Origin of the sequence: Algoriphagus sp. (assembly GCF_013373065.1) — a bacterium.
Classification (GTDB): domain Bacteria; phylum Bacteroidota; class Bacteroidia; order Cytophagales; family Cyclobacteriaceae; genus Algoriphagus.
Genome location: NZ_JABXIN010000033.1, coordinates 1 through 57,671 on the forward strand (window position 1 = coordinate 1; position 57,671 = coordinate 57,671).

Consider the following 57,671-nt stretch of genomic DNA (forward strand, 5'->3'; position numbering starts at 1 on the left):
AAAAATGAAAAGTGCAGTTTTTATAAAAAAGCTCAGAGAAGAACCCCAAACCCTTCAAGAATTGATAGAAAAAACACGATAATGAGCTTCTGACTCTCCCGATAAATCGGGACAGGAGGTCGCTGGTTCGAGCCCAGCTGGGCCCACAAAGGCTGGATTTTTTCCAGCCTTTCTTTTTTATTTTGAGTATGAATTTTTGCTACATCCTTTTCAGTCCCTCATTAGGAAAGTTTTATACCGGAATCACTCAGAAAAGCCTGGAGTCCAGAATTGAGAAACACAACATCCATTCCTATGGGAACCATCGATTCACTGCTAAAGCTTCCGATTGGGAATTATTTCTATCCATTGAAACCAACTCCTACTCCCATGCCAGGAGAATCGAACTCTATATCAAAAAAATGAAAAGTGCAGTTTTTATAAAAAAGCTTAGAGAAGAACCCCTAATCCTTCAAGAATTGATAGAAAAAACTCGACAATGAGCTTCTGACTCTCCCGATTCATCGGGATAGAAGGTCGTTGCCCCGACTCGTCGGGAGTCCCAGCTGGGCCCACAAACCCCGTTTACATTATGTATTCGGGGTTTTCTTTTTTTATAAAATTGATAGGTTATTCTTTTAGCTTTTTTGCTCCTCCCCCTCTTTCAAAACTCCACGACAATTCCCCCGAAAAACAGAAACAACCCTTGACTATACGAAACTTTTTTGATTAAATTATAAACATTAAAATGTTTAAATAATTAACACTTTAACCTTTGAGGTTTCTCTCCAAAATCAGTATCTGTAGACAGAAAATAACGATGTCTATGACTTCGTAAATCAAAAGACCATAAATCGTAAATGTTCATCAATTGCCATTCTCACTTCAGCTTCAAATATGGAACGATGTCTGTGGAAGCGCTGATCGCTGAGGCGAAAGGCAAAAAACTCGATGCCCTAGCCCTGACAGATATTAATTGTACCGCAGGTGTATTTCCTTTTATCCGTGCAGCCCAAAAAGTCGGCATACATCCTGTGATTGGAATTGATTTCCGAAATGGCATACAGCAACAGTACATTGGCTTAGCTCAAAATCAAGAAGGTTTCTTTGAGCTCAACAAACACTTATCCGAACACCTGATACACAAGCGAGCGTTTAAATCCCGAGCTACAGAATTCGAAAACGCTTTTGTGATCTACCCTTTTTCAGAAAAGTATTTCTCCCTTCGAGGAAACGAATACATAGGTGTACATCCCAACCAACTTAACCGTCTGGCAACTTCTCCTTGGATTCGAAAGAAGGAAAAACTCGTATTATTACAGCCGGCCACTTTTACCTCCAAACTCGAATTCAATGCGCATCGGCTGCTGCGAAGTATGGATCTGAATACTTTACTCAGCAAGCTTCCTACCGATGAACAAGCCGATCCTACGGATCAGCTCTACTCCTATGCTGACCTGATCGCCCGTTGCGAAAACCACAGTTACCTATTGGTCAATGCGCAAAAACTGCTCGAACAATGCCAGTTCTCCTTCTACTTTCAAGTTGTCAAAAACAAACGGGACATTTTGGGCTCAGACTGGGAAGATTTTGATTACCTACGGCAGGAAACTTTTAAAGGGGCAATTCGCCGCTACCCAGAATTTGGCCCCAAAATCAGTGAGCGAATTACAAAGGAACTCGAACTCATCCAGCAAAAGGGCTTTGTTTCCTACTTCCTGATCAATTACGACATCGTGACTTTTGCGCAGCACCGCAACTTCTACCACGTGGGTCGGGGCTCCGGAGCCAACAGCATCGTTGCCTATTGTCTGGGGATCACCGATGTAGACCCCATTGAGTTGGATCTTTATTTCGAGCGATTCATCAATCTCTATAGGGAAAACCCTCCTGATTTTGATATTGATTTCAGCTGGACAGATCGGGATGAGGTGACGGATTACATTTTCCGAAAGTATAATGAGGGAACAGAGGAACATGTTGCCTTGCTAGGGTCCTATAGCACTTTTCAATATAATTCCATGCTGAGGGAATTAGGCAAAGTCTTCGGTCTTCCCAAAACCGATATTGAGTCCCTCATCCATCATGCGGACAAAGTGGGCTATGAACCGGATCAATTTGGGAGGTTAATCATCAAATATTCCCATGTACTCCATGACATGCCTTCCCATCTGACGATTCATGCCTGCGGAATCCTGATCTCTCACAAACCCATCCATTACTACACAGCCACCGACATGCCCCCCAAAGGCTTTCCGCTTGCCCACATCGACATGCATACAGCGGAGGATATTGGATTGCATAAATTCGATATCCTGAGCCAACGGGGACTTGGCCATATTAAGTCTGCATTGGAAATCATCTACCAAAACCAAGGGGTAAAAGTAGACATCCGGGAAGTGGAGAAGTTCAAAAAAGACCCAAAAATCAAGGAACATCTTCGAACCGGTCATACCATTGGTGCCTTCTATGTAGAATCGCCTGCTATGCGTATGCTCCTAGCCAAGATGAAAGCAGACACCTATCTCGAACTCGTAGCTGCCAGCTCCATTATTCGTCCGGGAGTGGCACGCTCAGGCATGATGCGGGAATATATTCTTCGACATATTAATCCCGAGCGCAGAAAACAGGCTCATCCCGTCATGGCTGACATTATGCCCGAAACCTACGGCATTATGGTCTATCAGGAGGATGTGATCAAGGTAGCACACTATTTCGCGGGGTTGAGTCTAGCGGAAGCAGATGTACTGCGACGGGGTATGAGTGGAAAATCCCGCTCCAAGGATGAATTTCAGCGTGTAAAAGCCCAGTTCTTCGCCAACTGCAAAAAGCTCGGCCGGGAGGATAAAGTCGCTGCCGAAGTTTGGCATCAGATAGAAAGCTTTGCGGGTTATTCCTTTGCCAAGGGTCATTCTGCTTCCTTTGCTGTAGAAAGCTATCAGAGTCTGTATCTGAAAGCTTATTTCCCCCTCGAATTCATGGTGGGTGTGATCAATAATTTTGGGGGTTTTTATCATTCGGAGTTTTATGTACACGAGCTTCGAATGAATGGTGCAGATATTCAAGCTCCTCACTTGAATGAAAGCGAATACCTAACCCGAATCAGCGGGAAGACCGTTTTTCTAGGCTTCATCCATATGAAATACCTGGAAAAAGCAACCGTAGAAAAACTACTGAACGAACGTCGTGCAAATGGACCTTTTTTGGGATTGGCGGACTTTGTAGCTCGAGTGGAGATCGGCTTGGAGCAATTACTGATTCTTATCCGGATGACTTGTTTTCGTTTTACGGGTAAGACCAAACAGGAACTCCTTTGGGAGGCGCACTTTCTTCAAAACAAGCGAAAGGCGATTGTGAGTACGAATGAACTTTTCCGAACTTCCACTACGGAAATCAGCTTTGGCAAAAAACCTCCACAAGTTCCGGATTTGGACGAAACAGATATCCGGCAGGATATTCTTGATCAGATCGATATTCTGGAATTCCCCTTGGATTCTCCCTTCCACTTGGTCAAAGATCAAAGCATTCAAGGTATTCTCGCCAAAGATCTCCAAAGCAATCTGGGGAAAACAGTCATGCTACTTGGTTATCTAGTGACCGTGAAATATACCCGTACCGTCAAAGGCGAAGTAATGAACTTCGGAACCTTTCTGGACCGGAATGGAGACTGGATCGACACGGTACATTTTCCTCCCGTAGTAAAAAAATACCCTTTCAAGGGTCGGGCAATCTACCGGATCGAAGGAAAAGTCGTAGAAGAATTTGGATTCTATTCCATCGAAGTAAATCGACTGGAACGAATGGCTTATTGGAATGCAGGGGATTAAGAGTTACGAAAGAAAATTTTTACCTATCTTATTTAATCAATTGTAAAAAAATAAGGTAATTTGGATTATTCAGCGAGACCTGATAGCCAAAAAAGCAAAGGCTAATTTTTGAAAAACCCAAAAGCCCATTACTTTAGAAATTCATGCTCCATCCATAGCCTGTAGAATGAGCCTAGATTATAGTAGAAAACAATCCGTTGTATTTTTTTCAGACATTGTCGGCTACACCCGCCTAATGGGGAAAGATGAGGATAGAGCATTTGCGCTGATGCGCCAAAACCTCCAGATTCATCAGGACGTCCTTTCAAATTTTAGGGGACAAATCATCAAGGAACTTGGAGATGGTATTCTAGCTATTTTTGAAACGGTTCCCGATGCACTCGCAGCAAGTCTGGAGATCCAACGTCAACAAAGCCTCATTCCGGATATGTCCATCCGAATCGGGCTTCATATTGGAGATATCATTTTCGACAAAGGGGACGTATTTGGAGATGCTGTAAACCTAACTTCGAGAATTCAGGGAATTGGTGTACCTAATTGCCTTTTAATTTCCGAGCAGATAAAAGATCAAATCCCTGCTAAATCTGAATTTCAAACGAGCCGCTTAGGGCCATTCCGACTTAAAAATGTCGATCATCCAGTTGAGTTATTCGCTGTTACAAATCCACCACTAGTTGTTCCAAAGCGAACGGAGATCATCAAAAACATCCAGTTCCAAGAAAAAAATCCTTGGAAATTCTGGGCTGTTTTAGGAGCTTCTTCGCTCGTTCTATTGTACTTGATTTATTCTGTTTTTTGGAATAATGCTATCTGGGAAAAAGAAAAATCCGTGGCCATTTTACCTTTTGTCAATAGCTCTGAAAACCCAGATCAGGAATTCTTTTCAGAGGGATTAACTGAAGACGTAATCACACAAGTCTCCAAAATCGGAAGTATCAAAGTAATCAGTGAGGAAGCTGTTTCTAGATTTAAAAACTCCACATCTCCCCTAGACTCCATCGCGAAAGTTTTGAATGTGAGTACCATTTTAAAAGGCAGTGTGCAATGGATGGGAGATAAAATTCGAATTAACGTACAGCTGATTGACCCTGAAGACAACAAGAACTTATGGGCAGAAACCTATAATCGGGAAGCAACAGAGATATTCCAAGTTCAAGAAGCTATCGCAACGGAAATTGCTCGCGTATTGAATAGTAGCCTGAGTGCGGAAGAGCTTAACCAACTATCCAAAACTCAAACCAACAGCTTTGAAGCCTACGAACTTCATTTAAAAGGAAGGGAATTATATGCTAACTACGATAAGCAGTCTGTATTGGAAGCGATTGAATACTTTAAAGCCGCGATTAAAAAAGACCCCAATTATGCTTTAGCCTACGCAAGTTTAGCGGATTGTTATGCCCAATTAAATTACTTTGGAGAAGGGGATGAATGGCTGGATTCAAGCTTGGAGATGAGTGCCAAAGCACTAGAGATTGACCCCTATTTAGCTGAGGGTTTTAAGTCGCAAGGAAATGTCTATTATTATCGAGGGCAAAATGAATATGCTAAAATTTCTTTTGAAAAAGCCCGTGTCCTTAACCCGAATCTCAGTTCGGCCATCGGGAATTTAGCGACGGTTTATTTTGTCTCGGGTAACTTGACGGAAGCTTTAAAGCTTCAAAAAAAATCAGTTTCTCTGAATCCTACTAATTTCATTCCCTATCAGATATGTGGATGGATTTATCGGGAATTGGATCAATTTGACGAAGCTTATGATTGGTTAGATCGTTCTTATTCTCTTCAAAAAGATCCTGTAACTATTGAACAGAAAGCCTTTATTGAAATTGAAAAAGGGAACCTTACTCAAGCATTGGATTATATCGATTCTTTATTTATTGAAAAAGACGATACAACCGCATTGGATTTTTCAACAGCAGGAAATATAGCCTTCTTTGCGGGAGATTGGGATACTGCTGAAAGGTTTTTAATAAAGAGCATGGAAAAAACTCCAGAATTCGAACAAGATGAGTATTTCACCTCTCCTATTCTTTTAGCATACATTTATTCAGAAAATAAAGAGCTCCAAGAAGCAAAATCACTTACTGAAAAGTCAATGACTGTTCGGGAAAGTGCCATGGAGCTTTTTGGAGATGACTTTAACTTATACTTGGATTTAGCGCAGTTAGAAGCCATTCAAGGGGACCGATTGCAAGCTGTTAATTATTTAATTATTGCTGAGGAAAAGGGGTTACGAGACGACTTCTATATTCTCAATAATCCAATTTTTAAAAATTACCTTAAGGATGCAAGAATCCTTTCTATTCTGGAAAAGATCAGTCAGGAACGAATTAAAGCAAATCAAGAGCTTCAGTCTAGCGACCTGCAACGGAATAGGTAAATCCCTCCGCAACCCAATTCTTATTTTGCCAAAGATCTTTTTTCTAAAGAGAAATTTAATAGACTTTTCCAATAAAATAGGTTGGGTCAGGATCACCCGGAGCCGCCCCTCGCTGAAGGGAATCCAAAACCCCAACTTGGGTATTATGGTATAGTATTCCAGAGAAGATTGCCGCAGAAAAAGAAGTACCGGTAACCAAGGTATAACGAGGCTCAGATCCTGCATTTGTAGGAGCGGTAGTAAAGATATATTCTCCTGGTTCTACAAAATCAATAATCCGATTTGTTTCGCTATTGTCATAATTGGAAAAGAAAGAATAGAGAAAAGGTTGACCTGAAATTCCACCCTGAACTGATCCAACAGTAAATGTTTGAGCTCCATTACTATTGGAATAATTAATACAACCTGGAAAATTATCTTCAGAAGGTTCCGCTTCATTTCCAGCTGACATGACCACAAAAATTCCAGCATCAACCAAATCCTGAATGGCTTGGCTTATTTTGCCAGAGGTACACAAGTTTTGTCCATTTGTTGGTTTTCCAAGACTCAGATTCACAATATCGCCAGGGTTTCCTTTTAACAAAACATGTTCTAACGCTAATTCTACTCGCTTATCCGTGGTATTCAATTGCTTATCAAACACCTTAACAGAAACCATTTTTGCACCCGGGTATACCCCATTCATGTAAAATCCTCCGCTAGCAGGACTTGTACTTTCAGCTCCAATAATACCCGCAATAAAAGTCCCATGACCCGATTCATCATCGAATGGATCAGATGCATTTTTTGCAAAAGAAATACTTAGCGTATCAATAACTGAAGTGATATCTGAATGTGCGGTATCTATTCCCGTGTCAATAATCCAAACCTTGGTATCCTTATCAGGGAATGTTGACTCACCGGTGCGAATCAACTGAATAAATTCACTAGTTCCTTGCGTGGTGTCATAGCGGAGTTGTTCCTGCATCATGGGTCTTCTTCCCTGCTCAATAAAGGCCGCCTGCATCATAGGCCTTCTACCTTGAATATCAATGGAATTTGAAGACCCAAATTGTGATTGCTTGCTGTTTACCTTTTGGATAAGCTCATTTTTTCCCGCTTCATCTAATTCGGTAATCAATACAGAAACTTCACCGGAATACATTTTTATCAGAAGTGAATCTTTATGGATATCAATGGAAAATTCTTTTTTCAGAGCATTGGATACTTTAGCCTTCAATAGATTCATTGCCCCTTTACAATTTCCAGACTGAAAATCCTGACATTCTTGAAGTTGCTTTAGGGGTTTAAATTCATTTACGTCCTTAAATATGATTTCCAGTTCTTCTGACCCTGCTTGGGGATCATCTATGGGATTCTCATCTGGATTGCAGGAGCATTTAACAAAGAGAAAAACGAGTAAAAAAGGAAGAAGAAAATTTCTCATAACATTGAATATCAAATAATTAAAAATTAAAGAGTCACCAACAATTTATAAAAAACCATTCATAAAAACATTGAATACCTTTAATTCTTACTCATGCTCCTTGGTAAGCATCTTTTTATAGTAATCCAATTTTGCCAAAATATCGGGATCAAGTGTTGGAACTTCGATATCCTTCATTGTAGTCATCTTATCATGAATAATTTTAGCAACGATTACGCGTGCAGTATCCTTATCATCCGCAGGGATCACATACCAAGGTGCATGAGGAACAGATGTCTCGGCAATTGCTTCTTGATAGCACTCCTGATATTTTTCCCAAAGCGAACGCTCTTTTAAATCTCCAGGAGAAAACTTCCAATTATGCTTTTCATTTTCCAACCTCCTCAACAATCGCTTCCGCTGTTCTTCTTTACTTAAGTGAAGAAAAAATTTGAAGATCACTGTACCATTTGCAGCCACATGAGCTTCAAAATTTCGGATTTGTTCAAATCTCTTTTGCCAAAACTCCTCCGTGATATCTTCCACTTGATTTATTCCCGGGATATTTTCATTGAGTATGTATTCCGGATGAACTCTCGTTACCAAGACATTTTCGTAGTGAGTCCGATTAAAAACGGCATATTTTCCCCGCTCAGGTAAAGCATTATAATGCCTCCATAGGTAATCATGTTTTAATTCTAAAGGAGTGGGAGTTTTAAAGCTATGGACTACTACCCCACGCGGATTAAACTCTTGAAAAACCTCCCTAATTAAACTATCCTTTCCTGCAGTATCCATCCCCTGAAGACAGATCAAAACGCCATATTTCCCCTGCGCATATTGGGTATCTTGATGTTTACTCAATTCTTCTCTGTAGTTGTTCAGCATCTTCCTCTTTTCTTGACCCGATAATTTTACATCGATTAGAGTCGGGTAATCATCAAGTTTAAAAGGATGTTTTGCTAAAAATTTTTCGGGAGTTATATTTTTCATTTTTATTATAGCTTAAAAGAAAAGTTCGGAAGGAAATGAAAAACAAGATAATATTTTAACTTGAGATCAAAATCACCTAACCTGAAAGAACAATAAACCACCATGACTGAAATCCCTATCCGTTCAGGGCTTGGACAACGGTACCTAGCTTTAGATGTCCTTCGCGGAATGACCATTGCCTTTATGATCATTGTCAATACGCCCGGAAGTTGGTCCAATTTATATGGACCATTAGCACATGCCGACTGGCATGGCTTCACGCCTACTGACTTGGTTTTTCCTACATTTTTGTTTGTTGTGGGAAATGCCATGAGTTTTTCCATGAAAAAACTCTCTGAAATGTCCCGCGGCGCGTTCTTCCGAAAAGTTGGCAAACGAACGCTACTGATTTTCTTAATTGGATGGCTTTTAAATGCGTTCCCCTTCTTTGATTATTCCGAAACCGGGGCAATCCAATTTATCGACCTTACTGAAGTTCGCTTTTTCGGTGTTTTACAACGAATTGCACTCTCCTATTTCTTCGCCGCAATCATTCTTTATTACGGAGGTCTTCGAGCTGGATGGATCTTTTCCATTTCGGCACTGCTGCTTTATTGGCCAATCATGTACTTCTTTGGAGATCCAGGCGACCCATACAGCCTTAATGGTAACGCTGCTATCAAATTAGATTTGCTAGTAGTGGGAGCTGAAAGAATGTACATGGGTGAAGGTGTCCCATTTGATCCAGAGGGAATCCTAAGTACCCTTACTTCCATCGTAAATGTACTTGCAGGTTTTATTGTAGGAAAAATGATCCAAAAAATGGGCAATAATACCAAAACCGTTCGCTTATTACTTATTTCTGGAATTGTACTCGTTGCCTTAAGTTATGTTTGGGATTTAGGATTCCCGATCAACAAAAAGATTTGGACAAGTTCCTATGTAATCCTAACCGTTGGATGGGATCTCATTCTCTTAGCCGCTTTGGTATTTTTGATAGAAGTGAAAAACGCCGTGTCTTGGACCTATTTCTTTCAGGTCTTTGGAAGAAATCCACTTATTCTCTATGTCCTTTCGGGAGTGGTGATTTCAATATTTTCAATGATTCCGGTTGGCGATACTACGCTTAAGGGATTCATTTATTCCACAGCCTTCACCAGTTGGTTGGGTCCAAAAAACGCCTCCTTTCTTTTTGCCATCTCCTATATGCTATTGATTTGGCTTATTGGGCTTTGGATGGATAAAAAGAAAATCTATATCAAAGTCTAAATACAACAAAGCAATCCATGGGAACAGTTAGTGAACCTATGGATTGCTTTTATCATAGCTTGAAAGTGATTCAAGCCATCTTTTTTATTACTCCTCCTCGATTTCTCGAATTAATTCCGCATACCAATCTTCCCCATACTTTCTGACCAAAGCGTCTTTTAAAAAGCGATAGAGTGGAACTTGCAAACTCTTTCCTAATTGACAAGCTGGATCACAGATATGCCAACGATCATAGTTCACGGCATCAAATTGATCGTATTTCGTAATTCGGATGGGATATAAATGGCAAGAAATTGGTTTCTTGAAATCAATTTTTCCATCCAAATAAGCTTGCTCGATCCCACACTTCAATACTCCTTTTTGATCGTAGATAGCATAGGCACATTCCTGATTGTCACCAATCGTTGGAGTCCCCTTATCTCCATCTTTGTCGATCACCCAGGTTCCTTGACTTTCGATTACAGCTCTTCCTTCCGGGCTGAGATATTCCTTTACTTTTGGATAGATTTCTTCAAGAATTTTCGTTTCCTCTTCTTCCAGAGGAGCTCCTGCATCACCTTCTACACAGCAGGCGCCCTTACATGCTTCAAGGTCGCAGACAAAAAAATTTTCTTTGATATCATCTGAAAGGACCGCATTTCCAATTTGGATCATCTCTAATTTAATTTTTGCAAAGGTACATAATCCAAAAAGAAAGCAATCTCCATTATCGAGTTCTTCTGTTTTTCGATTTAAGGATGAATGCTTAATTCATTTTGGGATAAAAAAAGAACCGCTCCTTGTTAGGAGCGGCTCAACCCAGCACTATGAAGAAAAGCTATTTTTTAGCCTTTGGAAATAGAAACAGCCCTTAAGCTAAAAGGTTTTCAGATCGTTTGTTTTTTTTGATTTTTTTTGAAAAATTATTTAGACCATTAGCAAAACTGTCCTATCCACCTTTTTCGACTGTTTCTAAGGACTTTTTAAATATTGTTAGAATGGATTTTAAGGAGGAATCAAATAATAAAATTTCACGTTATTTGTATCGTGCAAGTCGGTCTGCCGCCGTTTCGTTCCGATTTCGATCGGAACTGGAAAGGAGGAAAGTCCGGGCAACATAGAGCACCATACTTCCTAACGGGAAGGAGTTTGGCTGGCGACGGTCAAACTACAGAAAGTGCCACAGAAAATATACCGTCCTGATCCCGATTGCTATCGGGATGGGATAAGGGTGAAAAGGTGGGGTAAGAGCCCACCGCTCCAGTGGTGACATTGGAGGCAGGGTAAACCTTATGGGTTGAAAGATCAAATAGGCCCCGGGCAAAGAGCTGCTCGTTCGATTTCTGCTTTGCAGAATTCCGGGGTGGGTAGATCGATGGATCCTGACTGTGAAGTCAGGGCTAGATAAATGGTAGACCATCTCTCCTTATTGGGAGCAGATGACAGAACCCGGCTTACAGACTTGCACATTTCTTTTTATCTTAGTCCCTATGTCAAAAATCTTGATTATTGATGACGAAAAAGTCATCAGAGCTACCCTTCGGGAAATCCTTGAGTATGAAAATTTTGAGGTATCAGAAGCCAGTGATGGTGAAGCTGGCCTTGAAAAAATTAAGAACGAGGACTTCGACCTAGTTCTTTGCGATGTCAAAATGCCCAAAATGGACGGAATTGAAGTCCTTACCCATGCCAAGGAACTTGGAAAGTCTCCACAGTTTATCATGATCTCGGCTCATGGAAGCATTGAAACCGCAGTAGAAGCTACGAAAAAGGGTGCTTTTGACTTTATTCCCAAACCTCCGGATCTAAACCGGCTGCTACTAACTGTTCGAAATGCACTAGAAAAAAAGAATCTGGTGACCGAAACGAAAGTTTTGAAAAAGAAGCTTTCAAAGAAATTTGACATGGTCGGTGAGTCACCTGCAATTCTTCATGTGAAAGAAACCATCGAAAAAGTCGCCCCGACTGAAGCACGTGTTTTAATCACAGGACCGAATGGAACAGGAAAGGAATTAGTGGCACATTGGGTACACCAAAAAAGTAACCGCTCTGCGCAGTCTTTTGTAGCTGTAAACTGCGCAGCAATCCCCTCTGAATTGATCGAATCAGAATTATTCGGTCATGAAAAAGGAGCCTTTACTTCGGCCCATAAGCAACGAGCAGGGAAATTTGAACAGGCGCAGGGAGGAACTCTCTTCCTAGATGAAATCGGAGACATGTCCCTATCTGCTCAATCCAAAGTTCTCCGGGCTTTACAGGAAAATTTGATCAACCGAGTGGGTAGTGATAAGGACATCAAAGTAGATGTACGAGTTTTGGCAGCAACCAACAAGGATCTGAAAAAGGAGATTGAAGAAGGAAATTTCCGGGAGGACCTCTATCATCGATTGAGTGTCATCGTCATTCAGGTTCCTGCCTTAAAAGACCGAATAGAAGATATTCCGCTTCTCGTGGAAAAATTTCTACAAGACATTGCCCAAGAAAGTGGTGACGCTAAACGTAACATCAGTTCGGAAGCACTCCAAAAACTTCAAGAGTATCCTTGGACTGGAAATATTCGAGAATTACGAAATGTAGTGGAACGATTGGTTATCCTCGGAGAAGATCCTATCAGTTTGAATGACATTAAAAAATATGCTGACTACTAAAAGTCAGCATTTTTTTATCCATTTGCTCTTTCAACAGTGTCAGCTTTCGCATAAGCAGGACAAGGCTTACTAGAAGCACAGGCACCCAAAGCAAGAACTCCAATCAACAAGGCAATCGTGGCTAATTTTTTCATCTATTTTATAGTTTTAAAATCAAATATGTCTAATTAATTGTATTCTAACAATTACTGCACCAATAAATTACACCCGCGGATTTCGGAATTATCAATTCTTCCCAAAACTTCCAATTCTCCTTTTTGATTTATCCTTCCCAAATCTTGGGTCTCTATAAAGGCACAGGAATGGAAATTTGCCAAATCAATCACATTAATTCCTCCTTGGGACCGGGTAGACCAGCTGAAGGGATCATTGATATCCCGAATTAGAACGTGCATACAGTCGGGAATCGTATAGACCCCATCCCCTTTTGAATATGCTTGGGACATTAATTCAGTCATACCATATTCAGAATGGATTGTAGAAACCTGGAAATAGGCTTTCAATATATCATGAACTTCTTCCCGAATCATTTCCTTTCTTCTCCCCTTCATTCCTCCTGTTTCCATAACGATCAAATTTTCCATGGTTGAAAAATCCTTCTCTGATTCTGCCAAATCCAAAAGTGCAAAAGTCACTCCCAGCAAAAGTACTTTCCGATCATCATTTCGAAGCTCGTTTAGCTTTCGCAAAAGTTCATCCTGATTGTACAAGTAAAAGCCAGAATGAGAGGACTCCGATTGTTGAATAAAATAATCTGCCATAGCAACCAAACTGCTTCCCTGACGCTCCAAATAGGCAGGCAACAAGGCTAAGACATGAAAATTCTTAATCGAGCCATATTCATGCTCAAAAAGGCGTAAGGCATGTTCCAAATACCAATCCTTAGACCAAAAGTAATGGCGACTACTAATCATACCGGTCGTCCCAGAACTGGTAAACTCACCTTCAAAACTATCTAATGAGGCAGAAACAACCGGAAATTCTTTAAAAAAACGAATGGGAAGAAAGGGTATTTCTTCTAAGGCAAATATGGATTCAGGATGAATTTTTCGAGCCTGAAGGTATTTCTGGTAAACAGGGTTGGCATTTGCCTGAAAGCGGAATATTTCCAAAGCCAGCTTTTCAAAATCAGACTTATTGAAATCTCTTAGCTTTTCCGAAAAACTTTTAAAATCCTGCATCGTTTTATAATTTGCATCAAATCGGATAGGAAAACTATTCCACCGCTAAATTAATTCGGCACATGCGTTTCAACAGAATTTCAAGTATTTTCTTTTCCATACTTTTAGTGAGTGGTTGTGTCAACCCTCCTGACAATTTCCCTTCTGTCCCTAGCATCACTTTTGAATCTCTAGAATATGTTCCTACCTCAGGCCCGGATTCTTTAATCGTAGGGATAGATTTCCAAGATGCCGAAGGAGATTTAGGATTGTCCGCTACGGATATCAACCCACCCTTTAATGCCTTGGAATATCAACGGGATGTTGCGGGGAATTTAATCACCTATTCCAGACGTCCAGCTGAGGCTCCTAGCTACAACCCTATTGACTGGGTGATTGATCCTATCATCAACAATCAGACAGTAAAAGACACAATTTGGGTTAAACAAAATCCCAATCAGTATAATATTTTCGTAAAGTTTTTTGTCAAACGAAACGGTCAATTCACTGAATTTCGCTGGGAAGACCCTCCCTTTTATACAACGTTTAATGGACGCTTTCCAAGGATTTTGACCACAGAAGATGGTCAAGCTGTTGAGGGAAATATCAAATATGCGATGCTGTCTTCAGGCTGGGAATCTATCTTCAGAAATGACACTATTCGGGTTGACATTCAAATTCAAGACCGGCAACTTAATCGAAGCAATGAAGTTTCCAGCGATCAAGTAACGCTAAGGCAAATCACCAGAAACAACCCATAAAAAAAGGAGGTTTAAGCCTCCTTTTTTTATATTCTATTCCATTTAAATTTTTGGAAATTTCTTTGGGTTTGTCTCGTGCATGAGTGCGTAGACTTTTTCAATTACATCGTCTGCACTCGGTTTGGAGAAATAATCCCCATCTGAGGAATAAGCAGGTCGATGCGCTTTTGCAGGGAGAGTTTGAGGTTCTGAATCTAAGAATTTAAAGAGTTGTTGCCCCTCAATTGCCTGTTGCAGCATGTAAGCCGAAGCTCCTCCCGGCACATCCTCATCTGCAAATATCACCCGATTGGTTTTTTTCACAGATTCTCCAATAACTCGAAACCGATCAAAAGGAATAAGGGTCTGAACGTCAACCACCTCAACTTCAATTCCCATGGAAGATAATTCGGCTGCTGCTTCCAATACAATTCTACACATGGAACCATAAGTTACAACAGTCACATCCGTTCCTTCCCGAATTACTTCCGGTTTTCCTAGAGGAACCGTGTATTCCCCCATGTTCTCAGGAAGCTTTTCTTTCAACCGATATCCATTCAAACATTCAATAACGATTGCTGGGTCATCTGATTGCAACAAGGTATTGTACATCCCTGCAGCTTGTGTCATATCTCTCGGAACGCAAACCAACATTCCTCGAAGAGTGGACAAAATCATTCCCATTGGAGATCCAGCATGCCATACTCCTTCCAGTCGATGACCTCGTGTTCTAACAATCAAAGGAGCCTTTTGACCACCTTTTGTTCGGTATTGCAATGAAGCTAAATCATCGGAAAGCATTTGCAATCCATAAAGCAGGTAATCCAAATACTGAATCTCAGCTACGGGACGTAAACCTCGAAGCGCTGTTCCGATCCCTTGACCGATGATAGTACACTCTCGAATACTTGTATCCGAAACGCGAAGCTCCCCATATTTTGCCTGTAAACCTGCAAATGCTTGGTTTACATCTCCAATCTTTCCAACATCCTCACCAAAAGCGAAAAAACGTGGGTCTTGCCCTAATTTATAATCAAAGAATGCTTGTAGTACTTCTCTCCCATCCACTAACGATGGAGAATCAGAGTAGCTGGGAGCAACCTCTTTGACTTTCAGCGCTGACCATTCTGACTCGGAATATAAATGGCTGCTGTAGCGTTCATGGTTTTTCTCCTGCTGCTGCTCGTACCAATCATGAAGCTTGTTTTTACCTTTACCTTGATCGAAGCGCAGGTTAAATAATGCCTTTCTTACAGTAGAAATCACATCCTTACGAATAGGATTGATAGTTTTGGAAAGATCATGCGCTAACTGCTCCAAAACCACCTTTCGGTTACTTTCTTGGGCAGCTTCCCGGATAAGCGTTACTGCTTCGGAAAGTTCTTGTTTGATCTCTCCCATGAAATCGGCCCAAGCTGCTTCTTTTTCTTTTTTGACTTGTGCCTTAGCTTCAGCATCAATCCGATCCAATTCATCGGCGGAAGCTAATTCTCTGGAAAGTATATATTCTCTAAATTTCTTAATGCAATCCCATTCCTTTTCCCAATCGAGTCGCTCTTTAGATTTATAGCGTTCATGTGAACCGGAAGTACTGTGTCCTTGTGGCTGAGTCATTTCCTCCACATGGATAAGTACAGGGACATGTTGCTTTCTTGCTAGATCTCCTGCCTTTGCAAATGCATTAAACAACCCTTCGTAATCCCAACCTTTAACCTTGATAATTTCAAAGCCTTTTTGATTTTCAGTTCGCTGAAAACCAGCCAATGCCTCAGAAATACTTCCTTTCGTCGTGTGGAATTCTTTTGGGACAGAAATTCCATACCCATCATCCCAAATGGCAGTAACCATCGGAACCTGCAATACTCCTGCTGCATTGATGGATTCAAAAAACATCCCTTCAGAAGTGGATGCATTTCCTATTGTTCCCCAAGCAACCTCATTCCCGTTTATTGAGAAATCTTTGAATTGCTTCAGGTCTTTATTTTCCCGGTATAACTTCGAGGCGAAGGCTAAGCCCAACAGCTTGGGCATTTGAGCAGCTGTAGGTGATATATCTGCTGCAGAGTTGTATCGCTCGGTAAGTGGCTTCCAAGAACCGTCGTCGTTTAGGGAGCGGGTTGCAAAGTGCCCGTTCATTAATCTTCCTGCACTTGCAGGCTCAGCTTCCACGTTGGTATGGGCATAAAGTTGAGCGAAATACTGCTGAACAGTCAGCTCTCCTAAGGCAAACATAAACGTTTGATCCCGATAATATCCGGATCGAAAATCCCCTTTTCGAAAAGCTCGCGCCATGGCAATCTGAGCCAGCTCTTTACCATCTCCAAAAATCCCGAATTTTGCCTTTCCCATGAAAACTTCCTTTCTACCCATCAAGGATGCGTGCCTGCTAAGCAAGGCAATCCGGAAATCATTTAGTACGGCCTCTCGATCTGCTCTTGAATCTTCCACCTTTTTTGCGCTTTTTTCTGCTATTGCCATACGCGTTAATCTAAAGTTACTTTGGGTTTGATCTTTTTCTTCGAAATCAAAAATAACCAAAACCATCTATTTTGCAAATATCTGAATAATATGATTGCGATCAAAAATTTTGAATAACCTTAAAAAAACTCGTTATAACCGAATAATATTTTGATTTAGCTTGATTTTTATTAAAAAAGTCTGATTTGCAAACACCTCTAATATTCTGAGTTTCAAACAATTCTCCAAAATTAATTCTCGGAATTTTTCATTATAAAAATTTAAATTTTGAAATTTTATACAAATAACTACTCAATCAAAAAATATTATTCGGATTTTTAATTTTTTTCAAAATCATACCAAATACTATTCTAAAAATAGCATTTGAAACCTTCTCCCTGATTATCTTTGCGCCACTATAAATCCAAATTTAGCAAGCCATGATAATAGGTGTTCCTAAGGAAATTAAAAACAATGAAAACCGAGTTGCCCTTACTCCTGCAGGAGCTAAGGAATTGGTAAAAAGAGGTCATACAGTCTATGTTCAGCATACGGCTGGAGAAGGAAGCGGATTTTCCGATGAAGCTTACGAAGCTGCAGGTGCAAAAATCCTTCCTACCATTGAGGCTACTTATGAGATCGCTGAGATGATCATCAAGGTAAAAGAACCTATTGAACCTGAATATGCCTTGATCAAGGAAAATCAATTGTTGTTCACCTATTTCCACTTTGCTTCCTATGAGCCTTTGACCAAGGCTATGGTTGCGAGTAAGGCTGTTTGTTTGGCATATGAAACGGTTGAAAAAGCAGACCGAAGCCTTCCTCTGCTAGTACCTATGTCTGAGGTGGCAGGTAGAATGGCCGTTCAAAAAGGTGCTAACTACCTTGAAAAGCCCCTAAAAGGCCGAGGAATTTTGTTAGGAGGCGTACCGGGAGTTTTACCTGCAAAAGTTTTGATTCTAGGCGGTGGCGTAGTTGGAACACAGGCTGCATGGATGGCTGCTGGTTTGGGGGCAGACGTGACTATTATGGACGTTTCCCTTCCTCGTATGCGTTATCTGGATGATGTCATGCCAGCTAATGTGAACACCATGATGTCCAATGAATACAATATCCGGGAGATGATCAAATCCGCCGACTTGATAATCGGTGCTGTGTTGATCCCAGGAGCAAAAGCCCCTCACTTGATCACTCGAGACATGCTAAAAGATATGAAGCCAGGAACTGTCTTGGTTGACGTAGCTGTAGATCAGGGAGGATGTATCGAAACTTGTAAACCTACTACGCACGAAAATCCAACCTTCATCATTGATGATGTAGTGCACTACTGTGTTGCGAACATGCCAGGGGCGGTACCTTACACCTCTACCCTAGCCTTGACAAATGCTACTTTGCCTTATGCTATTCAATTGGCTGATAAGGGATGGAAGCGCGCAGCAAATGAAAACCCAGAACTTGTACCAGGCTTGAACGTAATCAATGGCGATATTGTCTACAAAGCTGTAGCTGAGGCCTTTGGAATGGATTATGTTCCTGTTGAGAAATATTTATAATTTTCAATCAATCAAAAAGAAAATCCCCTCCGGTATGCTGGTGGGGATTTTTTTATGTCAATTCACAAAATCCAAATACTGTTTACTCAACCATTTTTCCTCCAAAGCCAACTTACACCAACCATTGGACTCGCCTGCAATAAATACTTCCTCCGATTTTGGGAGATTGCCGACAATCGAATAGGATGTTCCCGGACCACTTCTTACCCGAAGAACTGTCGCATTGACCGTGGCTCTTTTAACTTCAAGGGTATAGCGACTGTAAACCCAATGCGATTGACTTTTAGAAATTTTCAACCAATTGTTTTTCTCATCATAAATCCGAAGCACTGCTCCCCGTTCCACAGGAGCCCGATCACTAGCCTTCGATTCTGAACCCGAAGGCCCAACTCGTACATTCAAGCGATTGGCGGTAACAACTGCATATCGTAAGCTTGGTGGAACAAGCGGTAGCGGACTTCCTCCTAGTTCTTCCTGAATTAATGGAGCAAAATTTTGATTGAAATCCTGGACTTTATTACCTCCAAAAAAATTGTTCCCAGGACAAGATTTATTATTTCCCGATCCATCATTTCTTCTCCCTGTGCCCAACTCAAACCAATGGTGGTAAACGATACTGTTGGGATTGACGGGAAGATTAAACTTTTGGCAAATAAGAGCAGTCGTTTTAATGATCGCCTGACGCTGTGCTGCTGTCATCTGATCCCCTCCCACATCAAAATTTCCCAAATGCTCAAAACAAATGGAATGCTGATTATTTCCATAAATACAAGCCGGGGTGGCCTCCAAAGACCTACCCGTCACAATTTGCCCATCAGGAAAAATGGTGAAATGTTGACCAATATCACTCCAACCATTTGCGCCCACATGGTGGTTTTTCATGGCGAGTTGCCTTTCAAAATGATTACTTCCATTGAAATGGGAATAATTCGGCACCCAGGTATGATGTTGTTGGACATGCAGAATTGTTCGTGCAATTCGTTGGGAGTTGACCCAATTTTCAAACTCCCCCAAATTCATTTTCAAAAATCCATATTTCGATTCCATAACAATAACATTTAAAAGTTGACTACCAATGAAAGGAATAAGTTACAAAAAATCAGGAAGGAATTGATAATGAACCAATTGGAATTCATTCTAGTCGACAAACCCCATGGCAAAGGCTATCATCCGCAGGCCAAATCCTATCATTACTAGCCCTACTAGCTTGTTTAAAACCTTCATCAGCCTTGAGGTCACAAACCGCAATAGCTTTTTAGCTATATAAGCCTTTAATAAATCAATAGAAAAAACCGTTGCCAAAATCCCAACATAATAAAGAACCACAGATACCGATTTCCATTCTTCTTTTAAGGAAACCAAACTGGCTATTGAAACCCAAAATAAAAGCACAAAGGGGTTTATTCCATTGATGCTAAATCCTTTCGTAAAGGCTGTTCGCTTTCGTAACTGAGGTATCCCTATCCCTCCTGTATTTGGTCGCTCAACCCGCTTTTTAAGCAATGAACCAATCCCAAATCCAATAAGAATAATCCCTCCTACATATCCCAAACCCTTTTCAAAAAGGGTTACATCTGCTAAAAACCGTACTCCAAAATAGGTAATGACCACATAAATGCCATCACTTACCAAAATCCCCAATGCCAGCACAAAGGCAAATCGAAATCCATTTTCTAGGCTACTTTGGATCAGTATAAAAAAGACAGGACCTATCATTGCCGAAAGCAACAATCCCATGCTCACTCCTTCCAAAAGTGCAGAATTCAATCTTTTGCTCCTTTCTCTACCAAATAACTTAGCCAGGATTGAATTAAACTCCCTTTAAAAATCAGAGTGAATTTATTTTGACTGGTTTTCATATGTAAAAAGAATTTTAAGCTCATGGCGATGTATTTCCACAGGACGGGAATAATCCTGCTCCAAACTTTCCCGAAGCCTTACTCCTTTTTTTAGCAAAGTACTGATGATCGCTATATCTTTGTTGAGGCTGGTTTTCTAAAAATCTTATTCTAAAATAGAAAATGGATATCAAAGCAAATCTTGAAACCGTAAAAAAATCATTCATCAACCCCCAATGTCAATTGATTGCAGTGAGCAAAACCAAACCGGTTTCGCTTCTGAAGGAAGCTTACGATGCGGGGATCAGGGACTTTGGGGAAAATAAAGTACAGGAAATTCAAGACAAGCACCCTCAAATGCCAGAGGATGTCCGATGGCACATGATTGGTCACCTTCAGCGAAATAAAGTCAAATACATCGCACCGTTTGTTCATTTAATCCATGGGGTAGACTCTTTTAAACTCCTTAAGGAAATTGAAAAACAGGGAAAAAAAGCAGAGCGGAAAATCCCGGTTTTACTCCAAATGCATATTGCTGAAGAAGAAAGCAAATTTGGCTTTGACCGAAAAGAACTACAGGAAATGCTTGAAGATCCAGAATTCCAACAGTTCCAATATGTTGTGATACGAGGACTCATGGGCATGGCCACTTTTACCGAAAACAAGGATCAAATCCGTAAAGAGTTCAGAGGGCTTAAAAACCTTTTTACCGAACTGAAAAACCGGGATTTACCTGGTTTTATGCAACTGGAAGAGCTTTCCATGGGAATGAGTGGGGACTATTTGATTGCTCAAGAGGAAGGGAGCACGATGGTCCGAATCGGTTCGGCTATTTTCGGGGCAAGAAACTATTAAAGCCCATTTTTAGAACCAATCTTAAAACCTTTTGAATTCACATGAACGGAAAACAAATCATACAACTTGCTGCTATTTTTGGAGCTTTGGCTGTAGCAATCGGTGCGTTTGGCGCACATGGGCTTGAAGCAACCTTAATCAAAAATGGTCGAGTAGATACGTTTGAAACAGCCGTCAAATACCACTTTTACCATGCGTTGGGAATTTTCCTTATCGGGATCCTCGCGCTTCAAAAACCGGATTGGCGAGGACTGAGCTTTTCCGCTATCAATATGATGATCGGGATTCTCATATTCTCAGGTTCCCTATACATTCTTTCTATTTTTGGAATCACCTGGCTAGGTGCCATTACCCCTATAGGCGGGGTTGCGTTTATCATAGGTTGGCTGGGGATTTTTTGGGCAATGAAAAAGAACCAACCGAATGCTAAATAAATCGAAAGAAGGAATCTTACTCCTTGGGCTTTTTTTTATTCTAAGTCCTTCTTTTTCGCAACTTTCAAGGACTCAATATGAAAAGCTCGAAAATTCCCTAAGTGAAACCAGTTTTTTTGGAGGGCACCTGACGGGATTTGTGTTGTATGATTTAGATTCTCAGCAAGTTTTGTATGAAAAAAACTCTCAAATCCGATTTACCCCGGCCTCAACTACCAAACTTTTCACGCTCTTTGCCAGCATTTTGATCCTGAATGACTCGACCCAAACGCTCCGGTATGTTGCATCCGGAGATACACTGAAAATTTGGGGAGCAGGAGACCCAAGCTGGGGATATTTGGATCTTCCTCAGCCAGACTTTACTTCCTTTTTCGAGCCCTATTCTATCATTCAATTTTCCGACGCAAACCTAAAATCTCCAAATTGGGGTTTGGGGTGGCAATGGGATGATTACTTGTATTACTATTCGGCGGAAAGGACTAGTCTGCCGATTTATGGAAATCTTCTAAAGGTGTTTCCAGGCAAGCAAAACCCACAGGTATTTCCGAAAAAATTCCAATCCGAGGTTTACAAAACACATATAGAGATCAAGGATATGGAGCGTGATTTTCACCGAAACAGGTTCGCATACAATCCAAAACTTTATCGGGGAAGAGAAGATTTTCTACCCTTAATTACTTCCCCGGAACTATTGGTCGAATTGGCTTCTGAAAAAACCGGAAAACAATGGGTTTACCGCGCGGACAGCCTACCTGAAAATCATCAAGTATGGAGAGGAACTTCCCTCTTTCCGATTTTGAAAGAAATGATGATCGAAAGTGATAATTTCTTGGCGGAGCAGTTGCTATTTATGGTTTCAGATCGGCTTTTTGGTGAAATTGACTCCGAACGAGCTATTGAATACATGGTCGAAAACTATTTTTATGATCTTCCTGATGAACCCATCTGGATTGACGGGAGTGGATTGAGCCGTTATAATCTATTTACTCCCCGAACTATGATAGCCCTTTTTGAAAAGATCTATCGAATCCTTCCGGATGAAATGCTTTTGGAGCTTTTGCCTACAGGAGGGGTTTCAGGAACCATTGAAAATGGCTATAAAGCGGCTACACCCTATATTTTTGCCAAAACAGGCACCATGAGTAATAATCATAGCCTCGTGGGGCTCATAAAATGCAAAAGTGGAAAACAGTATGCCTTTGCATTTATGAACTCCAATTATCCTTGGAAAGCATCTGAAGTTCGCCGAGAGATGGAAAAAGTGCTGATCCAAGTTCGAGACATGCTTTAATTATCTTTCGTATAATTGGTATTTTGACCATATCGTCTAATAATTGGAAAGAACAAATAACCCTAATCCAATCCTCATGCAAAAAAGAACCTTTATAAAAAGCTTAGGACTTGCCGCAGCTAGCCTTCCATTTATGGGTTTTTCTTCCGGAAAAAATGAATTGGCTAAAAAAACACAATATCCTCACTCGCTAAAAAAAGGAGATATGGTTGGGCTAATTAGTCCCTCTGCCGCAACTGCAGATCGAATGCAGTTTACCTTTGCAAAAGAGGCGATGGAAGCTTTGGGGTTTCAAGTCAAGTTAGGAGCAAATCTCATGAACCGTCGTGGTTATTTAGCCGGTACAGATGAAGAACGAGCTGCAGATTTAAATAGCATGTTTGCAGATCCAGAGGTCAAAGCAGTAATATGTATCCGAGGAGGATCAGGAGCCGCTCGGATTTTACCCTTGATCGATTATAAGTTGATTCAAAAAAATCCAAAACCCATTTTGGGTTATTCAGACATTACAGCTCTCCACCAGGCCATTTATTCTCAAACAGGACTTATCAGTTTTCATGGCCCGAATGGAACAGGTAGTTGGAATAGTTTCAATGTCAAACAATTCGAGCAACTATTCTTCAAACAAGAACTTGTTCAGTTTCAAAATGAGCAAACGAAAGGAGATGATCTCGTCATCAAGTCAAACCGAATTCAGACGCTCCATTCTGGAATTGCAAAGGGACGGATCTTAGGAGGAAATTTGACCGTTTTAACAACCCTATCCGGAACACCCTACTTCGCCGACTTCAAAAATGCAATTCTATTCATTGAAGATATTGGAGAGGATCCCTATCGAATTGACCGCATGATGAGCACTTTGAAATTAAACGGCACTTTAGATCAAATCAAGGGATTCATTTTTGGACAATGCAATGATTGTGAACCGGGAGGCGGCTATGGCAGCCTGACGGTTGACCAGGTTTTAGATGATTATATTTTACCATTGAAAATACCCGCATATAGCGGCGCTATGATTGGCCATATTTCAAAACAGTTTATTGTTCCTCATGGCGCTCTCGTGGAAATGAATGCTGATTTGGGTACCTTTACACTTCAAGAACCAATCTTTAAATCATGATGAAATGGATGCATTTGGCAGGATTAATCCTGGGATTTGCAGCTTGCAATCCATCCGGTCCGAAAAGCAACGAAAATGAATTCACCGACATGAGTCCGAAAACATTCAATTACTTGGCGCTTGGAGATAGCTACACCATTGGAGAAGGCGTTCCTGAGGAAGATCGTTATCCAAATCAATTGGTTTTTCGGTTAAATCAAGAAACAGATAACCAATGGAGCAAGGCAGAAATCATTGCCAAGACTGGTTGGACTGTAGACGAATTGGAAGAAGGGATTAATCAGGCAGCTCCCACAGGAGAGCCCTATGATTTGGTCACCTTGTTAATCGGCGTTAATAATCAATACCGAGGCCGCTCAGTAGATGAGTATCGGGTTGAATTTGAACAAATGCTTCGAAGAGCCATTGGTTTTGCAGGGAACCTTCCCAATCATGTGGTCGTCCTTTCTATTCCTGACTGGGGAGTCACTCCATTTGCAATTAATCGTGGGACGGATCAAGAAAAAGTAAAGCAGGAAATCAATGCTTTCAATGACACCAAAAAGGCGATCTGCAACAAATTTGGAGTGAAATTCATCGATATTACGGAAGACTACAGGGAAATCGGCAACCTCCCCGAGATGGTGGCGCCGGATAATCTTCATCCTAGTGGAAAAGTATATGAACGATGGACTTCGAAACTTTTTGACCATGTAAAAAATCAATACTAGCCCATGAAAAACATTTTATATATCTGCTTTTTGGGAATGATATTTCTTTCCTGCCAATCTCAACCTGAAGGGACTCATGAAACTTGGTGGATCAATTCCTCTAAGGTGGATTGCGTGGGTGTTGGCCCGCAATCATGCTTTCAGATTTCAAAAGCAGAGGAATTTGACCGTCAGAATTGGGAGCTTTTTTATAGTGAAATAGAAGGTTTTGAATACGAGCCAGGAAACATTTACCATATCAAATTAGAAATCATCGATAAAACCGGGGAACTGCCAGCTGATGCTTCCTCCAAATCCTACAAGCTTTTAGAGGTTTTGAGCGTAGAGTCTGATTTAAGTCTGCGGTTGACCAATATATGGAAGGTGATTCAAGTTGGAGAGCTACAAAACCCTGTCGGATCTCTTGATGGAAATGAATTGACTTTTGAATTCAATGCTTCGGAAAAAACCTATTTTGGACAATTGGGCTGTAATACGATTAGAGGAGGAATTGCTGAAAATGACGGAGAAAACCTGAAACTGGGATTAGGAGCTACTACTATGATGGCATGCCCGGACATGGAAACAGAACAGAAAATCAGTAAAGCCCTGATCGAAACCACTCGCTATCAAATACAGGAAAATGAATTGGTCTTTTTCGACCCGGAAGGAACCGAACTGATCCGATTCAAAGCGGTGGACTGATTGAAAATCTTTCAGATAAATGGACAGATCGGATGGAGATCTGACCACTCTTCAGAAAGTTGGCTTATTTATTAAAATCCCTATTCGAATCCACTAATTTTAAGACAGTTTAGTTCCTAAAATATTCCTACTTCCATGAAGATCATCTGCATTGGCCGAAATTACGCGGCACACATAGAAGAACTCAAAAACGAAAAACCGGGTAATCCTGTCGTCTTCCTGAAGCCTGACACGGCGCTATTGAAAAACGGAGCCCCTTTCTTCTATCCGGATTTTTCAAAAAACATTCATCATGAGGTAGAATTAGTGTTGAAAATCAACAAAGAAGGCAAATACATCCAGAAAAAATTTGCCCACCGGTATTTTGAAGAAATCGGTTTGGGGATTGACTTTACCGCCCGAGACCTACAGGATCAATGCAAAGCCAAAGGTTTACCTTGGGAAATTGCCAAAGCGTTTAATGGGTCTGCCCCCATCGGTGAATTCCTACCCGTAGCAGACATTGGAGCTCTTGATAATTTGGATTTTCATTTGACCATCAACGGCGAATTACGCCAAAAAGGAAATACCAGCCTGATGCTTTTCGATTTTGGAACCATTATCGAATATGTATCGCAGTTTTTTACTCTGAAGAAAGGTGACCTCATATATACGGGGACCCCAGCTGGCGTCGGCCCAGTCCAAATCGGAGACCATCTAGAAGGATATATTCAAAACCAAAAAATGCTGGACTTTGAAGTTAAATAAGGCTTTACCCTCCCTTCTTTTTATCTTCTTCTTTACAATCATCAGCTCTTGGTCGCAAGAGGTGATTAAAGATTATTTTCGTTCCCCAGTGAAGCCGGGAGGACGAAATTACCTTTCTGGAAATTTCTCAGAACTTCGTCCCAATCACTTCCATACAGGATTGGATTATAAGTTTGGGGGTGTCGAAGGCGAACCCATCTATGCAGCTGCAGATGGATGGGTCCATCGAATTAAAATCTCCACTTTCGGTTACGGAAATGTTATTTACTTAAAGCATCCCACCGGGCATATTACCCTTTACGGGCACCTTCGGAATTTCAACGAAAAGCTCCACCGATACATCCTTGAAAAGATGTATGAAGCACAGGTTAATGAATTGGAACTCTATCCGGAACCGGGAGAATTACCGGTAAAAAAAGGTGAGCAAATTGCTAATGGAGGAAATTCAGGGAGTTCAGGCGGCCCTCATTTACACTTTGAAATCCGTGACAGTTTAGACCGAGCCATGGATCCTTTACAATTTGGTTTCCCGGAAATCTTGGATAATATCCCGCCAACCCCTCAGACCATTGCTTTGGTTCCTTTGGACATCAACTCACGCATCAATGGAGAATTTGCCCGAAAGGAATTCAGTTTGGTGAAAAATGGCTCAAACTACTCCATTCCCCAAACCATTGAAATCACGGGACGTGTAGGACTGGAAATTCGGAGTTTTGATCAATTGGATGGGGCAAGCAATCGAAACGGTTTCCCTCATTTTGAGCTATGGAAAAATGATTCCTTGAACTTTTCATTGACCGTTGATAAAGTAGATTTCAATTTCACCCGTCAATTCTTACTTCACACACATCAAAACCGATTTACAAAACTCTATTTCCAACCGGAGTTAAAATTCGACTACTTTTTCCCAAAAAAACCAGAAACCGGTCATTTGGAAGCAGCAATCGGGGAAAAGTCCAACTACCAACTTCGGCTTCGGGATGCCTATGATAATGAGCGGAAAATCAATCTTACCCTTTTGGGGAAAGACCAGGAGTTTTTTGTCAATTTACCTACTCCCCCACAACGCGCAGAAATCGAATATTTAGGCAATATTCTGAAAATTACAGCTCCAACCAGTAATCTGGGAGGGTTGGCGCAGTTTTATGTTGGAAGTAAAATATTTGAGATGCTTCCAGCCTATCAAGACGAACAAATGCGCGTTTACCTGTGGGATATGCGTTTTGGAATCCCAGAAGAAGTTGACCTTTGCTCGGAGGTGCTCATTCCGGAGGTAAAACAGCGAATCCCCTTTGGAGAGGAACATCTTTTCGCAGAAAAATCTGTTCAGATTCGCCTTTCAGAAAGTACCTTATTGGAGGATTTATATTTGAGGATCAGCGAAAATGGGTCTTCTACCAATCCAAGCCTTCAAATCAACGATAGCGATGAATATCTTTGGAATTCCATGGAAGTTTTATGGAATATTTCCAGCGGAAATTTTGATAAAAGCCGAACACATGTTTATCAACTGAGTCCAAGCGGAAGAAAAACATTTGTGGGTGGAACTTGGGAAGATGCATCAATCCGCTTTTCCACCAGAAATTTTGGTACTTTTACTCTTGCTGAAGATAAGACTGGTCCTATCATTCGTCCAGCTAGAATCAGTCGCGAGGAAATTCGATTTACGATTCGAGATGAACTTTCGGGAATCAAGAATTTTGAAGCGTATGTGGATGGAAAGTGGGTTTTAATGCGATATGAACACAAAAAATCCCTGATTTGGTCCGAGACCTTGGACAAACAACCTTTGACTGGTCAAGTTATACTAAGGGTAACAGACCAAGCTGGAAACGTCAGCGAATGGAAAGGAACCATTTCTTGATAATTTTAACTAAAACCGATTAAGCTATGTCACTAGAAGTTGGCCAAATGGCACCTGATTTTGAAGCAAAAATTGAAAGTGGAGAAACTATCAAACTTTCTGATTTCAGAGGTAAGAAAGTGATCCTGTATTTTTATCCTAAAGACAATACGCCGGGTTGTACGGCTCAGGCTTGCAACCTTCGGGACAACTATGAGGCATTACAGGAAGCTGGTTATGTCGTTTTAGGAATCAGCTCTGATTCTGAAAAATCCCACCAAAAATTTATTGAAAAGCAATCTTTACCTTTCTCTTTGATTGCAGATGAGGATAAAAAAGTCCATGAACTCTATGGCACTTGGGTAGAAAAATCCATGTATGGACGAAAATATATGGGAACTGCCCGAACCACTTTTGTCATTGATGAAGACGGAAAAATCGCCGAGATTATCGAAAAAGTAAAAACAAAAGATCATACTGCACAAATTCTACACTAACCCCCAGCCACATGGAAAAATTAGCTATTGAACAACTTCAAAAAATCTGTACGCAGTTGCGACGGGATGTACTCCGTATGGTACATGCTGTTCAATCTGGCCATCCCGGAGCACCCTTGGGTTGCGCAGAGTTTTTTGTAGGCCTTTATTTTGACAAACTTCGACACAATCCGGATTTCAATATGGATGGAAAAGGCGAAGACCTATTTTTCTTATCCAATGGTCATCTTTCAGCCGGATGGTATTCTGTTTTGGCTCGAAGCGGCTATTTCCCCATTGAGGAACTACGGACATTTCGAAAAATTAATTCCCGCCTCCAAGGACATCCTGCTACTGAAGAAGGACTACCAGGGATTCGAATTGCCTCCGGTTCCTTAGGACAGGGGCTTTCTGTTGCTATTGGAGCAGCTCAAGCCAAAAAATTAAACGGAGACGATACCTTAGTGTATGTCCTGATGGGCGATGGCGAATTGCAAGAAGGCCAAGTATGGGAAGCAGCGATGTATGGCGCTCATTATGGCGTAGATAATCTAATTGCTACTGTCGATTACAATGGACAGCAAATTGATGGCCCTACTGAAAAGGTCATGGACCTCAAAAACCTCAAAGCCAAATGGGAAGCCTTTGGTTGGGAAGTCAATGAAATTAAAAATGGAAATAACCTTCAGTCTGTTTTGGATGGATTGGAAAAGGCAAAGTCCATGACAGGGAAAGGCAAACCTGTTCTCAACCTACTTTATACTGAAATGGGTTATGGGGTAGACTTTATGGTCGGCACCCATAAGTGGCATGGTTCCCCTCCTAATGATGAGCAACTTGCAAATGCCTTGAGCCAATTGGAAGAAACGCTTGGTGATTATTGATTTCCCACACAACAGAAAAGAAGATGAGCTTAGATTTAAAATTCACATATACTGAGAAAAAAGATACCCGTTCAGGTTTTGGAGATGGGTTTTTGGAAGTTGGTCGAAATAATCCTGATGTCGTGGGATTATGTGCCGATTTGATTGGATCCCTAAAAATGGGGGCTTTTCAAAAGGAATTCCCGGATCGTTTTTTCCAAACAGGAATTGCCGAAGCGAACATGATTGGCTTGGCAGCAGGAATGACAATCGGTGGAAAAATCCCCTTTGCCGGTACCTTCGCCAATTTTGCGACAGGCCGGGTTTATGATCAAATTCGTCAATCTGTCGCCTATTCGGAGAAAAACATCAAAATCTGTGCTTCCCACGCAGGATTAACTTTGGGTGAAGATGGGGCAACCCACCAAATTTTGGAAGATGTAGGTATGATGAAAATGCTTCCAAATATGACGGTCATCAACCCTTGCGATTACAATCAGACCAAGGCGGCAACCATTGCGATTGCGGATCACCATGGCCCGGTTTATTTGCGCTTTGGAAGACCTAGCTGGCCAATTTTCACTCCTGCTGATCAGAAGTTTGAAATCGGGAAAGCTTGGAAGATGATTGATGGGAAAGACGTGACCATTTTTGCCACGGGACATTTGGTATGGGAAGCAGTGGTTGCAGAGGCAATGCTTCGGGAAGAAGGAATCCATGCAGAGGTAATTAATATCCATACTATCAAACCCTTGGATCAAGAAGCAATTTTGGAATCTGTCGCGAAGACAGGCTGCGCCGTCTCTGCCGAAGAGCATCAAATCAATGGAGGTCTGGGTGACAGCATCGCCCAAACCCTGATTCTTCATCATCCAGCCCCTTTGGAATATGTTGGCGTGTATGATCAATTTGGAGAATCCGGCACCCCAGCACAATTGTTGGAAAAGTATGGTTTGAATGCTGAAAATATCGTCAAAGCTGCCAAAAGAGCTCTTGAACGAAAATAGAATTCTTCCAAATCGGAAATAAATAATTAAAAAACCACGGATCTTTTGTCTGTGGTTTTTAGCTTTTAATCCAAATCATGAAACTTTCAGACCAGCTCCAATTAGTTCCGGTACAAGCGAAGGATCAAAGCATCCTTTTCCAGCTAATGGAGACTATCTACAAATCTGCCTATTCGGATTTTTGGGAGGATGGTGGAGATTGGTATTTAAATCTGATATATAATCCTATACAAGTCGAAAAAGAATTAGCTCGGAGTCGTTCTCACTATTTTTTTGTGGTATGGAATGATCAACAAATCGGAATCCTCAAGTACGATTATCCCTTTTCTCCTAGAGAAGTGGCTATTCCCAATGCCATGAAACTGCACCGACTCTACCTTCATGAGGATTCGCATGGAAAAGGAGTTGCTAAACAGTTACTCCATCATTGCGAATCAGAGGCTAAAAAAGCAAATCTTGACTTCATCTGGCTAGAGGCCATGAGCAAAAAGCCCCAGGCTAAGCGCTTTTATGAAAAAATAGGATTCGAAACCATCTTTCAATACAGGCTTTCATTTGATCTCCTTCTCCCTCAGTATCGCGAAATTGAAATCATGAGAAAAAGGATAAGTTGATCCATTCTACTATTTTTAGACAAATGCTTTATTCACATGTTCTTTTTAATTCAATTTTTACGATTAAGCTTGATTTGGTTTTTAGTCAGTGAAAACCAGGAATTTTCAACAAGCAAAGATATTTCTGACAGCAAAATTTTAACTGAAAGCGAAATCAATTTTTCGCAGCAGGAAACAGATGAACTTGTGGGGGTCTATTTTATGCCTTCATGGAACACCTCTCCTGACCCCAATGTGGACCGAGATAGCTTTTGGTCTTGTTTGCAGGATCCGAAAAATTGCGCCAGTCTTCAAAACCCAGGAATTTGGGGACCTAGGGGTAGAATTTATAATCGAAAATATCCCTACGAAGGGCCCTACTTAGATCGAAAACCGATCAAAGAATTAAAAGGATTTTATAAACGGACCGATCCGGAAGTAGCCCGCAAGCAACTACAATACATGAAGGCATATGGCATAGACTTTTTTGCTTATGACTGGTTTTTCGGAAGGCATTATTACTATCACTTATATTTTGGACCTCAATCAAAAATCTACTATCCAGAAGGTTGGAAAATCGATCCCAATCGTGATGGCCGGGTTGCCGTCCCAGGGCTGGTGGAATGGGAGGATCAATTAGAGGTCTTACTTGCTGAAAATGCCAAACTCCCCAAAGATCAGCAGCTAAAATTTGCAATCAATTGGTGTGATGATAGCCATGAGCGCTGGATGCTATGGTTGAAGGTGGGTTCTCCGGATGAATTAGCTAGAAAAGCGAATTATTCGGGGGAAAAACCAGACCGTGAACTTTATATCAAAGTTCATGAAAAAATCACCCAGCTCTGGATCGATCAATACTTCAGCAGAGGTGATTATCTAAAAGAAGAAGATGGAAGACCCGTAGTCTACTTTTATTTCCCTCAAGATGCAGAATCCCGAGCTGCTTATTACGGCTTAAGTCTTAAGGATTTATTGGATCTTTCTCAAAAAACAGCCAAAAAAGCAGGGTTTCCGGGAATCAAATTTATCGCTGTAACTGCCGGCCCCATGTTGGAAAGAGAACGTGCTTACGGCCTATCTACTAAATGGAAGGCAAAAAACCCCAATCGTCCTTGGGAAGGAGGTACTTACCAAAACCGTCTACTTTTACAAGAATATGTCCCCAGACTTAAATCCATGGGATTCGAGGGCATGACCGCGTATGTTTACCATAATTTCTATGAAAAGGATAACCGTTCTTATGCTGATATGCGGGAAACCTATCGGGGACATTGGAAAAAATGGAATGAAGAATTTAAAAATGACCCAAAATTCGAATATCAGGTTCCAGTAGCCATGGGATGGGATATGCGACCTGCAGGAGGAACTTGGCCACAACAAACAGGATTTCCCTCTGAGCCTTACAAAGATCGGGTGCATAGTGATAAAGCCTCCTTTACCGCGAAACTCAAAGAAGCCCAGCAAGTTTCAAGATCCTACCGTCCTAGTAATGGAAATACTGTGATGATTTGCTGTTGGAATGAATACCTTGAAGGAAACTACATCGAACCCACAGAAGGTCATGGATTTGATTACTTAGAAGCGATAAAATCCGTTTTTGGGAACAAATAAAGGGATACCACCGGTTTCATTCAACTTATTGATTAGCATATAAAAAGGGAGCATAAAAGCTCCCTTTTTATCTATTTCAAGTTCAATTTAATCTTTTGAAATCAAACCCGCTTTTATAAGTTGATCTACAACAGTTTTAGAAAAGGTTTTAGAAAAGGTTTCAATGGAAGACGGATTGGTGGCTTCAGATTGAGAAGACCATATCAACTCTTCTGTATTTGCATCATACAAGTTAGCTTCTAGGTAGTAATTTTTATCTGTGGTGTAATATCCTGGATCATACATTACAGGATTGTAATAATTGTAATAACCCCAGAATCTACCATAGTACCCATATCTCATCGGTGCGTATGTTGTAGTACCAGGAACATAACGTGTTTCATTAGTCTGATCCAATAGTGCTACCGTCAAGATCGCATCATTGCCATTTTCTCGAATTTTAGCTATGACCTGATCTTTATCGACTCCATTGGATCGGAATCCAGGAGGTAAAATATCGAAACTACTATTAGCCTCAATTCCTTCTGCAAGGAGAAGATTATCCAAATCCTGTTCTACGGTTTGTCTTGCCAATACATTGTCTGTCAAAGCCGTAACAAAAATTTTGGAATAGCCTTCGGCTGGTTTGTTAGGACTGGTCCAAGCGCCCAAAATTTTCACACTTGGAGAACAAGAAGCCAATACTCCCACAAGTAAGGCTGAGAGAATAAATGATACCTTTTTCATGATTTTAATTATTAATTTTTAAGAAGAGTAAATCCACTGCACTTTGAATGGTTTCCTCCATATTTTTCTGTTTTTTGGGCAGGGCTCGGTCAATTGTACCAATCCAAACTGCTTCATCTTCACGATTATCCACCAAATGCATGGTCAAGCTTCCTTCCTGATAAGTGTTTACAGGTACTTCCCGTACTGACCAGGTATAATTTCGCTGACCCGTGTACATGAAAGGATCCGTATAGGGGTTGGTTGTTCGGGTTTGTACTTTTTCTTGAACGGAAATTCCCAAGTTGATCTGCAAATCCGGATTATTGGGATCGAATTGAAGACCGCGTTCCTGCATTTTGGCAGTGATCGCATCTTGGATCTCTTTGATATTGGTTTCAAAGTAAGGGCCTGGATTTTCAGGTCCTTTCACATCATAAAACCCAAAGGTCTTGTATTCGCTCAGTTTAAAATCCTCATAGACGCCTTTTGGTACAATCACATATTTTTTCCCAGAACAGGCAATCATAAGGATTGGCACTACTAATAGGAAGAGAAATTTTGTTTTCATAACAAAGATTATTTAATGATTATTTCAAGAATACAATACCCACATTTATGGAGAGGTTTGACTGCCCATTCAAATTCGAAGTTCCGAAAGAGGAATAATACTTCGCTCCTAATTTAAAACCAACCGATGGAGATGGTTCTAAAATGATTCCAACTTCTGGTCTAAGCGCAAATTGCCAATGGGTATCTTCAGAAGTAAAAATACCCATATCTACCCTTCGCTTATTCGCAATAGTTCCCATTCCCAAGCCTGCATATGGTTTTACCATTCCTTCGGTGATTGGGAAATAAGTCCCTGTCGCCAAAATTGGATAGGCATATTGATAGCGATACTGAATACCGGATAAAGAAGCAGTACCCTCCGTATAAACTTTATTTTCCTCTCGCTTATAAAGCGTAGTATGTCCTAATTCGCCACCAATAGCAAAATTACGCTTGGTAAAATATTGATATTCGATCGAAACACCTCTCACGGACACTTGATCAATAAAATCAGCAGTATTTCCCATTGGGATGCTGACAGGTATTTGAATGGTGAATGCTGAAGTTTGTGCATTGGCAAAACCAAACGTTCCAACCAATACCAAAAGTGTCAATAATGATTTATAATTCATGATTATTTTTCTAAGTATGGTGATTGAGAAAATGCTTGATCAATTCCCCTCGTAATCCGAGTTGCCACTTGATCCTTGGAACCTTCCAATAATCCATTGATTATCGAAGACCATTGCACAGGAATCTTATCAGCTGCACTTTGTCCTTCTGGTTGTACCATTTGAATAAATACCGAACCTGTACGGATTCGAGATACCTGTGGCGGGTAATAGCCGGGATAATACCATCCCCAACCTGGGCCCCAACCTGGATACCACCAGTTCCAATACCACCAATCGTAAAAAAAGAAAATTTGATCCGTCTGAAGAGCCGAAGGCAAAAGAATCAAATCCGGATTAGCCGACTTGTCCACTTCTCTATAGCCCAAAGCATTCATATTGGAGCGGATGGAATTAATAATGGTGGCGGAGTATACCGGATCAATAAATTCAGGTTCATATCCGGGTTCTCCTTCCACCAACTCGGTCGTAATTTTGATTACTTTATCAGGCAAAGAGTAGGTTTCCTGACTTCCAAAATTAAAATCTGCATTATGGTTGGTATAGACGATGTCCAACTCATCCACGTATTCCGGTCCATCTGGAACACAGGCCAAAGTAGATAGGGCCATTAAAATTCCAAAGGGCCAGGAAGTAATTTTTCTTTTCATATAGTTACTATTTTTTAATTGAGAGCAAGAAAATTATTTCCCTGCCATTCTAAAAACAAGGCCACCTTCAAATCCAAATTGATACAAGGTCGAATAAGTGGAAAGCCCAGCTCCGGCACCTCCTGTGCCAAAATAAAAACCTCCCCCTACACTTTGAACAGCTGAGAACAAGGAGGCCTGAAGTTTAAGTGCAACATTTTCTGCCAGCCAAAAATTGGAACCACCGCGAATATTCCATCCTAGTTTGGTTGCTGTACTACTGTTACCATTATCTGGGTTTTTGATAGAGAAAATCCCTAAACCAATTCCTGCGCCAACAAATGGTTCCACAACATCATTCATAGGGAAATAACGATTTCCATTTACCATAACCCAATTCAAGCCTAAATCAAAATCAGTATTTTGAATATCTCCTCCCAAGAATCCACCATCCGCATACCTTGTGGGAGCATTGGTGTTTTGGCGTAGGTATTGAATTTCTACTCCAATTTCTGGAGCTGGTTGATATTCAATTCCCAAACCCCATCGGAAACCATCTTGAACAGTACCCTCATAAAACGAAGAACTTGAATAATAGGAATTAAATGAGTTTTTGAAGATATACCCTGCATAGGTATTAAATCGGATAGACTGAGCCAAAACCATCTGGCTGCTGAGAAACAATAAAATGAATAAATACTTTTTCATAGAAGTAGTTTTAGCTGTTGTAAAATCAAACAGCGGTCTTTTGATTAAAGATACAAAGGTACCTGCCAAGAATTACTGTTTTTATTTATTAAAATGGTAAATGATAGTTAAAAATGCATTTTTGATGAATCTTGACAAAAATTTCACCAAAAATTAAGCTTAGGCTTTTAAATCTAAAGACTTAGAATATGCAGAAGGACTCATCCCTTTAAACTTTTTAAAAGCCGAAATAAAAGAATTGCGATTATTAAAGCCACATCCAAGTCCCAATCCTTCTAGAGTTAAATTTTGAAGATCCCCGTTCTTTATCCGCTTACAAATTTCCTCCACTCTTCTCTCATTGATGAAATCCGAAAAACTGACTCCCACAACACGGTTTAAATAGAGGGTCAATAAATAATTTGGAATATCAGATCGTTTGGAAAGCTCGGAAATGGTCAATCCATTTTCCAAAAAGACTTTATCCCTCTCCATGATTTTTTCAAGCTTTTGCTTTATTTCTGAAATCCTTTCCTCATCTAGCAATACAGGATTGGACTCTTCAATCTCTTTCTTGGTAACAGTTTGAAGTTTATAATTAAACTCATCTAAACCATATAGCACTTTAGGGAAGAAAAATATAATCATGGAGTTGATTAAAACCGTCAAAGAACCCGTGAAATGCAGTAAATCAAACCCTAATTGAGGGCTTCCAAACTGGTTTAGAATAAAATATGGTAAGAAAAGAAGCATCCAAGCGACCATGAAAAAGCGCATCCAACTCACCCAATCTTTGCCGAAAGACTCTTTGCTTTCCTCAAACTTCTTGGCAAATTTATGGATAAGCAAGGCGGAAAAAGCCCAATAAAAAACGATCTGAAAAGTCCTCATGATCGTGTAGAAATTTGCAGGGAAAAATCTGCTTTGATTGTAGTAAACGAAGACTGCAGGATTGTCAATTTCCGCCTGAATCAAACCTAATTTCTCTTGAGAAGTGATTTGGAAAAAAATCGGAAAGAAATCAATGATATAAACCACCACCGGTAGAAAATGTAACAAATCCAGCAAACTTATCTGTCTTTGTTTGATGATTAGCCGGACATAAAGAAAGGTCAAGGGTGCAAATAAAAATCCTGCCACATTGCCTGTTCGATAAAGATCAGGGAAAAGAGAGAAATTACCGGAATCAATCAAATAAACAATAAAAACCCCGTAAGTTAATACTAGATGGGAAAAACCGAATAAAACATTAGGGCGATACTTCTTATAGCCGTACCAAAGGACTACTACTCCCGAAAAAAGACCAAAAAAAACAGATACTAGATAGATTAAATTTTTTATTTCCAGAGGAAGCATTAATACAGGTCAGGCTTGAACTGGGGGTAAATATAGATAGATTTTCAAAACCCAATCAAAAAGAAAGGACATGGTCTAAGCATGAAGGAAAAATTAGAAGAACGAAAACAACAAGTCAAATCTTGGATTTTTTAGATCCTGCCTTTTAAAAATCACTCAACTAATTAACAACTCCATTGATATGTCTTCAAAAAAAATTTTACTGAATATATCTTGTTCTAAAGACAAGTTTTAAAATTACAAATTCTTGAAGTTTATGAATCCACCCGATCATTTTCAACAAAAAGAAAGGTGTTATAAGAACCTTGGATGAAAAAATACTTCTTATTAATTTTTTCGGAACCCAGGAAACCTCCAATTCACATTTACTAAAAACTGGCTTCTCTTTCCAAAAACACCCATTTCTGACCGAAGCATCCAATTTTTATTGAATTGATATTGTGCGCCCAAAATCATATTGAAAGGAACCGTAACTTCTTTCTTGATTTGGTAATCAATGGTGGTGGTACCTGGATCTATTCCATTCCCAAAATCCTCTAGTTTTTGAATAATTTGTTTTACCACTACTCGTTGAGCGGGAGGAAGTGTATCCGCCCATTCATTGAGCTGATTAATAACATTTCCTTCTCCAAAGCCTGGAAAAACATCGGCAATGGTAATCGAGCCTTGTGTATCATTTTTGATGGATTGGTAAAACGTACCAACCCAGACGGATAAATTTCTTTGTGGATTGGAAATGGATGGAACAGTATGCCCAACCCGTAAGCTCGAATTGAAAGCTGGAACTGGCTCGACGACAACTTCTACATCCACGAAGTTGAAATTATTATCCCATGCCACCCATACTGGACCCGCAGACCCGGTGAGGGTAGCTCCTACCCCTAAACTGGAGGCCTTGAATCTCTGTGAAGTCTCAAAGCTAACTGGAGAAACTAAATTTACATCCGTTTGGGTAAAACCTCCTCCAATGATTCCATATACATTAAGAAAAGGTAAAACCCAAAGGTCAGGACGCATGGTAAATGCATTCGAATTCGCAATAACAGGACCAAACCTAATAAATTCACTCAAATCAACTTGCTCTCCTCCATTAAACCCAATTAAGGTTTTGGATATTGTGATTTCTTGTCTTTGTGTGAAATAAATGGCGCTTGCACCCCAGGCATAAGGAAGGTCATAACCAGCAGCGTAAGCCTTTTTCCCTAAAACCGGAAAAGCGTATGGGTAATTACTATTTTTTAGGCTATCAAAATATTCCTCGTAAATCGGATTAAATATTTTCTGTGCACCTTGTGCATGAAGCCTGTCTGGTAAGGTTAATAAAACCAAGGATACCCAAACTATAAACTGATATTTCGACATTCTAAATAAGTGGATTAATCTTTTACCCAAAGTCTTTTGTTAAATGCAATCCCAAAATTCCAGGAATCGTAAATCTCTTGTTTGTTTTCATAAGAAAGGTTCAAGGCTATTTCAAAATCCTCGGTGATTTCAAAGCTATACTCCGTTCCCAATTTCCAGAAAAACAGGTTTTCATTTCTTTCATATTCCCAACCCGGACCGGCATAAAGCGACCAATGCCGCTTAAAATGATAATGCAGGACAGGAGCAATTGAGAGAGGATAGCTTCTTTCCAATAATGCCCCTTCAGATTCCACTTCAAAGCTTTGGAGTTTGATATCCGCTTGAATGGCAACTGACCACCTTGGATTAAAAAAATAATCAACATCAAAACCCCAAGCTGGAAGGATTGCTACTTTTTTATCTCCTTCAATCGCATTTGGAACATGAGAATTTATAGTAACGAGAGCTACCCGAATTTGTGGGTGGAACTCCTCCTTCCCCATATTTTCCTTTTCTTCTTGACCCCATGCCCAACTGGAGAAAGAGAGAAAAATAAGCCCGAGAAAAATAAATCTCATATTAATTCGGATACATACTTGACCAATCCTTGGCCATATCCACCACCAACCATCCTCTAGTTGGTGCCTCAATTAAACCTCGCTTCAGATTTCCTATCGATGAAAGACTATCATAAGCAAATTCACGTTCTGCATCAGTATGGTGAATATATACTCCCAAACTTGGTCCTTTTCCAGAAGTGGTGTATTCCAGCATTTGGAAATCTCCATCTGAATTCCCAAAAGCCATTACGGGACGTTTGCCAATATATTGATGAATCCCTACCGGTTTGCCGGCTTTATCATTGATCAAGTTTAATTCAGGAATCTTGACAATAACATTTTTCCCGTCCACTTCTTGATAGGCAGCATTAATGGAAGATCCGACCACTTGATAAGGAGGAATCCCATAGACTTCTTCAGCCCATACTCGGAGAAAATCAATACCGCCACCTGAGACAATAAAAGTCTTATATCCATGGGAACGTAAATAATCCAGTAATTCCAGCATTGGCTGGTAAACCATATCCGTGAACTTCAGGCCAGTTTGCGGATGCTTTGCTTCATTTAGCCATTCTCTCACATGTGAAGAAAACTCATCCTCACTCATACCCGAATGGGAATACATTACTAATTCAATCAAACCATGTTCTCCAGAAGCCATAATCGTTTTCATGTCATCTGCCAAAACTGCCTGAATCAATTTATTTTCATTCCATTCAGGATGTTTGGAGGCTTCTTTTTTAATAAAAAACAAAGCGTAATCCAACTGAAAATAATAAGGCTTTTCTGCCCAAAGCGTCCCGTCATTATCAAAAACGGCAATGCGATCCCCTTCAGGAATAAAATCGGGACTTTGGGGATTGGTGGTTTTTTGAACAAATTCTTGAATGGTATTCTTGGCTACCCCATCATTCCAAGAGATCAATTCGTTTTTCAGGATTTCTTCGGTAGAAGAATCATTGGATTCAATTCCTGAATTCTGACAAGAAAAAATAGACAAAAGAATTACTGCCAAAGGCAATAAACTGAATTTGATTTTCTTCACGGTGTTTAAAATTTTCTTCATGATAATTAAAATCAAAGAGCCATGCGTTGAATCGCATGGCTCTTTATTTTTTTACTGGTTGTTTGCTTTGACCATGTTCTCAATTTGTTTTTCCACTTTCGTCAAACTCCAATCTCCAGCCGTCTGGCTAGGCGGATAATCCTTGAATGTGGATAAGAAATTAAATGCATAGCCTTGAATGGCAATGATGATAAATGCTCTATCAATATACCAATCATAATATGTATTGGACCCAATCAATGCTTTCTCAAATGGATCCCTTCTCAAATTGAATAGATAAGGGGCTCGAAGTTCTACAAATGGTTCAAGCCAGATTTGAAGTTTATCAGCTCGGTTTTCCTGAAACATTACTTTCCAATCACCAAATCGAAGTGCCGAGATGCTTCCCGCATCAGTAACATAGACAAAACCTTCTCTTGGAGACTCTTTTACCTTACCCGTTAAATAATCAAGTTGATTATGCCCATCAATGTAATTTTTGTAGGTCTTTCCACCATAGGTGAAACCATTCATGATTTTGGACTTGATGTCTGGATCACCACCAGCAGCAGCAAAAGTTGGAAGCCAATCTTCATGAGCTACAATCCCATTTAATGTTACACCAGCAGGGATTTTTCCTGGCCATCTTACAAAGGCAGGAACTCTATACGCTCCTTCCCAACTTGAATTTTTCTCACCATGAAAAGGAGTAGTACCCGCATCTGGCCAAGTATTGTAATGAGGGCCATTATCGGTAGAATAGAATACGATGGTGTTGTCTGCGATTCCCAGTTCGTCCAATAGATCAAGGAGTTCGCCCACGTGCATATCATGCTCGACCATGCCATCACTGTATTCATCTTGACCGGACAAACCGCGATGCTCCTCTTTTACGTGTGTTCGGAAGTGCATCCGTGTAGCATTCCACCAGGTGAAGAAGGGTTTTCCGTCTTCAACTTGCTTCTTGATAAACTCCTTGGCGGCAGCCATACTCTCATCATCGATGGTTTCCATTCGCTTTTTGGTCAATGGCCCCGTATCTTCGATTCGTTGACCACCTTTTCCATCAGCCCAGCTATGTATTACACCTCTTGGACCATAGCGATCTTCAAACTTAGTCCCATCTTTTAAAATCATCCCTGTTGGATAATCTTCATTTTCTGGTTCCTCTTCCGCATTTAAGTGATAGAGATTTCCAAAAAACTCGTCAAAACCATGCATAGTAGGAAGATGTTCATCCAAATCGCCTTGATGGTTTTTACCAAATTGACCGGTAGAATATCCCAAACTCTTCATCACCGTAGCAATAGTGATATCAGAAGCCTGCCATCCTTCCTTAGCTCCAGGCATCCCTACTTTGGTCATACCAGTTCTTACTGGAACATTACCTCCTATAAATGCAGCTCTACCTGCAGTACAGGATTGTTGGGCATAATAATCAGTAAATCCCACCCCCTCTCGGGCAATTCGATCAATATTCGGTGTCATATATCCCATCATACCACGGTTATTGTGGCTGATGTTCCAAGTACCAATATCATCCCCCCATATGACGAGGATATTGGGCTTTTTTTGCTGGGAAAAAGCTGAAAAAGCAATCCCCATTAAAAAGACAAAAATTGAAAAGCGTGTTTTTCGCATACTATGAGTTTTATGTTACGAATAAATTTTATGTAACCTATAAGGTACTATTTTCTTTGTAAAAGTCATATAACTGATTTATTTACATACAAAATCCGAAACCTTACCTGTTAACTTTAATTGGATTTTGGCAAAACTTGCTTGAAAAGATGCTTAATTAGACATGGTTTGGAGGATTGAGCTACATTTTTCAAAAATCCAGATTGATCAAAATTGATAGAGTCTGTTCGATAAAAAATCCTAGATTTTGCCAAAATTTACTTAATCGATACCTGAGGAGTTATGTTTTTCTTTTTGTTTTCACTTCTTATCACTTCATTGAATTAGAATGTTATACCTATGAATAAGTTGTTTTTCTTTTTCGCGTGTATCCTATTGTCTCTCCAGGTAAAAGGTCAGGCTGTTTACCATGATTCTACAGCATTAGTCATTTTAGACAAAGTCTCGGAATACATTGGGGAATTAAATTCTTTAAAGTTCCGGGCTACTATTGAAGAGGATGTGGCTTTTTCGGATAATTATTTGATCAAAGAGTTTAGAACCGCCGAATTTGTATTTCAAGGAGGGAGTCAAATGGCTTCCAAAATCACTCAGCAAGGCAAGGATAATTTCTACTTTTATAATGGAAACCAAGTTGTCTATTACAACTTAGAAGGCAATTATTACGCGGCTGGAGATGCACCTGATAACACCTTGGATATGCTGGATTGGCTAAATGAATCCTTTGGCGTTCACTTAGTCCTTGCTGACTTTTTGTATCCTAATTTCACTTCCAATTTGATGGAATCCATGGATTATATCGAATTCTTGGGAACGGCCATTATTGGCAAGGAAAAAACCTTTCATATAGGTGGTGCTAACAAGGACCTCACTTTCCAAATTTGGATCAGTCAGGATTTACAAAAAAGACCGATAAAGGCATTGATAACTTATTTGGGTGCTCCATATGCAAGACAACTGGAAGTGACATTTGATAAGTGGGAAATCAATCAGGAATATCCAAGTTCCATGTTTGAGTTTTTACCTGGTCCGAATTCAAAACAAATCATCTGGACAAAGAAAAATTGAAACTTTTATGAAATATTTGATAAATAAAACTCAACTAGTTGGCATCTTATTTTTACTAGTATTCACCAGTACTGCTGAGGATTCGCTTGCCCAACGCCTTGCCGGACGTGGTGCTTCGGCACGGCCTGCCGCGTCAAGACCTGCTCCTTCGCGCCCTACTCAGGCAAGACCTACCACGAATAGACCAACCCAAAACTCAAGACCTAACACAACAAACCGAACCAGAGATACCAGACCAAGCGGATCCATTAATGGAGGTTCAAACCGTGTAACCCAATCACCTCGAGTAGAAAGCAAAGTGGGTTCCATCCGAAATGATCAAACTGGAAACCGATTAAACAACAATACTTCAAGGGACCGAAATTCAAACAACCGGGTGAATATTGATAAAAGTCGTGGAGATGTAAATATCAATATCGACAACAGTAGAAATACCATTATCCGAAACCAGAGAAATGTTGCTTACCGCCCACCCTATCGCCCTTATCCAAGACCACCTTACATGTGGGGTGGTTTTGGGTTTTATTGGTACCGCCCCTACTACTACCACCCTTTCACTCCTTTCTATTGGGGACCAGTATGGCATCCTTGGGGCTTTTTCGTAGCCACGCTTGCGGTTACAGCTATCATCGTTTCTGTAGACAATCAGGATTATCACTACGATGAGGGCGTTTTTTATGTAGAAACCTCAGACGGTTATGTAGTAGTTGAAGCTCCACAAGGGGCAAACGTCAAAGTAATTCCAAAGGAATCAGAAACAGTAGAAGTCAGTCCCACCATCAATAACTACTATTACGGAGGAACTTTCTATGAGCAAAAGGATGGCGAATATGTAGTGGTTCCCCCTCCTGCCGGTTCCGTAGTTTCCAATTTACCTGAGGGAGCTGAAGAAGTAAAAGTAGGTGATCAAACCTTCGTTAAATATGGAGACACCTACTACATGCCTGTCCAAGAGGATGGAAAAAACATGTATGAGGTCGTTCAAGTAGAGGAAGAACAGGAACAATAATTTCCTCCGTGTTATTTCAATTCCACAGGTTCAATCGCTGATTCTGACTCTCCTTTTATTTCCTCATATCGACGAATCAGTTCTTGGAGTTTTTCAGGATTACTTTCCGCCAAATTAGTTTGCTGACCTAAATCCTTTTTCAAATTATAGAGTTGATATTCTTTTGAATTTCCTAGCTCAATATTCACATTTCCAAGCACTTCTGGCCCTGGATATGGAGGAATCATGACCCATTCCCCTTGACGAAAGGCCGTTCGGGAAGTAGCTTCCAATACAAACTCAGTTCTTCCGGTTTGGCTTTTTCCCAAAAAAGCGTCCATTAAATCTTGGCTATCTTTGGCAGTTGATGTCGCTCCGATCAATTGCGCGATGGAGCTCATCAAATCAATCTGCGTTACGAATGCATTGGAAACCCCAGGTTGAATTGTCCCTTTCCAATAGGTGGCAAAAGGAACCCGTGTTCCCGCCTCAAATAAGCTGTATTTTCCTCCACGCAAAGATCCCCATGGGGTATGATCCCCTAGCTTTTCAACCGCCTCATCATAGTACCCGTCATTGATTACTGGGCCATTATCACTACTGAAAATAATTAGAGTATTTTCTAGAATCCCTTCCTCTTCGAGTGTTTTCAAAAACTCCCCGATAACCCAATCCGCTTCTAAAATCACATCGCCACGAGGCCCCATTCCTGACTTTCCTACGAATCTAGGATGAGGTGTACGGGGAACATGAGGCTGTTGCATGGCATAATACAAAAAGAATGGTTTCTCTGATTTCGATTGATCCCTTACAAATTGTGTGGCTATTTCCAAAAAATGATCAGCCATATCCACATCACTCCATTTGGCAGCATCTCCCCCTTTCATAAATCCTATCCGAGGAATCCCATTCACAATACTGTTATTATGGCCATGGTGCCATTTCATTTCCAGCATTTCAGGATGGGTCAATGCCGTTGGCTCACCCGGAAAATTTTCCTGATAGTTCACTTCAATGGGGTCACTGGGATCCAATCCGACCACTCTTCCATCTTCAATGTAAACCGTAGGAACACGATCCTGCGTAGCCGCCAAAATGTAAGAATAATCAAATCCTACTTGATTTGGGCCCGGCTTGATTTCCTGATTCCAATCGACATTTCCTAATCCCAATCCCAAATGCCATTTGCCTACAATCCCTGTGTTGTAACCATTCTCTTGAAGCATTCTAGGAAGCGTATATTGGGCTGTATCAATCAATAAAGGAGCGGTACCGGGAAGAATTTTGGCATTTTTATTTCGCCAAGGATAGGTCCCAGTCAATAAAGCATAACGGCTTGGTGTGCAGGTTGCCGAAGAAGCATAGCCATTGGTAAAGCGTATCCCCTCATTGAAAAGACGGTCCATATTGGGTGTTTCTAATGTGCCCGACTGATAAGCACTTACATCTCCATAGCCCAAATCATCCATGTAAATGATTACAATATTGGGCTTTTCAGCTTTATTATCCTCTTTTAATTCTCCAGATCGGCAAGAGAAAAGACCAATGACCACAGCTAAAGTAAAGAGAGAAGCAATTTTTAATTTTGACATGGCAGGATGATTAGAACCAATAGGATGGCGAATTCAATTTTCAAATTGCTGAAAAAGAGAAAGAATTACTAGAGCAGGGTCTTTTTTCATTTAAATTCTGAATCCACATAGTACATGATCGGTTAGTGATGAAGAAATTTTTCCCCTAATTTTAATTCAAACCCAAAACAATTGAGCATGAAAAAACTCATCACTTTCTTCCTTGCTGGAGGTTTGATTTTCTCCGCTTGGGGACAAGGAACCCAACTGCTTCGGCAGCCAAGTCTCAGTCAAAATGAGATCGTATTTGTCTATGCAAATGACCTTTGGAAAGTATCCCGAAATGGAGGACAGGCCATACGACTAACCTCCAATGAAGGAGAGGAAAGCCTGCCTCATTTTTCACCGGATGGGAAACACATCGCCTTTACTGGAGAATATGATGGCAATGTGGACGTTTATGTTATTCCATCAGAAGGAGGCGAACCAAAGCGACTAACCTGGCATCCCGGAAATGATCAGGTAACGGGTTGGTCTCCTGATGGACAAAAGGTCATTTTCTCCTCTGCGCGAGAGAGTCACCCCACTCAAGAATCGAAGTTTTATGAAATTCCTGTTACTGGAGGAATGCCACAAGCTTTGGAAATTCCCAGAGCAGTCAATGGGGAAATTTCACCAGACGGTTCGCACATTGCCTACCAGCAGATTTCCTTTTGGGATCCGGAATGGAGAAACCACCGCGGAGGACAAGCCAAACCGATCTGGATTGTGGATCGAAAAAGCTTGGATTTGACCATGACACCTCAGCTAGATGGGGAGCGGCATACAGACCCGGTTTGGTTTGGAAACAAAGTGTATTACATCTCGGAAAGGGATTATTTGGCCAACCTTTGGTCTTTTGATCCTGCTACGGGACAAGAAAAGCAAGAAACCTTTTTAAAGGATTTTGACATCAAAAGCATTGATGCAGGACCGGATGCGATTATTTTGGAGCAAGGGGGTTACCTCCACTTATACAATCCTTCAGATGGCTCACTCAAACAAGTTCCAATTGAAGTCAAAGGCGACTTCTTTTGGGCTCGGGAGCGATGGGTAGATGTATCTGCGAACCAATTGCAAAATGCCTATCTCTCTCCTTCGGGTCAGCGGGCTTTGTTTGAATTCCGAGGGGAAATTATCTCCATTCCAAAGGAAAATGGAGCTGGACGCAATATTACCAACTCCTCTGCCTCGGCGGAGCGTGCCCCCTCCTGGTCTCCAGATGGACAAAAAATCGCCTATTTCTCTGATGCTAGCGGGGAATACCAATTGGTTATCACGGACCAAACAGGCAGCAAAATCGAAAAGACCATCAGCATTCCTGACCCTAGCTTTTTCTTCCAGCCAGAATGGGCTCCGGATGGACGGCATTTAGCCTTTACGGATACCGATTATCAAATCTGGATCGTAAATGTTGAAACAGGAAATGCACGGGTAGTGGAAACGGATCGCTTTGCCCATCCCAATCGAAGTATGAATCCGGTTTGGTCTCCTGATGGAAATTGGATTGCCTATGCAAAACTGATGGAAAATCAGTTTAAATCCATTTTTGTCCTGAATGTGGATACCAATGAAAAAATCCAAATCAGTGATCAATTAGCAGATGCCATTTCTCCCGTTTGGGATGAAAGCGGAAAATACCTGTATTTCCTAGCCTCCACAGATTATGGTCTGAATTCAGGCTGGTTAGATATGAGTAGCTACGACCGACCTCTGACCCGCAGCTTGTATTTTGCGATTTTGGACTCAACGGAAAAGTCTCCCCTTTTACCCCAAAGTGATGAAGAAGCTGCCAAAGAAGAGGAGAAAAAAGAAGATAAAAGCGGAGTAACGGTCACAATCGATCCTGTAAATCTTGACCGCCGAATTGTCGCCATAGATATTCCGGCTAGAAACTATACCGAATTAGCGCCTGCCCCGAGCGGATCTGTTTTTTACACCGAAAGCATCCCTAACGAAGGCACTGTCTTGAAGAAGTATGATTTGAAAAAGCGGAAATCAGAAGACTTCCTAAGTCGGGTAAATGAAGTAATAGTTTCCAAGGATCGAAAGTCCTTACTCTATCGTTCCGGATCAACCTGGGGAATCGTCGATACCAACGGGGGTGGGAAAAAGCCCGGGGATGGAGCCTTGAAAGCCATTGCCTCCATGAAAGTAAAAGTCAATCCACAAGAGGAATGGCAGCAGATTTATCGGGAAGGCTGGCGCTATCAGCGAGACTTCTTATATGTAGACAACGTTCATGGAGCTCCTTGGGATGAGATTTATGAGTGGTACAAGCCTTGGGTTGCGCATGTTCGCCATCGAACCGATATGAATTACATCATTGACATCATTGGAGGAGAAGTAGCTGTTGGCCACTCCTATACAAGAGGAGGAGATTTTCCGGATATTGAGCGGGTTCCTATCGGATTATTGGGAGCGGATTTTGAAGTAGTAAATGGGCATTACCGAATTAACAAAATCTATAACGGAGAAAGTTGGAATCCCAATCTCAATGCCCCGCTGGCACACCCAGGAAATGAAGCCCAAGTTGGAGAGTATGTGGTTGCGGTCAATGGAAAAGCAATTGAAGCCAATATAAACCTGTATTCCTATTTCGAAGGCACAGCCAACCGCTATACCACGATCCACCTTAACTCTAAGCCAGGCCTAGAAGGTGCTCGAATGATCGCGACGGTACCTGTAGCAAATGAAAACCAACTCCGCATGATGGATTGGGTGGAAGGTAACCGAAGAAAGGTAGATGAACTTTCTGATGGCAAATTGGCCTATGTGTATCTTCCTAATACCGGGCAACCTGGGTATACCTATTTCAACCGCTACTACTTTGCGCAGCAGGATAAAAAAGGAGCTGTCATCGACGAGCGGAACAATGGCGGGGGGTCCGCTGCAGACTACATGGTAGATATTATGAGTCGCGAATTGATGGGTTATTTCAATTCCAGAGTAAAAGGAAACGCACCGTTTACCCAGCCTATTTCAGGAATTTGGGGACCAAAAGTGATGTTGATCAACGGCCGTGCAGGTTCCGGCGGAGACTTACTTCCCTACTTGTTCAACAAAATGGAAATTGGACCTTTAATCGGTACCAAGACCTGGGGCGGTTTGGTGGGTACTTGGGATACCCCTCCATTTATTGATGGTGGTAGGATGGTCGCCCCGCGTGGGGGATTCTACGATGTGAATGGCGAATGGGCCGTGGAAGGGGTTGGAATTTCTCCTGACATTCCGGTGGAGCAAACTCCAAAAGATGTGGTTGCTGGCAAAGACCCTCAGTTGGAGCGAGCGGTGCAAGAAGCCTTAAGCCGGTTGGCTACTGAAGGGGTTGAATTGAAACCAGAACCAGCCCCTCCTATTCGATACTTTAGACCTAAAAAGGATAATTGAGAAAAAATCGAAAGAGACTGTCTCGAAAGTCGTTTTTTGTCAGGCCTCGCCTGCCTGCCTTTGCCGGCAAGCGGGCGAGGCCTATTTTTGGTTTATTTTACAACGTTTCGACTCCGCTCAACGTGACAAAGGGCATTTATGTGACACCCTCTTTTTTTGATTATTTCTATCAAATGAAAAAACTTAACTTGAATTCGATAAGTTGTTTACTTTAGGTTTTTTGATTTCCAACAAAATTAAATTTTACACACATGAAACATTTAAAACTTCTAACCTTCCTTGGTCTTTTTGTTTTTTTGGCCTCGGCCTCTTACGGACAAAGTTTAAAGATGCCGAAAATGGATCTTGCATCCCAGGTGCTGGGAATTTTGGATAATACCAAAGGATTAGGCTTGTCAGCTGACCAGGAAAGTAAATTGAAAACTGATAACAAGTCGTTTGTGGACGAGCTAATGAATATCACGGGAAGCAATGCTTCAGATGATGATAAAAAAGCCAGTATTCTGGGACTTAAAAACAAGCGAACAAAGTTTTTAACGGACTTGCTAGGCAGTGATCTATTTAAAAAATATTCCGGGCAAATTTTAAAAGGAATTAATCCACTCAAATCCAAACTCGGGTTAGCCGCCCTGGCCTTTTAGATTTGAAAAAAGATAAAAAAGAGTCGTGTCAATTATGGCACGACTCTTTTCATTTTACGAGGGTTCACCCCTATTGATTCTTCTTTGCCGCTTTCTTCTCCTCTTTTTCTAGGTTTTTAAAATATTTCCGGAATAAGAAATTAGAGCGCATGGCTTCCATATTGGTATTGAAGCGCTCGGTGCTACTTTCTAAATTGATAAGGGTTTGCATCAGGGTGTTTCTAAAAAGGGAATCCTTAAGAATCAAACCAACCGTCCCTTCTCCCTCCTGAATATCATCCAATATTACCCTCAAATCGGCCATCACATCCTTTGCCTCCTGAGTAGTAGATGCTAATTCCTGCAAGGTTGTTTCGACATTTTGAACCATCAGAGAGTCTGATATCAGAGAAGCTGCCAAGCCATCTCCTTCTTGAATATTATCCAACAAATCCTTTCCGGCTTGAGCCATTTGGGCAGCTTGATTGCCGGCACGGGTAAAGGATTGGATGGTTCCTCGCAGTTCATGTACTAAAAGTGTGTCTGAAATAGTATTCCAAAAATTCTCATTCTGATTGAGTTTTTTAGTGATTTCAGCCAAATTCATCAAGGTCGTCTCCAAGTATCCTCCTGAGGTATTCAGTTGACGAATCATGTCTTCCGTAGCAACTTGGGACATTGGGTATAAAACATCGCCTTCTTCAATCGGAGGAGCCTCCTCCTCTTGCGGATGAATTTGGATAATCTTATTTCCCATGAGACCATCAGTATTGATGGTGGTGAGTGAGTTATTGGGGATGTAGGGTGCCATGGATTTGTGAATCAACAGTCTCACACTTATGATATTCTCATCCTGAAAATCAATGTCACTCACAGTCCCAACGGTCATTCCCTTGAAACGTACATTATTCCCTGTCAATAAGCCATTTACATCCTTTAATTCGACATATACACTCATGGATGTACCCAAAATATTCTGGTTTTTCCCGATCATATATAAAGAAAACACCAGGAACATCAGACCTGCGAGTACCAAGGCTCCCAATTTGGCATTTGCTATTTTCTTCTCGTTTTTCATAATCCTTCAAAAAAATCCCGGACTTTGGGATCTGTGTTTTTTAATAGTTCATCAAAACTTCCCTCTGCATAATTTTTTCCATCAATCAGCATAATCACCCGATTCCCCGTCATCCGAATACAGTTCATATCATGCGAAATAATGATGGCAGCCGTTTTATATTTTTTTTGAATGCTAAGCATCAATTCATTGATTTCTCGACCGGTGATTGGGTCCAACCCCGTTGTCGGTTCATCATATAAAATCACTTTCGGCTTCAAAATCAGTGTTCTCGCTAAAGCGATCCGTTTTCTCATTCCCCCTGATAATTCTGCCGGCATCATATCAATGGTATGCGAAAGCCCCACATCCTCCAAAGCTTCCAAGACGGCTGCTTCCGCTTTTTCCTCCCGTTCTTCTTTGGTCCAATGGCGTCTAAGGGGAAATTCCAGGTTTTGTCGAACAGTCATGGAATCATACAAAGCATTACTTTGGAAGAGAAACCCAACATCAGCCCGAAGCATGTCCATTTCGTCCTGATCCAATTCACTGATATCCTGGTCGAAAATGATAATTTCCCCAGAATCTGGCTCGATCAAACGAATGATACATTTGATCAAGACAGATTTACCGGAACCAGACTTTCCCAAAATAACTAGATTTTCACCTTGGAATAGGGAAAGGGAAAAGTCCCGTAAGACATGGTTTTCACCAAATGACTTGTTGAGCACTTTGACCTCTATGATGGGTTTTTCCGCTTCCATATCCTTAAGTCAATCCCAAAACATCCGCGACCTGCACAGCTACCAGATCCAAAATGAACACCAACAGGGAAGCAACAATCACCGCCGTAGTGGCGGATCGACCCACTCCCTCCGTTCCTTTCTGAGAATTATACCCCTTGTAGGTTCCTACTATTCCAATGGCAAAACCAAAGAAAATCGTCTTCACCATGGAAGGGATAAAATCCCCATAAATCAGCGCATTATAGGCTTGATGCCAATACAAAGACCAGCTTACGTCCCCTTTCAGATTCACCCCCAAATACCCGCCATAAATGGAGATAGCAATTGCTAAACTGGAAAGAATGGGAACCATCACTGTAGATGCCAGAACTCTAGTCACTACTAGGTATTTGAATGGATTGGTACCAGAGACTTCCATGGCATCAATCTGTTCGGTTACCCGCATGGAACCCAGTTCGGCGCCTATACCCGAACCAATCTTCCCGGCACAAATCAAAGCGGTAATAACTGGAGCAATCTCGCGAACCAAGGCTACCGACACCATGGAAGGAATCAATGCCTCCGCTCCAAATTCCAACAAGGTTGGTCTAGTCTGAATGGTCAATACTAATCCCATGATAAAGGCTGTAATACCGACGAGAGAGAAGGTTTTATAGCCAATCCAATAACATTGATTGATGAATTCCTCCCATTCCTGCTTAGGCTTGATTACCTCCCGGAAAAAGCGACCCGTAAATCGGGCAATATCTCCGACTTCCTGAAAGAAGGGGTTATTCAATTTATCTAGTAGTCCCATGGCGAATTATCTATATCCAAGTTCCTCAACTTCTCGCCAATTTTCACCAAAGAACATCAAGTAAAAAGATGATAATTGTCAGCTTATCACCTCAATTCAAGACCAAGACAGCTTAGAAATTTTTAATAGGAAAGCGGATCAAAAACCACACATTTACAATCAAATATCATTTTTATCCCGATTATTTTGCGTCTATCCTATATTTTCAGAATTTTATAGAATTTAAAAAATAAAATGACCATTTTTTATTTCGTTATCGTATAATTTATCAAACTAAAATTGAAGCAAATCTCAATTAACCATGAAAAAACTATCTTTATTTTCTGCCTTCGGTTTTGCCCTGATTCTTTTTTTGCAGGCCATGCCAAAAACTGACACTTCTATTCAGCCTGAACTTAGTGACGATGCCCCTGAAATTCCTGAAAATGTGATGGCCGTCGTTCAACAAAAATGCTATGGATGTCACAACGCAGAATCCAAAAATGAAAAAGGAAAGGAGAAATTGGACTGGGATGAACTGGAATCTGCTAAAAAAGGGAAGGCTTTGGCAACCATGAAAAAAATCACGGAAGTGTTGGAAGAAGGAGAAATGCCTCCTGCGAAATTCCTAGAGCGTAAACCTGAAGGTCAATTAACACCGGAAGAAAAAGCTACCTTGTTGGAATGGAGTACCGGTAAGAAGAAGTAATTCCCATGAATAAAATCTGGAAATATATTGGAATTGGGCTGGTAGTGATTCTACTAGCCCTTCAACTTATTCCTAATGAGTTGCCTCCGGTTCAAACAGAAAATCCAGCAGCAATAGATCATTCTCCCCTATTGGACCCAGAAGTAGCAACTATTTTTAAATCCTCTTGCTACGATTGCCATAGTAACGAGACAGACTACCCTTGGTATTCCCATGTTGTTCCTGTTTCTTGGTTAGTAGCGAAGGATATCCGAGAGGGGCGGGAAGAATTGAATTTTTCAGAATGGGAGAATTATGATCCCCTCGACCAATTGGCAATCCTGGACGATATCTATGGAGAAGTAGAGGAAGAAGAGATGCCCCTACCGATTTATACCATGATTCATTGGGAAGCAAGAATCGGTGCTTTTGAACGTCAAAAAATCATGGATTGGGCAGAGCGAAGCATGGATGAGATTGCGGAGAAAATTGAATGAGTTTTTTTTGTCAACGGTCCACGGTCAATGGTCCATGGAAATTAGTCGAAAGTCCTTGGTTGGTAGACTACTCACTGCCTACTGTAGACTGTAAACTGTCGACCGTGGACTGTTGACTGTCGACTGTCATTCTCCCAATTTCAAAATCCTCCTAGCTCCTTGGATAACTAGTACAAACACGATTGTTCCGATAACTAAATCCGGTTTGTTGGAATCTAGCCAGTGAACCAACAAGCCCGCTACAATCACTCCCAAATTGATAATCACATCATTGGAAGTGAAAATCATACTCGCTTTCATATGAACCTCCTCTTTGCTCTTGGATTTTTGAAGGAGATAAAGGCAATACCCATTGGCTAAAAAGGACAAAAAAGAGATGACTATCATGGTGTTAAAATTCGGGATTTGATCCACGAGAAAAAATCTTCTCAACACCTCCAAAAACCCAAAAACAGCCAAAAAAATCTGAAAATAGCCCGCAATCTTGGCAATCTTTTTCTTTCGAACCAAGGTACTTCCCACTGCATACAAGCTAATCCCATACACAAAAGAATCTGCCAACATATCCAAACTATCCGCGAGTAAGCCCATGGATTTGGATATAATTCCAAAAACGACTTCAATCAGAAAAAACCCGAAATTGATAGCCAATACAGTCCAAAGAAGTTTCCGCTGACGAGTTTCCTTTTGAAAATCCCGAGCCTCTGTTTTTTCTGTAGAAAGCAGCTTTCCTCCTAACTTCAAACCCTCAATAGCCTGCTGAATGGGACTGATTTCCTGATCATGATATACTGTCAGCTCACGCTTCTCCAGATCAAATTCCAAATTTCGAATCCCCGACATCCCATCCAGCTTCATTCGGATCAAATTCTCCTCTGAAGGACAGTCCATTTGGGAAATATGAAAAATGCTTTTTTGCATGGTGGGATGAAGCTATTCTACTATTGCTAGATAAACTCGAAGATACTAAGAGCAAGAAATCAACACCAAGTATTTTGGATTAATTGAAAAGAAGAAACTTAGTCAAAGTTGAACCCTAAAAATTATCGAGTACGAAAAAGCTTTTTGATCTTTTTACCCAATGAGAGTTTCTTTCCTTTGATCTTTTTCTTCTTGGTCTCCAAGTCCTCTCCATAATAATTGTACATGTACTTATTATTCTGGGAGTAGAGATAAGTATTTCCGTATCCGTAGTTATATCCCTCGTAGTGATAACCTGAGTTGATAATACCATTAAAGACCCCATAGACATTGGTTACCTGCTTGTTATTAAACAAGTCGTTGATCATGACCAAGTGATCTTTGTTGGTATAATTTTGACGAACTACATACAAGTTGATATCGAACAAACGCATCAAATCAATGGTCTCAGAAACCAATCCCATTGGCGGTGTATCAAAAATAACCACATCAAATTCCGATTCTAAATAAGCCAAAAAGTCTTTCAATCGCTGTGTTTGCAAGAGTTCAGCTGGATTTGGAGGAATTACTCCCGAAGGCACAAAATAAAGGTTTTCATGCTGCGTAGGAATGACAATATCCTTCGCCTCCACCTTTCCGATCAAGTAAGAAGATAGGCCTACTTTGTCGGAATGATTGAAATAGACAGCTAATTTTGGACGTCGCAAATCCCCTCCAACCACTACAGTTTTCTTCGACCCCAAAGCCATCGCTGATGCTAAGTTTAAAGAGGTAAAGGTTTTTCCTTCTCCGGAAACAGAGGAGGTAACCAAAATTTTCTTGGTGTTTTTTCCACTTGCCAAATAGGTAATCGCAGAACGCAAGGAACGGAAGGATTCAGCTACTGCTGATTTAGGGTGTTCAAGAACCACCTTGTTGGTATCTTTCGTTGAGAAACCAATCACTCCCAATTGCGGAATCATGAAATGTTTCTTCAAGTCTCGTTGATCCTTGATGCTGTCATCAAAAATATCCCGCATCACGATGAAACCAAAAGGAACCAAGAATCCCAAAACAATGGCAAGTGCATAGTTTTGTTGCTTTTTAGGGAATACTAAGGTGCCCTGTTTTGCTGTATCCAAGATGGCATTATCCGATACATTGGATGCCCGTGCGATTCCTGCTTCAGCGCGTTTTTCTAACAAATAGGTATAGAGAGACTCCCGAAGCTTAAACTCCCTGAAAATTCCTGTGTACTGAGATTCGGATTCCGGTAAGGTTGCAAATTCGGCGTCATAATTTGAGATTTCACGCTGAATAGTCCGCTGTTGTTTCCGAGTGTTTTCAATCAGATTGACCACATTTTCAAACAAGGCATCCTGAACCTTCTCCATCTGCACATCAATCTTGATTACTTCCGGATGATTTTCATTGACGGTAGCTAATAATTTTCGCCTATCCTGAGAAAGGGTAACCAAAGTCTGTATCAATCCATTGAGCAAGGGGTCAGGAACTCCAATTACAGAGGGTGCGATCACATCCGAAAAGTCCTTGCTCTTCTGCTCCATGTATCGCTTGATTTCCTCAAAATAGTTGAGCTGATAATCCAATTCGGCATTTTGCTCATCCAGGGAATTCATCTTACTGAGGATGTTGGAAAATTCAGCAGAAACATCCAATAACTTATTCTCTACCTTAAACTCCTGAAGCTCTCGTTCTTTTTGCTTCAAGGAATCCTCCAAGTAGCCCAATTGCTCTTCGATAAAGGCAATGGTATTTTCCTGGATCTTATTTTTTTCATTCAGATCATAATCAATGTAGGACTCCATCAAGGCATTGATATAATCTCGCCCCTTTTCAACCACTTTTGTTGTAGTTGTCAGATTTAAAACCGAACTGTATTGATTTTCAAGACTTACATTAACTGAGCGGGCTAGCCGATCTTCCAAAGCACCAGGACTGATAAACTTAAATATCACAATATCTCCTACCCGTCCAGGGTTTACCAGGTGAACCGTAAACTTCGATCTGGCCGTTTCCACTTCCTGTCCAAAGGTGTAGGTCTTATTAAAAACACTCTCATCGCCTGCTGCTTGAGCCGGGTTAAAATCCAACACACTTCCTTCCGGAGGCATCAACTTGAAATTTTCATCGGAAAGAATCTGCAACTCCACGGGAGTATCGGTCACCTGTAAGTGATTCCAATCCACATCGATGCGAATAGGAGAACGGTCATAAAGCTCAATGTCTTTGATGTTCGTCTTGGCATAGTATTCTACATCAAAATGTAATTTTTTCAAGGCCTCCCGGGCGAGGTTCTTTGAACGTAAGCGAAGGATGTCATTTTCAAGATTGACACCTGAATTAAAAATGTTGGAGCGGTCTAAAATCCGAGCCTCAGGAGAAGTATTGGTCTTGATTACTAGAGAACCGCGAACCTCATATTCTTCAACCGTATAGCGGTGAAATAAATAGGTTGCAATCACAAAAATCAAAATAAAAAGGGTGTACCAAGGCCAATAGCGCGAGTACTTCGCGACGACGTAGCGTATTTCTAATGCTTTTTCTTCATTATCTAATTGGCTGAGGTCGAGCTTCTCCATGACACTTAATTCCCCGTTACTAAGTTAATAAATAACAAAGCAGATGCCAGCAATCCCGCAATGAGTGCCAGAGATGCAGTTAAATTATCAGCCGTTCCGATTTGACGGATTTTCATCGGTTCTATATACAAGATGTCATTGGGCTGAATAAAGTAAAAAGGACTAGCCAGCAAGGCCCGATCATTCAAATTGATTTGATGAATCTTCACTCCCCCATCGTATTGACGGATAAGGAATAGTTTGTTCTTTTTCCCTAAAAGGGTGGTTTCCCCTGAATTAGCCAAGGCATCAAATATGGTAGCCCGGTTTTTATAAATAATCTGAACGCCTACATTATTAAATTCTCCCAAGGTGGTATAGCGGATTCCGGCAATTCGGAGCTTGACATACACTTCCTCCTTAAAGAATTTATTGATCCCTTCTTGGATTTTTACTTTTGCCTGTTCTTCGGTTAATCCCCCAATTTTTATTTTTCCCAGCTTGGGAACCTCCACCATGCCATCTTTATCGATGGAATAACCTATAAAATACAAAGGATCGGATCCTTGTCCTCCGCCTCCTCCTCCAGCTCTCATTCCCCCCATATTTCGGCTATTTTGATAAGAGAATGCTTCTGTCAATTCCTCATCAGAGGTTGCAAAATCAATTTCTACTATATCAAAAGGCTGAAGAATATATTCATAATCTACCTCTGCAAAGGGAATGAATTCATCCAATTCGTAGGAAGTACTATCTGAAAGGTTTTGGAGATAAGTAATCCGCTTATTACTAATACAACTCGAACCTAAAAACGATAAAAAAAGAAAATACAGCGCTATTTTTCTCATAAACTGAAAAGGCCAAAGGCTTTTCAAATATAGGTAAATTGTTGGGGCAGAGAAGAAGATGAATAAAAAAAGAGAAAAGCTCCTGGAAGAAAGACTTGGTTAGACCATTGGATGGTTTATCACGAAATACGATTTACGAAGTACGAGGATAGTGAAGGACGATATGCGATTTACGAAGTACGAGGCTTATTTTTTTTAAATGGGGTTTTATGCCGCCAATCCAGAAGGCACGGATGATTTTTTTATTGAGTAATGTCGAATGATGAATTTTGAATGCTGAATATCGAAGTGAAAATACAGTAACGCCTGAATT

The 57,671-nt window shown here is 40.9% G+C and carries 50 protein-coding genes and 1 other RNA gene; 27 read left to right on the forward strand and 24 right to left on the reverse strand.

Annotation, left to right across the window (positions count from 1 at the left end):
- Positions 1–188 precede the first annotated feature (188 nt).
- From HWE15_RS15315 to HWE15_RS15325, 3 genes are all read left to right on the forward strand, one after another.
- The gene (locus HWE15_RS15315) at positions 189–482 is read left to right on the forward strand and encodes a GIY-YIG nuclease family protein (protein ID WP_290508420.1); all 294 of its coding nucleotides are present in this window, start codon (positions 189–191) and stop codon (positions 480–482) included.
- A gap of 357 nt (positions 483–839) precedes the next feature.
- Positions 840–3,806, forward strand: coding sequence for a PHP domain-containing protein (locus HWE15_RS15320; protein ID WP_290508421.1), 2,967 nt, complete (start codon positions 840–842; stop codon positions 3,804–3,806).
- A gap of 166 nt (positions 3,807–3,972) precedes the next feature.
- The gene (locus tag HWE15_RS15325) at positions 3,973–6,183 is read left to right on the forward strand and encodes an adenylate/guanylate cyclase domain-containing protein (protein ID WP_290508422.1); all 2,211 of its coding nucleotides are present in this window, start codon (positions 3,973–3,975) and stop codon (positions 6,181–6,183) included.
- A 55-nt stretch (positions 6,184–6,238) separates the two neighbouring features.
- Here HWE15_RS15325 and HWE15_RS15330 read toward each other — a convergent pair whose 3' ends face one another.
- Complete coding sequence (locus HWE15_RS15330) at positions 6,239–7,609, reverse strand: S8 family serine peptidase (protein ID WP_290508423.1); 1,371 nt, start codon at positions 7,607–7,609, stop codon at positions 6,239–6,241.
- Positions 7,610–7,696: 87 nt separating this feature from the next.
- Entirely contained in the window at positions 7,697–8,581 is an 885-nt protein-coding gene (locus HWE15_RS15335) for a PPK2 family polyphosphate kinase (RefSeq protein WP_290508424.1), read from the reverse strand.
- Positions 8,582–8,683: 102 nt separating this feature from the next.
- On the opposite strand from HWE15_RS15335, the gene HWE15_RS15340 reads away from it, so the two are divergent.
- Positions 8,684–9,829, forward strand: a complete 1,146-nt coding sequence (locus HWE15_RS15340) for an acyltransferase family protein (RefSeq protein ID WP_290508425.1) — start codon at positions 8,684–8,686, stop codon at positions 9,827–9,829.
- Between the two features lie 87 nt (positions 9,830–9,916).
- On the opposite strand, the gene HWE15_RS15345 is transcribed toward HWE15_RS15340, so the two are convergent.
- On the reverse strand, positions 9,917–10,483 hold the full coding sequence (locus HWE15_RS15345; RefSeq protein ID WP_290508426.1) for a DUF3109 family protein: 567 nt from the start codon (positions 10,481–10,483) through the stop codon (positions 9,917–9,919).
- A 371-nt stretch (positions 10,484–10,854) separates the two neighbouring features.
- On the opposite strand from HWE15_RS15345, the gene rnpB reads away from it, so the two are divergent.
- Both rnpB and HWE15_RS15355 read left to right on the forward strand, forming a co-directional pair.
- An RNA gene (rnpB, locus tag HWE15_RS15350) (RNase P RNA component class A) lies at positions 10,855–11,281 on the forward strand.
- 17 nt (positions 11,282–11,298) lie between these two features.
- Positions 11,299–12,456, forward strand: a complete 1,158-nt coding sequence (locus HWE15_RS15355; RefSeq protein ID WP_290508427.1) for a sigma-54 dependent transcriptional regulator — start codon at positions 11,299–11,301, stop codon at positions 12,454–12,456.
- Positions 12,457–12,641: 185 nt separating this feature from the next.
- Here HWE15_RS15355 and HWE15_RS15360 read toward each other — a convergent pair whose 3' ends face one another.
- Positions 12,642–13,637 carry an acyl transferase gene (locus tag HWE15_RS15360; RefSeq protein ID WP_290508428.1) on the reverse strand — a complete coding sequence of 332 codons (996 nt, stop codon included), beginning with the start codon at positions 13,635–13,637 and terminating at the stop codon, positions 12,642–12,644.
- A 62-nt stretch (positions 13,638–13,699) separates the two neighbouring features.
- Here HWE15_RS15360 and HWE15_RS15365 point away from each other — a divergent pair, with 62 nt between their 5' ends.
- Positions 13,700–14,377, forward strand: a complete 678-nt coding sequence (locus HWE15_RS15365) for a hypothetical protein (RefSeq protein ID WP_290508429.1) — start codon at positions 13,700–13,702, stop codon at positions 14,375–14,377.
- A 42-nt stretch (positions 14,378–14,419) separates the two neighbouring features.
- Here HWE15_RS15365 and HWE15_RS15370 read toward each other — a convergent pair whose 3' ends face one another.
- Entirely contained in the window at positions 14,420–16,834 is a 2,415-nt protein-coding gene (locus tag HWE15_RS15370) for a thiamine pyrophosphate-dependent enzyme (protein WP_290508430.1), read from the reverse strand.
- 419 nt (positions 16,835–17,253) lie between these two features.
- Here HWE15_RS15370 and ald point away from each other — a divergent pair, with 419 nt between their 5' ends.
- Positions 17,254–18,366 carry an alanine dehydrogenase gene (ald, locus tag HWE15_RS15375; RefSeq protein WP_290508431.1) on the forward strand — a complete coding sequence of 371 codons (1,113 nt, stop codon included), beginning with the start codon at positions 17,254–17,256 and terminating at the stop codon, positions 18,364–18,366.
- 57 nt (positions 18,367–18,423) lie between these two features.
- Here the strand turns inward: ald and HWE15_RS15380 are convergent, their stop codons facing one another.
- A complete protein-coding gene (locus HWE15_RS15380; RefSeq protein WP_290508432.1) occupies positions 18,424–19,413 on the reverse strand; it encodes an SH3 domain-containing protein in 990 nt (329 codons plus the stop codon).
- Between the two features lie 90 nt (positions 19,414–19,503).
- Positions 19,504–20,133, reverse strand: a complete 630-nt coding sequence (locus HWE15_RS15385) for a LysE family transporter (RefSeq protein ID WP_290508433.1) — start codon at positions 20,131–20,133, stop codon at positions 19,504–19,506.
- A gap of 254 nt (positions 20,134–20,387) precedes the next feature.
- Here HWE15_RS15385 and HWE15_RS15390 point away from each other — a divergent pair, with 254 nt between their 5' ends.
- The 13 genes from HWE15_RS15390 (at position 20,388) to HWE15_RS15450 (ending at position 32,438) form a co-directional block, all read left to right on the forward strand.
- The gene (locus HWE15_RS15390) at positions 20,388–21,059 is read left to right on the forward strand and encodes a YggS family pyridoxal phosphate-dependent enzyme (RefSeq protein WP_290508434.1); all 672 of its coding nucleotides are present in this window, start codon (positions 20,388–20,390) and stop codon (positions 21,057–21,059) included.
- 41 nt (positions 21,060–21,100) lie between these two features.
- Positions 21,101–21,493, forward strand: a complete 393-nt coding sequence (locus HWE15_RS15395) for a DUF423 domain-containing protein (protein WP_290508435.1) — start codon at positions 21,101–21,103, stop codon at positions 21,491–21,493.
- The gene (locus HWE15_RS15400) at positions 21,483–22,784 is read left to right on the forward strand and encodes a D-alanyl-D-alanine carboxypeptidase (RefSeq protein WP_290508436.1); all 1,302 of its coding nucleotides are present in this window, start codon (positions 21,483–21,485) and stop codon (positions 22,782–22,784) included. The genes HWE15_RS15395 and HWE15_RS15400 overlap by 11 nt, the downstream gene beginning before the upstream one ends.
- 76 nt (positions 22,785–22,860) lie before the next feature.
- Entirely contained in the window at positions 22,861–23,904 is a 1,044-nt protein-coding gene (locus tag HWE15_RS15405) for an LD-carboxypeptidase (RefSeq protein WP_290508437.1), read from the forward strand.
- The gene (locus HWE15_RS15410) at positions 23,901–24,614 is read left to right on the forward strand and encodes an SGNH/GDSL hydrolase family protein (RefSeq protein ID WP_290508438.1); all 714 of its coding nucleotides are present in this window, start codon (positions 23,901–23,903) and stop codon (positions 24,612–24,614) included. Before HWE15_RS15405 ends, HWE15_RS15410 begins: the two co-directional genes overlap by 4 nt.
- A gap of 3 nt (positions 24,615–24,617) precedes the next feature.
- Positions 24,618–25,298: a DUF4377 domain-containing protein gene (locus HWE15_RS15415; protein ID WP_290508439.1), complete on the forward strand. Its 681-nt coding sequence runs from the start codon at positions 24,618–24,620 to the stop codon at positions 25,296–25,298.
- Positions 25,299–25,433: 135 nt separating this feature from the next.
- Positions 25,434–26,045, forward strand: coding sequence for a fumarylacetoacetate hydrolase family protein (locus HWE15_RS15420; RefSeq protein WP_290508440.1), 612 nt, complete (start codon positions 25,434–25,436; stop codon positions 26,043–26,045).
- Positions 26,032–27,909, forward strand: a complete 1,878-nt coding sequence (locus tag HWE15_RS15425) for a M23 family metallopeptidase (protein ID WP_290508441.1) — start codon at positions 26,032–26,034, stop codon at positions 27,907–27,909. Before HWE15_RS15420 ends, HWE15_RS15425 begins: the two co-directional genes overlap by 14 nt.
- Before the next feature lie 26 nt (positions 27,910–27,935).
- Positions 27,936–28,385: a thioredoxin-dependent thiol peroxidase gene (bcp, locus tag HWE15_RS15430; protein ID WP_290508442.1), complete on the forward strand. Its 450-nt coding sequence runs from the start codon at positions 27,936–27,938 to the stop codon at positions 28,383–28,385.
- Between the two features lie 11 nt (positions 28,386–28,396).
- Complete coding sequence (locus tag HWE15_RS15435) at positions 28,397–29,248, forward strand: transketolase (protein WP_290508443.1); 852 nt, start codon at positions 28,397–28,399, stop codon at positions 29,246–29,248.
- A 23-nt stretch (positions 29,249–29,271) separates the two neighbouring features.
- The gene (locus tag HWE15_RS15440) at positions 29,272–30,234 is read left to right on the forward strand and encodes a transketolase C-terminal domain-containing protein (protein WP_290508444.1); all 963 of its coding nucleotides are present in this window, start codon (positions 29,272–29,274) and stop codon (positions 30,232–30,234) included.
- 77 nt (positions 30,235–30,311) lie between these two features.
- Entirely contained in the window at positions 30,312–30,848 is a 537-nt protein-coding gene (locus HWE15_RS15445) for a GNAT family N-acetyltransferase (RefSeq protein ID WP_290508445.1), read from the forward strand.
- Positions 30,849–30,884: 36 nt separating this feature from the next.
- Complete coding sequence (locus HWE15_RS15450; RefSeq protein ID WP_290508446.1) at positions 30,885–32,438, forward strand: glycoside hydrolase family 99-like domain-containing protein; 1,554 nt, start codon at positions 30,885–30,887, stop codon at positions 32,436–32,438.
- Between the two features lie 87 nt (positions 32,439–32,525).
- Here the strand turns inward: HWE15_RS15450 and HWE15_RS15455 are convergent, their stop codons facing one another.
- From HWE15_RS15455 to HWE15_RS15500, 10 genes are all read right to left on the reverse strand, one after another.
- Positions 32,526–33,164: a hypothetical protein gene (locus HWE15_RS15455; RefSeq protein WP_290508447.1), complete on the reverse strand. Its 639-nt coding sequence runs from the start codon at positions 33,162–33,164 to the stop codon at positions 32,526–32,528.
- Positions 33,165–33,168: 4 nt separating this feature from the next.
- On the reverse strand, positions 33,169–33,714 hold the full coding sequence (locus tag HWE15_RS15460) for a DUF4136 domain-containing protein (protein ID WP_290508448.1): 546 nt from the start codon (positions 33,712–33,714) through the stop codon (positions 33,169–33,171).
- Positions 33,715–33,733: 19 nt separating this feature from the next.
- Positions 33,734–34,327 (reverse strand): outer membrane beta-barrel protein, encoded by a 594-nt coding sequence (locus HWE15_RS15465; protein WP_290508449.1) that lies wholly within the window; start codon positions 34,325–34,327, stop codon positions 33,734–33,736.
- Between the two features lie 2 nt (positions 34,328–34,329).
- The gene (locus HWE15_RS15470) at positions 34,330–34,977 is read right to left on the reverse strand and encodes a DUF4136 domain-containing protein (protein WP_290508450.1); all 648 of its coding nucleotides are present in this window, start codon (positions 34,975–34,977) and stop codon (positions 34,330–34,332) included.
- Between the two features lie 33 nt (positions 34,978–35,010).
- Positions 35,011–35,664, reverse strand: coding sequence for an outer membrane beta-barrel protein (locus HWE15_RS15475; RefSeq protein ID WP_290508451.1), 654 nt, complete (start codon positions 35,662–35,664; stop codon positions 35,011–35,013).
- Positions 35,665–35,823: 159 nt separating this feature from the next.
- On the reverse strand, positions 35,824–36,999 hold the full coding sequence (locus HWE15_RS15480) for an AraC family transcriptional regulator (RefSeq protein ID WP_290508452.1): 1,176 nt from the start codon (positions 36,997–36,999) through the stop codon (positions 35,824–35,826).
- A 327-nt stretch (positions 37,000–37,326) separates the two neighbouring features.
- The gene (locus HWE15_RS15485; RefSeq protein ID WP_290508453.1) at positions 37,327–38,361 is read right to left on the reverse strand and encodes a hypothetical protein; all 1,035 of its coding nucleotides are present in this window, start codon (positions 38,359–38,361) and stop codon (positions 37,327–37,329) included.
- A 14-nt stretch (positions 38,362–38,375) separates the two neighbouring features.
- On the reverse strand, positions 38,376–38,921 hold the full coding sequence (locus tag HWE15_RS15490) for a hypothetical protein (protein ID WP_290508454.1): 546 nt from the start codon (positions 38,919–38,921) through the stop codon (positions 38,376–38,378).
- Position 38,922: 1 nt separating this feature from the next.
- Positions 38,923–39,969, reverse strand: coding sequence for an HAD family hydrolase (locus HWE15_RS15495; RefSeq protein ID WP_290508455.1), 1,047 nt, complete (start codon positions 39,967–39,969; stop codon positions 38,923–38,925).
- Positions 39,970–40,020: 51 nt separating this feature from the next.
- Entirely contained in the window at positions 40,021–41,589 is a 1,569-nt protein-coding gene (locus HWE15_RS15500; RefSeq protein WP_290508456.1) for an arylsulfatase, read from the reverse strand.
- A gap of 339 nt (positions 41,590–41,928) precedes the next feature.
- On the opposite strand from HWE15_RS15500, the gene HWE15_RS15505 reads away from it, so the two are divergent.
- Entirely contained in the window at positions 41,929–42,657 is a 729-nt protein-coding gene (locus tag HWE15_RS15505) for a DUF2092 domain-containing protein (protein ID WP_290508457.1), read from the forward strand.
- 7 nt (positions 42,658–42,664) lie between these two features.
- Positions 42,665–43,666, forward strand: a complete 1,002-nt coding sequence (locus HWE15_RS15510; protein WP_290508458.1) for a DUF6515 family protein — start codon at positions 42,665–42,667, stop codon at positions 43,664–43,666.
- Positions 43,667–43,677: 11 nt separating this feature from the next.
- On the opposite strand, the gene HWE15_RS15515 is transcribed toward HWE15_RS15510, so the two are convergent.
- Positions 43,678–45,237, reverse strand: coding sequence for an arylsulfatase (locus HWE15_RS15515; protein WP_290508459.1), 1,560 nt, complete (start codon positions 45,235–45,237; stop codon positions 43,678–43,680).
- A gap of 177 nt (positions 45,238–45,414) precedes the next feature.
- Here HWE15_RS15515 and HWE15_RS15520 point away from each other — a divergent pair, with 177 nt between their 5' ends.
- Together HWE15_RS15520 and HWE15_RS15525 are read left to right on the forward strand one after the other, a co-directional pair.
- Entirely contained in the window at positions 45,415–48,645 is a 3,231-nt protein-coding gene (locus HWE15_RS15520) for a S41 family peptidase (protein ID WP_290508460.1), read from the forward strand.
- Between the two features lie 251 nt (positions 48,646–48,896).
- On the forward strand, positions 48,897–49,286 hold the full coding sequence (locus HWE15_RS15525) for a hypothetical protein (protein WP_290508461.1): 390 nt from the start codon (positions 48,897–48,899) through the stop codon (positions 49,284–49,286).
- A gap of 70 nt (positions 49,287–49,356) precedes the next feature.
- Here HWE15_RS15525 and HWE15_RS15530 read toward each other — a convergent pair whose 3' ends face one another.
- From HWE15_RS15530 to HWE15_RS15540, 3 genes are read right to left on the reverse strand one after another with little or no spacing between them, the layout of a single operon-like run.
- Positions 49,357–50,343 carry an MlaD family protein gene (locus tag HWE15_RS15530; protein ID WP_290508462.1) on the reverse strand — a complete coding sequence of 329 codons (987 nt, stop codon included), beginning with the start codon at positions 50,341–50,343 and terminating at the stop codon, positions 49,357–49,359.
- Positions 50,340–51,086 carry an ABC transporter ATP-binding protein gene (locus HWE15_RS15535; RefSeq protein ID WP_290508463.1) on the reverse strand — a complete coding sequence of 249 codons (747 nt, stop codon included), beginning with the start codon at positions 51,084–51,086 and terminating at the stop codon, positions 50,340–50,342. The genes HWE15_RS15530 and HWE15_RS15535 overlap by 4 nt, the downstream gene beginning before the upstream one ends.
- 4 nt (positions 51,087–51,090) lie before the next feature.
- A complete protein-coding gene (locus tag HWE15_RS15540; RefSeq protein WP_290508464.1) occupies positions 51,091–51,864 on the reverse strand; it encodes an ABC transporter permease in 774 nt (257 codons plus the stop codon).
- A 301-nt stretch (positions 51,865–52,165) separates the two neighbouring features.
- Between HWE15_RS15540 and HWE15_RS15545 the strand changes: the two genes are divergently transcribed.
- Both HWE15_RS15545 and HWE15_RS15550 read left to right on the forward strand, forming a co-directional pair.
- Positions 52,166–52,552, forward strand: a complete 387-nt coding sequence (locus tag HWE15_RS15545; protein WP_290508465.1) for a heme-binding domain-containing protein — start codon at positions 52,166–52,168, stop codon at positions 52,550–52,552.
- A 5-nt stretch (positions 52,553–52,557) separates the two neighbouring features.
- Positions 52,558–53,028 carry a heme-binding domain-containing protein gene (locus tag HWE15_RS15550; protein ID WP_290508466.1) on the forward strand — a complete coding sequence of 157 codons (471 nt, stop codon included), beginning with the start codon at positions 52,558–52,560 and terminating at the stop codon, positions 53,026–53,028.
- A 126-nt stretch (positions 53,029–53,154) separates the two neighbouring features.
- Here HWE15_RS15550 and HWE15_RS15555 read toward each other — a convergent pair whose 3' ends face one another.
- The 3 genes from HWE15_RS15555 to HWE15_RS15565 all read right to left on the reverse strand — a co-directional run bounded on the left by HWE15_RS15555 (position 53,155) and on the right by HWE15_RS15565 (position 57,358).
- A complete protein-coding gene (locus HWE15_RS15555) occupies positions 53,155–53,949 on the reverse strand; it encodes a cation transporter (RefSeq protein ID WP_290508467.1) in 795 nt (264 codons plus the stop codon).
- Between the two features lie 122 nt (positions 53,950–54,071).
- Positions 54,072–56,531, reverse strand: a complete 2,460-nt coding sequence (locus tag HWE15_RS15560) for a polysaccharide biosynthesis tyrosine autokinase (protein WP_290508468.1) — start codon at positions 56,529–56,531, stop codon at positions 54,072–54,074.
- A gap of 5 nt (positions 56,532–56,536) precedes the next feature.
- Positions 56,537–57,358 carry a polysaccharide biosynthesis/export family protein gene (locus HWE15_RS15565; RefSeq protein ID WP_290508469.1) on the reverse strand — a complete coding sequence of 274 codons (822 nt, stop codon included), beginning with the start codon at positions 57,356–57,358 and terminating at the stop codon, positions 56,537–56,539.
- Positions 57,359–57,671: the final 313 nt, after the last annotated feature.

What these genes read in the sequence shown, in the direction of transcription:
- HWE15_RS15315 (WP_290508420.1), top strand. Translation starts at nt 189, where the DNA reads ATGAATTTTTGCTACATCCTTTTCAGTCCCTCATTAGGAAAGTTTTAT.
- HWE15_RS15320 (WP_290508421.1), top strand. Translation starts at nt 840, where the DNA reads ATGTTCATCAATTGCCATTCTCACTTCAGCTTCAAATATGGAACGATG.
- HWE15_RS15325 (WP_290508422.1), top strand. Translation starts at nt 3,973, where the DNA reads ATGAGCCTAGATTATAGTAGAAAACAATCCGTTGTATTTTTTTCAGAC.
- HWE15_RS15330 (WP_290508423.1), bottom strand. Translation starts at nt 7,609, where the DNA reads ATGAGAAATTTTCTTCTTCCTTTTTTACTCGTTTTTCTCTTTGTTAAA.
- HWE15_RS15335 (WP_290508424.1), bottom strand. Translation starts at nt 8,581, where the DNA reads ATGAAAAATATAACTCCCGAAAAATTTTTAGCAAAACATCCTTTTAAA.
- HWE15_RS15340 (WP_290508425.1), top strand. Translation starts at nt 8,684, where the DNA reads ATGACTGAAATCCCTATCCGTTCAGGGCTTGGACAACGGTACCTAGCT.
- HWE15_RS15345 (WP_290508426.1), bottom strand. Translation starts at nt 10,483, where the DNA reads ATGATCCAAATTGGAAATGCGGTCCTTTCAGATGATATCAAAGAAAAT.
- HWE15_RS15355 (WP_290508427.1), top strand. Translation starts at nt 11,299, where the DNA reads ATGTCAAAAATCTTGATTATTGATGACGAAAAAGTCATCAGAGCTACC.
- HWE15_RS15360 (WP_290508428.1), bottom strand. Translation starts at nt 13,637, where the DNA reads ATGCAGGATTTTAAAAGTTTTTCGGAAAAGCTAAGAGATTTCAATAAG.
- HWE15_RS15365 (WP_290508429.1), top strand. Translation starts at nt 13,700, where the DNA reads ATGCGTTTCAACAGAATTTCAAGTATTTTCTTTTCCATACTTTTAGTG.
- HWE15_RS15370 (WP_290508430.1), bottom strand. Translation starts at nt 16,834, where the DNA reads ATGGCAATAGCAGAAAAAAGCGCAAAAAAGGTGGAAGATTCAAGAGCA.
- ald (WP_290508431.1), top strand. Translation starts at nt 17,254, where the DNA reads ATGATAATAGGTGTTCCTAAGGAAATTAAAAACAATGAAAACCGAGTT.
- HWE15_RS15380 (WP_290508432.1), bottom strand. Translation starts at nt 19,413, where the DNA reads ATGGAATCGAAATATGGATTTTTGAAAATGAATTTGGGGGAGTTTGAA.
- HWE15_RS15390 (WP_290508434.1), top strand. Translation starts at nt 20,388, where the DNA reads ATGGATATCAAAGCAAATCTTGAAACCGTAAAAAAATCATTCATCAAC.
- HWE15_RS15395 (WP_290508435.1), top strand. Translation starts at nt 21,101, where the DNA reads ATGAACGGAAAACAAATCATACAACTTGCTGCTATTTTTGGAGCTTTG.
- HWE15_RS15400 (WP_290508436.1), top strand. Translation starts at nt 21,483, where the DNA reads ATGCTAAATAAATCGAAAGAAGGAATCTTACTCCTTGGGCTTTTTTTT.
- HWE15_RS15405 (WP_290508437.1), top strand. Translation starts at nt 22,861, where the DNA reads ATGCAAAAAAGAACCTTTATAAAAAGCTTAGGACTTGCCGCAGCTAGC.
- HWE15_RS15410 (WP_290508438.1), top strand. Translation starts at nt 23,901, where the DNA reads ATGATGAAATGGATGCATTTGGCAGGATTAATCCTGGGATTTGCAGCT.
- HWE15_RS15415 (WP_290508439.1), top strand. Translation starts at nt 24,618, where the DNA reads ATGAAAAACATTTTATATATCTGCTTTTTGGGAATGATATTTCTTTCC.
- HWE15_RS15420 (WP_290508440.1), top strand. Translation starts at nt 25,434, where the DNA reads ATGAAGATCATCTGCATTGGCCGAAATTACGCGGCACACATAGAAGAA.
- bcp (WP_290508442.1), top strand. Translation starts at nt 27,936, where the DNA reads ATGTCACTAGAAGTTGGCCAAATGGCACCTGATTTTGAAGCAAAAATT.
- HWE15_RS15435 (WP_290508443.1), top strand. Translation starts at nt 28,397, where the DNA reads ATGGAAAAATTAGCTATTGAACAACTTCAAAAAATCTGTACGCAGTTG.
- HWE15_RS15440 (WP_290508444.1), top strand. Translation starts at nt 29,272, where the DNA reads ATGAGCTTAGATTTAAAATTCACATATACTGAGAAAAAAGATACCCGT.
- HWE15_RS15445 (WP_290508445.1), top strand. Translation starts at nt 30,312, where the DNA reads ATGAAACTTTCAGACCAGCTCCAATTAGTTCCGGTACAAGCGAAGGAT.
- HWE15_RS15450 (WP_290508446.1), top strand. Translation starts at nt 30,885, where the DNA reads ATGTTCTTTTTAATTCAATTTTTACGATTAAGCTTGATTTGGTTTTTA.
- HWE15_RS15455 (WP_290508447.1), bottom strand. Translation starts at nt 33,164, where the DNA reads ATGAAAAAGGTATCATTTATTCTCTCAGCCTTACTTGTGGGAGTATTG.
- HWE15_RS15460 (WP_290508448.1), bottom strand. Translation starts at nt 33,714, where the DNA reads ATGAAAACAAAATTTCTCTTCCTATTAGTAGTGCCAATCCTTATGATT.
- HWE15_RS15465 (WP_290508449.1), bottom strand. Translation starts at nt 34,327, where the DNA reads ATGAATTATAAATCATTATTGACACTTTTGGTATTGGTTGGAACGTTT.
- HWE15_RS15470 (WP_290508450.1), bottom strand. Translation starts at nt 34,977, where the DNA reads ATGAAAAGAAAAATTACTTCCTGGCCCTTTGGAATTTTAATGGCCCTA.
- HWE15_RS15475 (WP_290508451.1), bottom strand. Translation starts at nt 35,664, where the DNA reads ATGAAAAAGTATTTATTCATTTTATTGTTTCTCAGCAGCCAGATGGTT.
- HWE15_RS15480 (WP_290508452.1), bottom strand. Translation starts at nt 36,999, where the DNA reads ATGCTTCCTCTGGAAATAAAAAATTTAATCTATCTAGTATCTGTTTTT.
- HWE15_RS15485 (WP_290508453.1), bottom strand. Translation starts at nt 38,361, where the DNA reads ATGTCGAAATATCAGTTTATAGTTTGGGTATCCTTGGTTTTATTAACC.
- HWE15_RS15490 (WP_290508454.1), bottom strand. Translation starts at nt 38,921, where the DNA reads ATGAGATTTATTTTTCTCGGGCTTATTTTTCTCTCTTTCTCCAGTTGG.
- HWE15_RS15495 (WP_290508455.1), bottom strand. Translation starts at nt 39,969, where the DNA reads ATGAAGAAAATTTTAAACACCGTGAAGAAAATCAAATTCAGTTTATTG.
- HWE15_RS15500 (WP_290508456.1), bottom strand. Translation starts at nt 41,589, where the DNA reads ATGCGAAAAACACGCTTTTCAATTTTTGTCTTTTTAATGGGGATTGCT.
- HWE15_RS15505 (WP_290508457.1), top strand. Translation starts at nt 41,929, where the DNA reads ATGAATAAGTTGTTTTTCTTTTTCGCGTGTATCCTATTGTCTCTCCAG.
- HWE15_RS15510 (WP_290508458.1), top strand. Translation starts at nt 42,665, where the DNA reads ATGAAATATTTGATAAATAAAACTCAACTAGTTGGCATCTTATTTTTA.
- HWE15_RS15515 (WP_290508459.1), bottom strand. Translation starts at nt 45,237, where the DNA reads ATGTCAAAATTAAAAATTGCTTCTCTCTTTACTTTAGCTGTGGTCATT.
- HWE15_RS15520 (WP_290508460.1), top strand. Translation starts at nt 45,415, where the DNA reads ATGAAAAAACTCATCACTTTCTTCCTTGCTGGAGGTTTGATTTTCTCC.
- HWE15_RS15525 (WP_290508461.1), top strand. Translation starts at nt 48,897, where the DNA reads ATGAAACATTTAAAACTTCTAACCTTCCTTGGTCTTTTTGTTTTTTTG.
- HWE15_RS15530 (WP_290508462.1), bottom strand. Translation starts at nt 50,343, where the DNA reads ATGAAAAACGAGAAGAAAATAGCAAATGCCAAATTGGGAGCCTTGGTA.
- HWE15_RS15535 (WP_290508463.1), bottom strand. Translation starts at nt 51,086, where the DNA reads ATGGAAGCGGAAAAACCCATCATAGAGGTCAAAGTGCTCAACAAGTCA.
- HWE15_RS15540 (WP_290508464.1), bottom strand. Translation starts at nt 51,864, where the DNA reads ATGGGACTACTAGATAAATTGAATAACCCCTTCTTTCAGGAAGTCGGA.
- HWE15_RS15545 (WP_290508465.1), top strand. Translation starts at nt 52,166, where the DNA reads ATGAAAAAACTATCTTTATTTTCTGCCTTCGGTTTTGCCCTGATTCTT.
- HWE15_RS15550 (WP_290508466.1), top strand. Translation starts at nt 52,558, where the DNA reads ATGAATAAAATCTGGAAATATATTGGAATTGGGCTGGTAGTGATTCTA.
- HWE15_RS15555 (WP_290508467.1), bottom strand. Translation starts at nt 53,949, where the DNA reads ATGCAAAAAAGCATTTTTCATATTTCCCAAATGGACTGTCCTTCAGAG.
- HWE15_RS15560 (WP_290508468.1), bottom strand. Translation starts at nt 56,531, where the DNA reads ATGGAGAAGCTCGACCTCAGCCAATTAGATAATGAAGAAAAAGCATTA.
- HWE15_RS15565 (WP_290508469.1), bottom strand. Translation starts at nt 57,358, where the DNA reads ATGAGAAAAATAGCGCTGTATTTTCTTTTTTTATCGTTTTTAGGTTCG.